The following is a 53,432-nucleotide window of genomic DNA, read 5'->3' on the forward strand; positions in this document are numbered from 1 at the left end:
CATGACCGCAGGCGCGGGGAAATAGTCCGATGGCCGATATCCAGATCCAGAACCTCAACAAGCGCTACGGCACCTTCCAGGCGCTCCACGACATGTCGCTGGACGTCAAGGACGGCGAGTTCATCGTCTTTGTCGGCCCCTCGGGCTGCGGCAAATCGACGGCGCTGAAGATCCTCGCCGGACTCGAGGCGGCCAGCACCGGCAGCATCATCATCGGCGGCGAGGACGTGACCGAGCTGGCGCCGGCCAAGCGCGACATCGCCATGGTGTTTCAGAACTACGCGCTCTACCCGCATCTGACGGTGCGGCAGAATATCGGCTTCGGCCTGATGATGCGCGGCACCGACAAAAAGCAGATCAACCAGCGCGTCGAGCGGGCAGCCCAGGCACTCGAAATCAGCGACCTCCTGGAGCGTCGCCCCAAGGCCTTGTCGGGCGGGCAACGGCAGCGCGTGGCGCTGGGTCGGGCGATCGTGCGCGAGCCGCGGGTGTTCCTGATGGACGAGCCGCTATCCAACCTCGACGCGGCCCTGCGGGTGCAGATGCGGGCCGAAATCACCGCGCTGCAGCGGCGCATCGGCGTCACCACCATCTATGTCACGCACGACCAGACCGAGGCCATGACCATGGCCGACCGCATCGTCATCATGCGCAAGGGTGTGGTGCAGCAGATCGGCTCGCCCGACGCGCTGTTCAATCACCCGGCCAATATGTTCGTCGCCGGGTTCATCGGTTCGCCGGCGATGAACTTCCTCAGCGGCAAGGTGCAGCGCGACGATCGGGGCCTTAATATCGATGCCGGCGGCCTCAGGCTGCCGGTGGCCGAGGCGGCGGCGGCCTATCTCGGCAAGACCGTGATCTGCGGCATCCGCCCGGAATCGCTGGACCTGGCGCGCGGCGATGCGCCGGCGCTGGAGATCACCCCGACGCTGGTCGAGAGCTTGGGCACCGAGGCCTATGTGCATTTCAAGCTGCCCGGACAGCAGGTCGCGACGGCGGTGGCGGGCGAGCACGAGCACCAGCCGCTCGGCAACGGCACGCTGATCGCCCGGCTCTACGACGTCGGCACACCGCTTTCCGGGGGGACAATCCGGCTGGGACTGAAGCCGCAGGCTTCCGTCCACCTGTTCGACCCGGCTACAGAACAGGCAATCAGCTAGAGCATTTCACAGATGACTGGAACCACACTCGATGTCATCCCTGCGAAAGCAGGGACCCAACTCGCCGCAGCGCAAATGGACAGATGGGTCCCAGCTTTCGCTGGGATGACAGCCGGCGGGTGGGTCAAAGGGCCGAGCCTGGCCGCCATGCCGATGCTGCCGATCGTTAAATGATCTAGAGCGCTTTCAGGAAAGCGCGACAAACCAAAAGCGCTGTCAGCGCTGGAGCCGGGATGCCGATCGACGCAAAACAACTGGGCGGGCATGAGATGCCCATGGGCACCTCGGCCCTGGGCAAGGGGCTCTATGTGCTCGACCTGCTCGGCGAGGTCGAGCGGCCACAGCGCTTCACCCAGTTGCTCAAGCTCACCGGCTTTCCCAAGGGGACGCTGCACCGCATCCTCGAAGCGCTGATGGAGTTCCGGCTGATCCGCTTCAACGAGGCGGACCAGACCTACCGGCTGGGGCCGCGGCTGTTCGAACTGGCGCACAAGGTGTGGGACGAGTTCGACCTCCGGGGCGCCGCCGCCCCCGAACTCGATCGCCTCGCCGATCTCACCCACGAGACGGTGTCGCTGTGCGAGATCGAGAGTGGCGCGATCCTCTATATCGACCGGCGGCTTGGGGCGGATGCGTTCGGCTTCCGCATCGAGGTGGGGCGTCGCGCCCCGTTGCACTGCACCTCGGGCGGCAAGGCGCTGCTGGCCTTCCTCGCGCCGCACCGGCAGCATGAACTGATCGCGGAACTGCGCAATTCCGGCGATCCGACCAAGATTCCGCCCGACGAGCCGGGGCTCCTGGCCGATCTCGGGCTCACCCGGGCCCGCGGCTATGCATTGTCGATCGAGGAACACGTCGCGGGCGTGGTGTCGGTGGCGGCGCCGGTGCTCGACCATCGGCATGAACCGATCGCGGCGATCGGCGTCTCCGGTCCGCGCGAACGCATTTCGGTCGAGCGCCTGCACACGATCGGCCGCGACCTGATGGAGGCGGCCCGGCGCATTTCGGGCAATGTCGGAGCCACAGCCATGAGCATCAATGCCCCGGACCGGCCGCGCACCGCGGTTACCGCCAATGCCGAGTGCGTCTTGCCGGTGGCGGCGCATCTGGGCGAGGGGCCGATGTGGAGCGCGGTGGAGAGCCGCCTCGTCTGGCTCGATATCCTCGCGCCGGCGGTGCATGTGTTCGACCCGGCCAGCGGAGAGGATAGCACCACCAAGGTGTCGCGGATGGTCACCGCCATCGCCCCGCGCGCCGCCGGCGGCTATGCGGTGATGACGCAGAACGGCCTTGAACTCCTCGACATTGCCACGGGCGAGCTGACGCCGGTGGTGGACCCCGAAGCCGATATCGAGACCAACCGCTTCAACGACGCCAAATGCGACCGCCGCGGGCGGTTCTGGGCCGGCTCGATGGCCCTCGATGCGTCGCGGCCGGCCGGCTCGCTCTATTCGATCGAGGCGGATGGCAGATGGCGGCGGCACGACACCGGCTTTACCGTCTCGAACGGCATGGGCTGGAGCCCGGATGACCGGCTGATGTACTTCGTCGACTCGGCCCAAGGCTGTGTCTTTGCCTATGATTTCGACATCGAGGCCGGCACCCTGTCGAACCGCCGCAGCGTGATCCAGATCCCGCCGGTCGAAGGCAAGCCCGACGGCCTCACCGTCGATGCCGAGGGCTATATCTGGGTGGCGGTCTGGGACGGCTGGGCGGTGCGCCGCTATGCGCCGGATGGCCGGCTGGACCGGGTCGTCGGCGTGCCGGTGCCGCGCCCGTCGAGCTGCTGCTTCGGCGGCGACAGGCTCGAGACGCTCTACATCACCTCGGGCCGCATCCGCCTCGCCGAGCGCATGCTGGTGGAGGCGCCGCTGTCGGGCGGCATCTTCGCCATCGCGGCGGGCGTGCGTGGGCAGCCGAGCGGGACGTTCGGCCGATGAGCCTGACCAACCGCTACCCCAGTCTTGCCGGCCGTCCGGTGCTGATCACCGGCGCCGGCGCCGGTATCGGCCGCGCCGTGGCGCTGGCCTTTGCGGGGCAGGGCGCCCTCGTGGGGCTGATCGACCGCGATGCCGCCGGGCTCGAACGCACGGCCGGGATGATCGACGGCACGGTCGCGACCCGGGTTGCCGATGTGACCGATATCGAGGCGCTGCGCAGCGCCATTGCGGCGATACGAGCCGAGCTCGGGCCGATCCGCATCCTCATCAACAATGCCGGCAGCGATACCCGGCACGACTTCCGCACCATCACCCCGGACTATTGGGACGACCGCATGGCGACGAACCTGCGGCATCTCTCCTTTGCGGCCCAGGCGGTGACGCCGGACATGGAGGGCGCTGGCGGCGGCGTCATCATCAACCTCGGCTCGACTTCGTGGATGCAGGGCGCCGCGGGCCTCATCGCCTATGGCACGGCGAAGGCGGCGATCGGTGGCTTCACCCAGTGCCTGGCGCGCGATCTCGGCGAGGCCGGGATCCGCGTGATGTGCATCGCGCCGGGGCGGACGGTGGTCGAACGAACGGCGACCGAGCCCGCCTATGTGGCCGAAACCATCGGGCGGCAGGCCGTCAAGCACCTGGTAAAGGCCGAGGACATTGCGAGCCTCGCGCTGTTCCTCTGTTCCGACGATGCCCGCATCCTCTCGGGCCAGACCATCATCGCGGACGGCGGCCATCTGATGCGGTAGGGGCTCATGCGGCTCTCGCAGGTGCGTTCGCCACCGCACGCGCCCCAAACGCGGTGTCATCCCGGCGAAAGCAGGGACCTCGCGGCGAGGGCTTTTGCCCTCGTCCGCCATCCATCCCACCTGCGCGGGCTGTGAGTTGGGTCCCTGCTTTCGCAGGGATGACAGCCGGTGGGTGGGCACGATCGCAACTCAGGCCGATGGGCCTCGCGCCGGGATGACAACTCCCGCGCCGGCTACCCCCGCAGTGGCCGACCGGTGGTGAGCATGGCCTCGACATCGCTGCCGGCGAGCTGGCGGCCGTAGGGGGCCAGCTGGTAGCTTTCGGCATAGGTGCAGTCGGGGCCGGCGCCCATGGCCTCGGAGGCGTACATGAAGTCGGCCCAGTTCTCGAGTAGGTACTGGCGCTGCTCGGCCCAGGCGCCGCTTTTGGGGATGCGGTGCTGGAAGGCGCGCTCGTAGGGGGCGAATTCGTAGAACTGGCTGGCGTGCTCGTGGCAGGCGAGGAGCTTGCGCTCGATCACCTCGTCGATGCCGATCACCACGTCGTGCCGGTGGCCATCGAGGCACCAGGCATCCACCATCTGCAGACAGACCGGGGGCTGTTTGAGCGCCGGCACGTCGGGGACCACATTGGGGTTGGTGATGAAGTCGATCGCCTCGCGCACGATGCGGCCCGCCGCCCGGTTATCGGCATGGCCGGGGAACTCGTCGTGGAAAGTGATGACGATATCGGCCTGCCAGCGGCGGATCGAGGCGATCGCCGCTTCGCGCTGTTTCGGGGTCGGCATCAGCATGCCGTCATGGGTATCGTGGATCTCGTAATCCTGCACGCCGATATGGCGGGCGGCGGCATAGGCCTCGCCGGCGCGGCGGCGGCGGAGCGCCTTGCGGCCGACGCCATAGTGCCCGGCATCGCCATTGGTCAGCGATACGAACTTGATGGCGGCGCCGCGGTCGGCGAGCCGGGCAGAGGTGCCGCCGGCGTAGACTTCGGCCTCGTCCGGATGCGCCTTGATGACGATGATCTTGAGCGGATAGTTCACGTGCCGACCTGTGGCTAGCTGAGAGAAGGGCAGGGGATCACGGCTGGCCGCGCGCGGCGCTGCCACCCGAAAAGATGCGTTCGCGCGCATGCTGCAGCGCCAGGTGCAGCGCGCCGGAGCGCACCGCGTCGTCGTCGACGCCGGAGGTGACGATCTCAGGCGAGGCGATGTTGATGCCTTGAAGACTTTGCGCCACGGCCTGCGCCAGGGCTTTGCCGCCGGCGCGGCCGGTGGGGCCGCCGAGCACCACCATGTGCGGATCGAGCACCGCGATAGCACCCATCAGGCCGCGGCCGACAATGCCGCCCAGTTCGGCGAAGAATGCGCCGTTGCCGGTATTGGCGGCCTGCCGGATGGCGGCGAGCGTATCGGCGCCGGCAATGGCGTGACGCCGGCGCAGCGCATCGATGGCGCTCAGGCTCAACGCCTCTTCGAGCGTCGCAAAGCCGCCTTCTGCAGTATCGACCGGCACCAGGATGCCGCCGATCTCGCCGGCGGCGCCCGTGGTGCCGCGCAGCAGCCGGCCGCCCAGCACCACCCCGGCGCCGACGCCGTCGCCGCTCCAGAACAGCAGGAAGGACTGCACCCCTGCGGCGGCGCCCGCCGACGTTTCCTCGAGCGCCACGAGGTTCACGTCGTTCTCGATGAGGATGTGGCGGTGCCCGCACAGCTCGCCGAGCATCTCGGCGATGTGGAAGCCTTCCCAGTTGGGCAGCTGCAGGCCCTTGCGCAGGTTGCCGCTCTCAGCGTCGACGATGCCGGGCAGGCCGACGACGAACTGGTCGATATGGCGCAGCGAGATGCCCGCCTGGGCGGCGAGGTCGTCGAGCACGCTCTTCAGCCGGCTGCGCGCGTCATAGCGGTCGGCCGGCTCGCAGCTCCAGTGCACCGAGGCGATCGGCCCGCCGCAGATATCGGCCAGCGCCACGTCGATGCCGTGGTTGGTGACCTCGAGCCCGGCGACGTGACCGCAGCGCGGCTCGATCGACCACAGGCCCGCCTTGGGGCCTGACGTGCCTGACTTCTCGCCCGTGCGGGTGATCAGCCCGGCCAGCTCCAGCCGGCGCAGCAGCTCGAACATGGCGGGCTTGGAGAGCCCAGTGAAGGCCTCGAGCTCCATGCGGGTGAGCGGGCCATCCGAAAGCAGGCGGAACAGCACGGCCTTCTCGTTCAGGGTGCGCAGGACGCGGGGGCTGCCCGCCAGAAGTGAACTCTCCATCTCGAACCGTCTGGTAACTTTCTTTCCAGTCTGCTAATCAGGGTTTCACGGTCGCTTGTCAAGGTGACCGCGACCGCCGGCGCAGCGATGTCGACGCCGTTCTTTACATGCCTGTTCGCGCAGCATTCAGTCAACATACTGAATGTTGTTCAGAGCTATTTGTGTATCGCGGTATACCTACAGTAAGCCTGAAATATTTCTTGAAGAATGCAATTGACAGTCCAATTGTATCCGATAACGCTAGATACGGGATACAGACCGGCAGAAGGGGAGCCGGCGCGTCCTGCCTTCGGCGCAATCACAGGGATTGGGGCATGGCCCCTGGATCAGGAGAGATGGACATGGTTGGTTGGAAAATTGCCGCCGTACTGGCGATTGGAGCGGCCGTAACGACGCCGGCATTCGCCGAGACGCTGCGCTGGGCGCCGCAGCGCGACATCGTTTCGATGGACCCGTATTCGTTCGGCGATACGTTCACGCTTTCGGTGCTCAACCACGTATACGAGGGCCTCGTCCGCTATGACGAGACGCTGCAGATCGAGCCGGCTTTGGCCGAAAGCTGGGAAGTGGTGAGCCCCACCAAGTGGCGCTTCAAGCTGCGCCAGGGCGTCAAGTATCACGATGGCGCCGAGTTCACGGCCGATGACGTGCTGGCTTCGCTGAAGCGCGTCAGCGATCCGACCTCACCGCTGCGCGGGAACCTCCCGGCCTATGTCTCGTCCGAAAAGATCGACGACTACACCGTCGATATCAACGTGACCGAGAACTACCCGCTGCTGCTCAACGACCTCACCAACATCCACATCTTCGATGGCGGCTGGCTGACCACCAACAATGCCGAGGCGCCGACCGACGTCGCCAAGGGGGTCGAAGGCTATGCGACCAGCCATGCCAATGGCACCGGGCCGTTCAAGTTCATTTCGCGCCAGCCGGACGTGCAGACGGTGTTCGAGGTCAACCCGGAATGGTGGGACGAGCGCCAGCACAACATCGACAAGATCGTGATGACGCCGATCACCTCGTCGGCGACCCGGGTGGCGGCGCTGATCTCGGGCGAGATCGACTTCACCAACCAGGCGCCGCTGCAGGATCTGCCGCGGCTCGAAGCAACGGCCGGCCTCAAGGTGCTGTCCAACAGCGAATTGCGGACGATCTTTTTCGTCCTCAATCAGCGCGACAAGGCGTTCGAGTCCGATGTCACCGACAAGAACCCGCTGCAGGACATCAAGGTCCGCCAGGCGCTCTATCACGCCATCGATGCGGACTCGATCCAGAAGGTGGTGATGAGCGGGCTGTCGCGCACCACCGGCTCGCTGGTCTCGCCGGCCATCCCCGGCTACGTGCCGGAGCTGGATGAGCGGCTGGCCTATGATCCGGAGCTGGCCAAGTCGCTGCTGGCCGAAGCCGGTTACCCGAACGGCTTCTCGTTCTCGTTCCTCTGCCGCAACACCGAGTTCGTCAACGAAGAGCAGATCTGCCAGGCGGTGGCCGCCATGTGGTCGCGGATCGGGCTGCGCCCCAACCTGAACCTGGGGCCGACCACCATCCAGGACGCCAAGTTCGACGCCGGCCAGTTCGATGTCGGCACCCTCGGCTGGGCCAACGAGCCGATGCTCGACAGCTACTCGATCCTGGTGCAGGTCGTGCATTCCAAGACCGGCAATGCGGGCGTGTTCAACTGGGGCGGCTGGTCCGACGCCCAGATCGACGCCAACATCGATGAAGCCGGCCGCACCGTCGATCGGGCGACCCGCCTCGACCTGCAGGCCAAGGCGCTGCTGCGCGCCAACGAACTGTCGATGTTCATTCCGGTGCACCAGCAGCCGATGGCCTGGGCCACCGGCGCCAAGGTGGTGTCGGTGCTGCAGCTAAACGACAACAAGGCGCGTCACTGGCTGACCCGCATGGCCGAGTAACGCCGGCTAACCACTGCCACTGGACCGCCGGGAGATCCGGCGGTCTGTTCCCGTCAGGCTCCGGAGGCGTCGGTGCTGCTTCTCATCCTCAAGCGACTGGGCAATGCGGTGATCGTGCTGCTGGCGGTCGCGCTCCTCGCCTTCACGATCTTCAAGTTCCTCGGCGACCCGGTGCAGCTGATGCTGAACCCGCAGGCGACGCAGGAGGAGCGCGACATGCTGACCGAGCGGCTCGGCCTCAACGACCCGGTGCCGCTGCAGTTCGCCAAGTTCGTCTTCAACGCGGTGCAGGGCGAGTTCGGCATGAGCTACCGCAACCAGCTGCCCGTCATGCAGGTGATTGCCGAACGCTTCCCCGCGACGCTCGAACTGGTGCTGGTCTCCACCATTGCGGCGCTGCTGATCGGCCTGCCGCTGGGGGTATTCGCGGCGATCAAGGGCGGCACCGTGCTGGCGCGCATCGCGCACCTCGTCTCAATGATCGGCGTCTCGGTGCCGGCCTTCGTCATCGGCATCGTCTTGATCCTGGTGTTTTCGATCGAGCTGAAAGTGCTGCCGGCCTTCGGCCGCGGCGAGGTGGTGGACCTCGGCTACTGGACCACCGGGTTCCTCACCGCCAGCGGCCGCGCCGCGCTGGTGATGCCGGCCATCTCGCTGGCGCTGTTCCAGATCTCGTTCATCATGCGGCTCGTCACCTCCGAAATGCTCGAGGTGTTGCGCATCGATTTCATCCGCTTTGCCCGGGCCCGCGGCCTTAAGGCCCGCGCCATCTACTTCCGCCACGCGCTGCGCAACTGCCTGATGCCGGTGGTCACCATCACCGGCATGCTGTTCGGCGACCTCATCGCCTTCACGCTGGTCACCGAGATCGTGTTCCAGTGGCCGGGCATGGGCTTTCTGTTCGTGCAGTCGGTCCAGTACGTCGATATCCCTGTCATGGCCGCCTACCTGATGATCGTCTGCTGCATCTTCATCCTCATCAACCTCATCGTCGACCTGATCTACGTGGTGGTCGACCCGCGGGTGGATCAACTGGTGCGGGGAGGCAGCAATGGCCGTTGACCAGGCGCCGACCCGCCCGAGCCTCAGCCAGCGGCTTGCCGCGGCCTGGGACAGCGACATCTGCTGGAGCTTCCGGCACAGCCCGCTGGCCATCGTCTCGGCGGCCCTGCTGCTGCTCGTTGCCTTCACCTCGAGCTTTGCCGAGGTGCTGATGCCGCAGAACCCGTTCGACATGATGCAGCTGTTTCTCGACAAGGCGAACCTGCCGCCGGTGTGGCTGGAGGGCGGCAGCTGGCCCTATATCCTGGGCACCGACATGCAGGGCCGCGACGTGCTGTCGGCCATCGTCTACGGCTCGCGCATTTCGCTGTTGATCGGCGCCGCCAGCGTGCTGCTGTCGATGTCGGTGGGGGTGCTGATCGGCCTGTTGTCGGGGTATCTGGGCGGCATCGTCGACAACCTCTTGATGCGGCTCGGCGATGCGGTGATGTCGATCCCGACGCTCCTGGTGGCGATCCTCGTCAGCGCCATCTTTCGCGGCCTGCTACCGCCCGAGTTTCGCGATGCCTTCGCCCCGCTGATCCTGGTGCTGGCGCTGACGCTGACCAGCTGGGTGGTCTATGCCCGCATGGTTCGCGCCGTCACCATGGTCGAGGCCGGCAAGGAATATGTGCTGGCGGCCCGTATCATCAAGGTGCCGCGCCGGCGCATCATCCTCAGGCACATCCTGCCCAACGTGCTGGCGGTGGCGCTGGTCACCGCGACGCTGAACCTCGGCCTCGCCATTCTCGCCGAAGCCACGCTGTCGTTTCTCGGCGTCGGCATGCCGAGCGCCCAGCCGTCGCTGGGCACGCTGATCCGCATCGGCAACCAGTATTTCTTCTCGGGCACCTGGTGGATCGTGCTGTTCCCCGCCCTGCAGCTCACCCTCATCATTCTCGCCGTGAACCTCCTCGGTGACTGGCTGCGCGACGCGCTCAACCCCAAGCTGAAATAGGACCCAGGCGCATGTTCGACCTCGTGCTTTCCAATGTCTGCCTCAATGGCGCGCTGACCGATATCGGCATTGCCGGCGGCCGGATCGCCGCCATCGGTCCCGGCCTCGAGGCCGGCGCCGCCACCGTCGAGGACGGCGCAGGGTGCCAGCTGCTGCCCGGCCTCATCGAGGCGCATACTCATCTCGACAAGAACCTCCTCGAAATGGACTGGGTCGAGAATGTCGTCGCCTCCGACATCAAGGCCAAGATCGACAACGAGCGTCATCTGAAGGGCGTCACCGGGCTCGACCCGGCGCGGCAATCGGCCCGGCAGGTGGTGATGTCGATCGCCAAGGGCTCGACCGCCATCCGCAGCCATGTCGATATCGACACCCAGTATGGCCTTGCCGGTTTCGAGGGCGTCGCCGCGACGCGGCAGCGCTATGCCGACGCCATCGATATCGAGATCGTCGCCTTCCCGCAGTCGGGCATGCTGGTCCGGCCGGGCACCATCGAGCTGATGGACGAGGCGCTGCGACAGGGCGCCGACGTGGTCGGCGGCATCGACCCCTGTTCGATGGACCGCGACCCCAAGGGCCATCTCGACGTGGTGTTCGAGCTGGCGACGAAGCACGGCAAGCCGATCGACATCCACGTGCACGAGCCGCACGAGCTCGGCATGTTCACCTTCGAGATGATCATCGAGCGCACCCGGGCGCATGGGCTTGGTGGCAATGTGACGGTGAGCCACGCCTTCGCGCTGGGCGCCAACGATTATCTCGCGGTTGCAAAACTCCTCGAGCGGATCGCCGAAGCCGGCATCGCGCTGATGTCGACCGGGCCCTCGATGGTGCCGGTGCCGCCGCTGCTGCGCGCCCTCGATGCCGGCATTACCGTCTGTTCGGGCACCGACGGCATGCGCGATTTCTGGAACCCCTATGGCAATGCCGACATGCTGGAGCGCGCCAGGATTCTTGCCGAGCGCAACAATCTAAGCCGCGATGCCGAAGTCGAGCGGGCGCTCGAGGTGTGCACCTATGGCGGCGCCAGGGTGATGAAGCTTGCCGATTACGGGCTGGAGGTGGGCAATTATGCCGACCTGGTGCTGGTTGCGGGGCGCAACCCGGTCGAGGCCATCGTCACCCTGCCGCCGCGAAAACTGGTGCTGAAGCGCGGCCGGGTGGTGGCGCGCGACGGCGTGGCGCTGGTGGAGGCGGCATGATGGCGCTCGCCGAACTCGACACGGGGCGAACGGCAGCTGCCCCCGCGCCGCTGCTCAGCGTGCGCGAGCTCTCGATCGATTTCGTCACCCGGCGCGGCAGCGTGCGGGCTCTCGACCGCGTCAGCTTCGAGATGGCGCCGGGCGAGGTGCTGGGGCTGGTGGGTGAATCGGGCGCCGGCAAGTCGCTGTCGGGCAATGCCATTATCGGCCTCATCGATCCGCCCGGCCGGATCAGCGGCGGCGAGATCCATCTCGAGGGCCAGCGCATCGATAACCTCGCGCCGGCCGAGATGCGGCGGCTGCGCGGCCGCTCGCTGGCGGCGATCTTTCAGGATCCGCTGACTTCGCTCGACCCGCTGATGCGTATCGGCGAGCAGCTGACCGAAACCATCCTCACCCACCTGCCGATGAGCCGGCGCGAGGCGCGAGGCCGGGCGCTGGAGCTGCTGAAGGCGGTAGGCATCCCCGCGCCGGAACTGCGCATCGAGCATTATCCGCACCAGTTCTCGGGCGGCATGCGGCAGCGCGTGGTGATTGCGCTGGCGCTCAGCGCCGCCCCCAAGCTGATCATCGCCGACGAGCCGACGACGGCGCTCGATGTGTCGATCCAGGCGCAGATCATCACGCTCTTGAAACAGATGTGCCGCGAGCAGGGCACGGCGATCCTGCTCGTCACCCACGATATGGGCGTCATCGCCGAAACCGCCGACCGGGTGGCGGTGATGTATGCCGGGCGGCTGATCGAGGTCGGTCCGGTCGAGGAGGTGCTGCGGGCGCCGCGACACGTCTACACCGCCGGCCTGATCGGCTCGATCCCGAGCCTGACGCAGCGGCGCGAGCGGCTGGTGCAGATCGATGGCGCCATGCCGCGCCCCGGCGCGGTGCCATCAGGTTGTCCGTTTGCGCCGCGCTGCCCCAAGCGGATCGACAAATGCAGCGAGCGGCCCGAGCTGATGGCATTCGGTAACAGCCAGGCCGCCTGCTGGCGCGCCGGCGAGGAGCATTTCTATGCCTGATACCGCCCTCGACGTCGTCGGCCTGTCGCGCTGGTTCGATCTATCCGAACCGTGGCTGGCCCGGGTCATCGGCCACAAGCCCAGGCGCATCCTCAGGGCGGTCGATGGCGTCAGCTTTTCGGTCGAGCGCGGCAGCACCTACGCCATTGTCGGCGAGAGCGGCTGCGGCAAATCCACTATCGCCCGCCTCGCGGCAGGGCTCTATCGCCCCAGCGGCGGCGAACTCAACTATGCGCATGGGGCGGGCGCAGATGGCCGGCTGCGCGTGCAGATGATCTTTCAGGATCCCTATGCCAGCCTCAACCCGCGCTGGAAGGTCAAGGATATCGTCGCCGAGCCGATCCGCGAACTGCGGCTGCGCCAGGGTGCTCCGGCGATCCGCGAACGGGTCGATGAATTGCTTGGCCTCGTCGGGCTTGCCAAGGCCGATGGCGAGAAATACCCGCATGCCTTTTCGGGCGGCCAGCGCCAGCGCATCTCGATCGCCCGGGCGCTGGCGACCGAGCCGGAATTCCTCGTCTGCGACGAGCCCACTTCGGCGCTCGATGTGTCGGTGCAGGCGCAGATCCTCAACCTGATGCTGGACCTGCAGCACCGGCTGAACCTCACCTACATGCTGATCAGCCACAACCTCGCCGTGGTGCGGCACGCCTCGGACCAGATCGCGGTGATGTATCTGGGGCGGATCGTCGAACAGGGCCCCACCGAGGAGCTGTTCCGGCAGCCGCGGCACCCCTATACGCGGCTCTTGATCGACACCATTCCCAACCTCGAGGCGCCCAATCGCGAGCGCCGGCAACTGGCAGGCGAAGTGCCGAGCCCGGTCGATCCGCCGTCGGGCTGCCGCTTCCACCCGCGCTGCCCCCAGGCCCGCGACATCTGCCGCAGCGTCGACCCGCCAACCACCGCAGAGGGCAGCGTCAGCTTTGCCTGCCACTTCCCGCTGGTCGAGGCCGAAAGCCTCGCCGCCCTGCAACCTGTTACTACCGACTAGAGCGCTTTCAGGAAAAGTTGCAGACTTTTCCGGTTCGAAAGCGCGACAAAATCAACAACCTAGAGCGTTTCGACGTCTCATTTAGACGGTGAAGCGTTCTACCCGGCGAGGCTCACCATGACCCTGACTGGACGCACCCTGCTTTCCGCCCGCTGGATCGTCGGCCATGCCGGCGGCCGCCACACCCTGGTGCATTGCGGCGAAATCGTCTTCGAGGGGGGCGAGGTGATCTTCGTCGGCCACGGCTTTGCCGGCGAGGTGGCGCGGCGCATCGACTATGGCGAGGCGCTGATCAGCCCGGGCTTTGTCGATCTCGATGCGCTGTCGGATCTCGATACGACAGTGTTTTCCTACGACAACCACCCGGACTGGCGGAAGGGGCGGACCTGGCCGCAATCCTACATGGAGCGCGGCCCGTTCGAGATGTATTCGCCCGAGGAGCTGGTGTTCCAGAAGCGGCACGCCTTCAGCCGCCTCATCCGCAACGGCATCACCACGGCGCTGCCTATCGCCTCGCTCTATTATCGCGAGTGGGGGGAAACCTTCGACGAGTTCGCCGGTGCCGCCGAGGCGGCGGGCGAGCTGGGGCTGCGCGTCTATCTCGGCCCGGCCTACCGCACCGGCAATCCGGTGGTCGCCGACGATGGCGCGATCTCGCTGTTTTTTGACGAGCCGCGAGGCTTCCGCGGGCTCGACGACGCCATCCGCTTCTGCCGCGAGTATGAGGGGCGGAGTGGCGGGCTGGTCCGCACCATGCTGGCGCCCGACCGGATCGAGACCTGCACCGCGCGGCTGCTGCAGCGCACCGCCGCCGCGGCGCGGGAACTCGAGGTGCCGGTGCGCCTCCACAGCAGCCAGGGTGGCTTCGAGCGCGACACCGTGCGGCGCCTCCACGGCATGACCTCGGTCGAGTGGATGGAGAGCCTGGGGTTTCTCAGCCAGCGGACGCTGCTGCCGCACGGCACCTATGTCAGCCCGTCGCGCAACATGGATGAGCCCGGACGCGACCTCGAGATCGTCGGGCAGCGCGGCGCGGTGATCATCCATTGCCCGCTGGTGGCGGCACGCCATGGCGATGCGCTGGCGAGCTTTGCCAGCTATCGCGCCGCCGGCATTCGCCTGGGGCTGGGCACCGATACTGCGCCGCCCGACATGATCCTCAACATACAGGTGGGGATGATGGTCAACCGGGTGCTCGATCGCTCCGTCACCACGGTGCGCGCCGAGGATTATTTCGATGCGGCGACGCTTGGCGGCGCCGATGCGCTGGGGCGGCCCGACCTCGGGCGGCTCGCGGTCGGCGCCCGCGCCGATCTCATCGTCGTCGACCTCGGCGGCCCTGACCTCGGGCCGGTGATCGATCCGATCCAGACGCTGATGCTCACCGCCAGCGGCCGCGACATCCGCGACGTCTATATCGACGGCCGGCCGGTGATGACCGACCGGATCATCCCCGGCGTCGAGTTCGCCGCCGATGCGAGGCGAGCGCAGCAGCAGTTCGAGCGGTTGATCGCCCAATACCCGCAGCGGACCGTCGGGCATCCGCCCGTCGAAGAGATTTTCTCGTCGGCCTATCCGATCGTCAGGGGGCCGGCGCCGTGAGCCGCCATGCGCACGGAACTCTCCGTGGTCCTCCACCGTGAAACGGGGGAGGGGGACCAGCGAAGCTGGTGGAGGGGGCGGCCACAAACACCGGCGCGTGCTGTCGCCCCCTCCACCGCCTTCGGCGGTCCCCCTCCCCCGCTGCGCGGTGGAGGAGCACCGAGAGCCCGGTGGCTCGGCTTCGCCCGCCCACACAAGTCCACCGATGATCGATCTCATCCCGTGTGAACCGCCACGGCTTGCGCTATAGGGGGGCCACCTCGTGACAGGACGCGAAATGGCAAAAGACTCACCTCGCACCGACAGCGCCTATCAGGCCCTGAAGCAGGCCATTATCGAGCAGGCGATCCGGCCCGGCACCAAGCTGCCCGAGGATCTGATCGGCGAGCAGTTCGGCATGAGCCGCACGCTGGTGCGCGCCGTGCTGGCGCGCCTCACCGCCGAGGGACTGGTCGATTCCACTTCGCGCAAGAGCGCTATGGTCGCCTCGCCCACCATGACCGAGGCCCGTGAGGTGTTCGAGGTGCGCCGGGCGCTCGAAAGCGAAGTCGTCCGGCTGATCGTCAAGCGCTGGAAGCCCGAATATGGCGTGACCCTCGAAACCCTGGTGCGGGACGAAGACGCGGCGCGGCAGAAGAACGACGATCGGCTGTCGATCCGGCTTTCCGGCGAGTTCCACGCCCGGCTCGCCGAAATGAGCGGCAACTCGCTGCTCGGGCGCTACCTGGGCGAGATCGTCTCGCGCTGTTCGCTGATCCTTGCCACCTTCGGCCGACCGCACTCATCGGAATGCGCCGTCGACGAGCACCGCGAACTGATCGCCGCATTCCGTTCACAGGACATCGCCCGCGCCGTTTCGGCCATGACTGCGCATCTCGATGCAGTGGAACGCCGCGCGCTCATCGCCCACGACGACGAGGAGCCGGCGCCACTCGCCGAGGTGCTCGCGACGTATTTTGCGAACAATAACTAGGCCGTGATGGCGCAGTCGGTGAACCCTCCCCCGCAGGCGGGAGAGGGACGCCGACTGCACGATCTGTGACCTCAGTTCACGGCCGCGCCTGAGCTCAGGAACAGGCTGGCTCGCTCCGGCTGTGGAGCCAGCCGCAGGTCTTCGCCGATGCTGACATCCACATCGCCCGGCAGGGCGGCGATGAGTTGTTGGCCGGAGGCGAGGGTGAGGGCGGCGAGGGTTTCGTTGCCGAGCCGCTCGACCAGCTTCACTTTGCCGCCGATCTGCTGGCTGCCGCTGGTGCCGAGGTGGTGGGGCCTCAGGCCGACCACGACCTCGTCGCCGCGGCTGACCGCGGCATTGGCGCGCGGCAGCACCAGGGTGCCGAGGTCGGCGGAGGCGAGCTTGACGCTCGTCGCATCGACGCCTTCGACCCGGGCCTCGAGCAGGTTCATCTTGGGCGAGCCGATGAAGCCGGCGACGAAAAGGTTGGCCGGGCGATGGTAGAGATCGAGCGGCGAGCCGATCTGCTGCACGACGCCGGCATCGAGCACGACGATCTTGTCGGCCAGCGTCATGGCCTCGACCTGGTCGTGGGTGACGTAGATCATCGTCGCCCCCAAGTCGGCGTGGAGCTTGGCCAGTTCCATGCGCATGTCGACGCGCAGTGCCGCATCGAGGTTACTTAGCGGCTCGTCGAACAGGAACACCCCTGGGTGCCGCACGATGGCGCGGCCGATGGCGACGCGCTGGCGCTGGCCGCCCGACAGCTGGCTGGGGCGGCGCTCGAGCAGGTGCTCCATCTTGAGGATGCGGGCGGCTTCGGCCACCTTGGCGTCCTTTTCGGCCTTGGGGGCCTTGGCGATGGTGAGGCCGAAGGCGAGGTTTTCGCGCACCGTCATATGCGGGAAGATCGCATAGCTCTGGAATACCATGGCGATCGAGCGATCCTTGGGCGGCAGGTCGTTGACCACCCGCTCGCCGATGGTGAGCGTGCCGCCCGAGATATCCTCGAGGCCGGCGATCATCCGCAGCAGGGTGGATTTACCGCAGCCCGAGGGCCCGACGAACACGCAGAACTCGCCATCGGCGATGTCGATATCGACGCCCTTGATGACCTCGGTCGAGCCGTAGACCTTCCTGATACCGTCAAGCGATACGCGTGCCATCTCTGCTACTCCGCTGCAGCTCTGATCGGGGTGACCGCGAGCAGCCCGTCGGGGCCGACGGTAACCGGATCGGGGTCGGTGACGTAGCCGCCGAACTGCGCCTTGCCATTGTCGGCAAAGCCGAGGATGCGCAGCCCGTCAGCGGTTTCGACGATGCGGGCGGCATAGCGGCGGCAGGGCTCGGCGCCATCGAGGAAGGGGCCGGGGGCCACCTGCCAGGGGCCGCGCGGATCGTCGGCGATGAGGTAATGCGTGCCGGTGACCGGGCTTTGCGGGTTGAACCGCTTGTAGGCCTCGGACCAATGCGCGCCCGAGGTGCAGAACAGGCAATACCACTTGCCCTGGTGTTCGAAGACCTGCGGTACTTCGAGCTGGCCGAAGCCGCCTGCAAACACCGGCGGCTGCAGCGTCCAGGTCACGAGGTCGGGCGAGGTGGCAAAGCCGATGGCGCCGCCGGCATTGGGCTCGGCCACACCGGGGACCCGGGCGGTGAAATACATCAGCCAGCCCTTGCCGCCGGGATCGCGCATCACCCAGGGGTCGCGCATGGCGCGATCGTGCCAGTGGCCGATGGCGTGCGCGGCCTCGTAATGCGCGGCGGCCGGGCCTTCGAGATCGAGGCAGAAGCCGGTGCCGACGCGCTGCCAATTATGGAGGTCGGTCGAGGTGGCGTGGCCGATCCGCTGGTAGAGCGCCGCTTCGCTGCGGCGCGTGCCGGTGTAGAACAGGTGCCAGAGCTGATCGTCGCCGCGGACCACCGAGCCGGTCCAGGTGGTGTAATCGTCCCAGGCGGGGCCGGTGCTGGGAGCAAATGTGGTGCCCAGGTGCTGCCAATCGACCAGGTTGTCGGAGACGGCATGGCCCTGGGTGACGTTGAGGTGCCTGAGGTCAGGGTCGCCGAGGCGCTTGTCGGCTTGCAGGAAAAAGCCGTGCCAGCGCTGGCCGTCATTGACGTACCAGCTGTCCCAGATCCAGTTTTTTTCGAGGGCAATGACCATGAGGAACTCCGTCAGCCTTTGACGCCGGTCGAGGCGATCGAGGCAATGAATGCGCGTTGCAGGAACAGGTAGAAGGCGAGCACCGGCACGGTGATCAGCGACAGGTAGGCCATGATCTCGCCCCAGGCCCGGTTGAGCTGGAAGAAGTACTGGAGGCCCACCATCACCGGCCGGTAGCCTTCCTGCTGCACCACCATCAGCGGCCACAGATACTGGTTGTACATGACGAGGAATTTGAGGATCGCGGCCGTCGCCAGCACCGGGCCGGCAAGCGGCATCACCACCTTGCGGTAGACCTGGCCCCAGCTGGCGCCCTCGACCCGGGCCGCCTCGATCAGCTCGCCCGGCAGATCCTTGAAATACTGCACGAACAGGAAAATCGTCAGCCCATCGGCGATGAACGGGACGATCTGTACCTGGTAGGAGTTGAGCCAGCCGAAGGTCAGGCCCTCGAGGCCGATCCAGGGGAGCTTGGAGGCGATCAGCAGCAGCGGGATGGCGATGGTTTCGAACGGCACGATGAGCGTTGCGAGGATCGCCGTCAGCACCAGTTCGCGGCCGCGCCAATCGACAAAGACGAAGGCGAAGGCGGCGGCCGAGCAGAGCAGCAGCGACAGCAGCACCGTGACGCCGGTGACCAGCACCGAGTTGAAGATGAACAGCCCGACCGGCGCGCGCTTGAACGCATCGGCATAGTTGTCGAGTGAAATATCGCCCACCGGCAGGAAGGCGGCAAAGCTGCCGGTATCGTTGAGCAGCTGCTGGTCGGGCTTGAAGCTCGACATCACCATGAAGATCAGCGGGAAGATGAAGATCACCGCGATCAGGATCAGCACGGCATAGCGCACCGCGAGGCGGAGGCCACGGTTATCGGAGGCGATGGTCGCCATCACTGCTTCTCCCGGGTGAGGTAGCGCTGGATCAGCGAGATCGAGAACACGATGACGAACAGGATCACCGAGATGGTCGAGCCGCCGGAAATATCCTGCTTGCCATAGCCGCGCTCGACCGCCTGGAAGACGATGGTCTGGGTGGAATCGAGCGGCCCGCCGCCGGTCATCACGTCGATCTGGCTGAACAGCGCGAAGGCCTGCATGGTGATGACGATGAGGATCAGCACGGCGGTGTTTCGGAGGCCTGGCCAGGTGACGTAGCGGAACACCTGCCACTTGCTGGAGCCCTCGATGGCCGCGGCCTCGTAGAGCGAGGGGCTGATGGTCTGCAGCCCGGAGAGCCAGATCACCATGTGAAAGCCCACGGCCTGCCAGATCGACATGGCGATGATGGCGCCGAGCGCGGTCGAGGGGTTGCCGAGCCAATCGATCTTGGGGAAGGCGCCGAAACTCAGCGCCCCCAGCAGGTTGTTCAAGAGCCCGCTGCTGCCATCATAGATGAAGCGCCAGAGCAGCGAGACGACGACGATCGAAACCACCACCGGCATGAAATAGATGGCGCGGAACAGGTTGATGCCCCTGAGCCGCTGGTTGATCAGCAGCGCCAGAACCAGCGCCAGCCCGGCCTGCACCGGGGCGACGACGAGGACGAAAATGAAGGTGTTGACGATCGCCTTCATGAACACCACGTCGCGGGCCAGCACATAGGTGGGGTGCTCGCCCAGCTGGAAGCTGAACCACTCGCGCATGCCGGCAAATTGCGGCAGATCGGGATTGTTGCGGGTGACGCTGCGCAGCGTCGGGTATTTCGGCGCCCCGTCCGCATCGCGCAGCACGGCGCCACTGGCGTCGCGCTCGGGTTCGAGCGTCAGCATGCCGATGCCGAGCAACTGCTCGTAATTGGCGAGGCCGACGAACTCGGTGGGGTTGGGCGAGATCAGCCGCTGGTTGGTGAAGCTCAGCCCGATGGCGAAGATGAACGGCAGCACCACGAAGACCGCGATGAGCAGGGCCGCCGGCCCGGCCATCAGCCAGCCGATCCGATTGGAGCGCGTGAACTTGGAAGCCATGTCGATCTCGCGAGGGCAGGGGACAAGATCCCGGCCGAAGCCGGGATCCCCTCCTGAGGGCCAGAGGGAGTTAGACCCTAGAAGCCGTAATTGCCGTTCTTTTCGATATCGGCGTCGATCTCGTCGACCGCCGCATCGAGGGTGTCGGCGACGCTGGCGCCATTGGCGATATCGGCGAGGGCCTTTTCGAACACCTTGGCCTCGACCACGTAGCCAGGGGTGACCGGCCGGAGCAGCGCCTGCTTGGCCGACAGATCGAAGAACACCGCCAGCTTGCCGCCCGGCTTGTAGTTCTCGGTCAGCGCCGCCGCCGAAGCGGTGGCCGGGATCAGCCCGATGCCGTCGGAGAAGGCCGCGAGGTACTTATCCTGCAGCGCGAACTCGATGAACTTCGCCGCCCCATCGGGGTGCGCCGATTTGGCCGAGACGCCGAACTGCCACGACGCGGCGCCGATCTTGGGACCATTGCCGAAATCGGGCGCGGGCAGGAACAGCACGTCGTCATAGGCGGCGAGGGTGCCGATGGCGGCCCAGTTGCCGTTCCACGAGAAGGCGTATTTGCCGCTGTTGAAGCCGGCATCGCGATCGGCCGGATCCTGCGTCGCCTGGGCATAGCCGGCGGTGAACAGGCCCTGCCACCACTCGCCAAAGGCCAGGGCGGCATCGCCGTTCAGCTTGCCTTCGGCAGTTTTGTAGGTCGAGCGATCGACGATATCGCCGCCAAAGCTCTGCAGCAGTGGCGAATAGGCATAGGGATACCACTCGCCCGTCCAGGCCGTGCCGAGGTCGAGCGCGTATTCGAAGGTGCCCGAGGCCTTGGCCTTATCGAGCGCAGCCATGAACTCGTCCTTGGTCCAGGGCTGCTCGAGCGTCGGGGTGCGAAGGCCGAGCGCATCGAGCGTCGACTGGCGGGTGACGAGCGACACCGCGGCGTCCCACAGCCCGATCGAATAGAGCTGGCCGTTCCACACGCCCTTGGTGCCGGGCAGGAAACTGGCGATCTTCGTCTCATCGATCTTGAGCGGCTGCATGTAGCCGGCCCAGGCCCAGTTCGGCATCACCGGGCCATCGACATCGAGGATGTCGGGCAGGTTGCCGGCGAGCGCCCCGGCAACGACGCTGTCATTATAGGCGGCCTGCGGGAAGCTCTGCAGCTCGACCTTCCAGTCGGCCTGGCTGGTGTTGAAATCGGAGATGATCTGGTTGACCAGCTTCTGTTCAACCTCGTTGCCGGCGCCATGGTACCACATGGTGAGCGTGGTCTGGGCCAAGGCGCCACCGGATGAAAGCGCGGTGCTGAGCAGCACGCCCGTAACGAATAGAAGTTTGCTCACTGTCGTTAGTCCTCCCTGACGAGTTTTAGCTGTGAGACGTTGGGTGGGCGCCGCTCGGTGACCGATTGGCGCCAGTAGACCGGCCCGCCGATCACGTCGGGGCCGGTATCATTCCGGCTCTCGCCGGAAATCAGATCGAGCAACCGCTGCGCGGCGCGCACGCCCATCGCGGTATAGGGCAGCTCCACGGTGGTGAGCGGCGGATAGAGCGTTTCGGCGATGACGCGGTAATTGTCGTAGCCGGCCACCGAGATATCGTCGGGGACCGCAAGCCCGCGCGAGCGCAGGATCCCGTAGACCTTGAGCGCCTGCCGGTCGTTACCGCAGCAGAACACGGTGGGCGGCTGGTCGAGGTTCAGCATCCGGTCGATGGCGGTCCACAGCACCTGCGTCTCGGTTTCCGGGCTGCCGATCTCGCCGCATTGCAGCAGCGCCGGATCGTAGGCGATGCCGGCCTCGCCGAGCGCATCGCGATAGCCGCCGCGGCGGAGGCCGGTGGCGACGATATCCTCGCGCAGCGTCAGGTAGGCGATGCGCTGGTGTCCGGCGGCGATCAGCCGCGACACCAGGTCGTGCTGGCCGCGCCGGTCATCGGGGATCACTGCGGGGGTGCCGGCATCGTCGTAGCAGTTGGTCAGCACCACCGGCGTATCGTCGGGCACCGGCGGCAGCCGGACATTCTGGTGGTAGGGCGCTACATAGATCAGGCCCTCGACCCGGTGCTCGAGGAAGGTCTTGATCAGCTCGGGCACGCGTTCCGAGCGGTTGCCCGAGTCCGCGATCATCAGCGTCTTGCCGGTGAGCCCGATGGTCTGCTGGATGCCGCGCACCAGCAGCAGCTCGGGCAGGCCGGCCGGCTGCGCCGGCTCGATCTGGTCGGAGATGGCGCCGGTGATCAGCCCGATCAACCCGGATTTGTTGGAGCGCATCATCCGCGCGGCGCTCGAGGGGACATAGCCGAGCGCGGCGATCGCGGCAGTGACCGCGGCGCGGGTTTTCTTCCCCACCGGGGCATCGCCGTTCAGCACCCGGCTCACCGTCTTGGGCGAAACCTTGGCGGCTTTCGCCACGTCATAGATCGTTGCCATCGCAGCCTCCCCTGGTCATGTCCGGTTTGTGACACCGATGTCATGACACCGATGTCATCTACGGCGGAGCGGGGCGGGAGTCAATGGTGATCGCAGGCTTGCCCGGGTTCTCGCCTCCCCACCGGCTGTCATCCCAGCGAAAGCTGGGACCCCTCGGCGAGGGCTTGCCCTCGTCCGGCATCCATCCGCTTGCGCTGTGGCGAGTTGGGTCCCAGCTTTCGCTGGGATGACATCGAGTTTGGGGCAATTGCGGTGGGTCGGTTGCCAGTACTTGCAGTCTGTTTCCTAGCCGCCCAGCCGCAGCCTCGCCTCAAACCCATCCGCCCACCCCTCGACCGGTGAGCGCAGCAGCAGCTCGCCGCCGGTCTGCTGCATGATGGTGGCGACGACGGCGAGGCCGAGGCCGGTGCCGCTGGCGCGGGTGGGGCCGCGGGCGAAGCGTTCGGTGAGGCGGGCCATCAGTTCGGGGGCGACGATGGGGCCGTGGTTGCGCACCACCAGCAGCGGCCCGGGGCCGGCGGTAACGAACACCGGGCCGTTCGGCGCGCCATGCAGCAGCGCGTTGTGGATCAGGTTGCGGATGGCGATGGCGAAGGCATCGGGGTTGATCCGCTGGGTGAGCTCAGCCGCCGGGTGGCGCTCGAAGCGCACCCGCCCGCGGGTGCTCGATTGCGCCTCGAAATCGCGCAGCACCAGGTTGAGCACCGGCGCGAGGTCGACAAGATCAGCGGAACGCGCGAAGCCGGCTTCGAGCCGGGAGAGCTGCAGCAGCTTTTCGCTGAGATCGGCGAGGCCGCGCAGCGATTGCTCGATCTCTTTGAGCCGCGGCGAGGCCTGGTCGCCGAGTTCGCGGGCCAGACGCTGGGTCTGCGCCAGCGCCCCGGCGATCGGCGTCCTCAGCTCATGCGCGCTGCTCGCGGCGAAGGTGCGCTCGGCCTCCATGGCGGCGCGCAGCCGCTCGAGCAGGCCCTCGATCTCGCGGGCGATCGGCGCCAGTTCGGCCGGCTGGTCGTCATCGTTGAGCGGGGTGAGGTTGGTGCCGCTGCGCAACGCCACGTCGCGGCTCAGGCGCTTCACCGGTTGCAGCGCCAGCCGCACCGCCTGCCAGATGCCGAGCCCGACCAGCGGCAGCAGAGCCGCGAGCGGCCAGAGCAACCCGGCGACGGCGCCCCACAGCGCATCGCTCCGCGCAGTTGAGGTTTCGAGCACCAAAATGCCCATGCCGTTGCGCCGGTCGGTGGATTTGAAGGCGCGGTGGCCATCGATGAAGGTGAGGCCATCCGTGGCCGGCAGCGCCGGCAGCACCTCGGGCGCATCCTCGGCGCGCAGCCGGATCACCCCGTTCTGGTCGAACACCAGGTAGGTGAAGGCTTCGAGCTCGGGCGCCATTTCGTCGGGCCGGGGCAGGGGCCGGCCCTTGGGCCCGCGATTATCGTCGTCGCGCCCGAGCCGCGGCACCGGGGCGCGGCCATGCACATCGTCGCCGACATCGCGGTTGGCCAGCGGCAACAGGCGATAGGCGCTCTGGCGCAGCGTTTCGTCGAACGCCTGCTCGAGTTCGCTGCGCAGCACCAAAGTCGAGATCGCGGCGCCGCCGAGCCAGAACACCAGCATGCCGGCGCTGAGCCACACGGCGAGCTGCAGCGCGATGGAGCGGCGCTTCATGGCTCGACCCGGTAGCCGAGGCCGCGCACCGTGGTGATGACGGCCTGGCCGAGTTTCTTGCGTAACCGGCTGACATAGACCTCGACGGCATTGCCCTCGATTTCGGCGCCGAACGGATAGAGCGAATCCTCGATTTCCGCCTTGGTGACGATGCCGCCGCGCCGGCTCAAGAGCCGCTCCAGCACCGCCCATTCGCGCGCCGTGACGCCGATCGGCTTGCCGTCGAGGGTTATGCTGCGGGTCGCGAGGTTGACGCGGGCTGCGCCCAGCTGCAGCTCGGGCGTGGCGATGCCGGCATAGCGGCGGGCCACGGCGGAAACACGGGCGCTCATTTCGTCGAGATCGAAGGGTTTGACCAGGTAATCGTCGGCCCCGGCATTCAGCCCCTCGATGCGGATGGCCACCTGATCCTGCGCCGTGGCGATGATCACCGGCACCGGATTGCCCGACTTGCGCAGGTGCTTCAGCAGATCCAGCCCGCGCCCATCGGGCAGGTTGAGATCGAGCAGGATCAGCCCGTATTCGACGGTATCGAGCGCGGCGCGCGCGTCGTCGAGCCGCTGCATCCAATCGACGCCATGGCCATCGGCGCGCAGCTGATCGCGCATCGCCTCGCCGAGCACATAGTCATCCTCAATCAGCAGAATGCGCACGCCATGGGCCCCTTTGGCCGACTCTGGAGCGCTTTCAGGAAAAGTTGCAGACTTTTCCGGTTCGAAAGCGCGACGAAATCAAAGACTTAGAGCGTTCACCGGTTCGATAGAATGCTGAACTGCTCTAGCCCGCCAAGCTGTCGCCAGCCTTACGAAAAATCTGGGCCCCCGCAAGGTCGCCGACAGCTTGGGCTGGTTGTCTCTCCCCAGATCGCAGCGACCCCGCCGCGACCCGTGCCGGCGCCGCAGCCGGCCAGCAAAGAGGATAGACGCTCATGAACCGCATGCTTGTTACCACCGCCCTCGCCGCCATCATGGGCCTCACCGCCCTCGCACCCGGCGCCTATGCCCAGTCGGCCCCGGCCACCCCGGATGCGCCGGCTGTGACGCAGCCCGACGACAAGGGCCCCGGCCCCCGGGGCGATCGTCCCGGCGAGCATAAGGGTGGCCAGCGCGGCGGCATTGCCGGGTTGATCTGCAGCACCGATGGCGCGGCGCAGCTCGAAACCAAGCTCGCCGATATCGCCACCAAGCTCGCCCTCACCGCCGAGCAGCAGCCGCTATTCGATGCCTACCGCACCGCCGCGCTGACGGCCCAGACCAGCTTCGCCGAAAGCTGCGCGACGCTGCAGCCGGCCACCGCTCCGGTGACTGCCCCTGATGCCCTCACCATGCTGAAGGACCGCCAGGCCCGCCAGACCGCGGAACTCGACGCACTGAACGCCGTGCTGCCGAGCTTCGAGGCGCTCTACAACAGCCTCACCGACGCCCAGAAGGCCACGCTGCAGCCGCTGGTCGGCCCGCATCACGGCCCGCGTGGTGACGATCACGGCGGCGACCGCGCCGGCCGTGGCGACGAGCACCGGGGCGGCCGGGGTGACGAGCACGGTCGTGGGCGCGATGGGCGCTCGGGGATGATCGAGCAGCTGCCGGGTAACGGCGCCGTGGCTGGGTAAGCCAGGCGTTAAGGACGCAGTCGGCGAAGTAGCTCGCCGACTGCACGTTCCGAGGGCGACGAGGCTCGCAAAGTACTGGCGGGCCGATTCACTGCAATCTCCCCAAACTCGGTGTCATCCCAGCGAAAGCTGGGACCCATCTACCCACTTGCGCTGCGGCGAGTTGGGTCCCAGCTTTCGCTGGGATGACAGCCGGTGGGTAGGAGAGAAACTGCCAAGGCCCGAAGGCCCCATCACCCCCGACTGCCCGTCCCGTGTGCCCCTCAGGCCGCCAGCTCCACCTGACCAACCCGCAGCTCCACCGGCGTCGGCCGCCCAAACAAATCCAGCAGCACCTTCAGCCGATCGAGTGAATCGACCGCTTCCACCGTGCCGGCAAAGCTGGTGAACGGCCCGGCGGCCACCCGCACCGGCTTGCCGGTCAGCCGCTTCTGCATCGCCTTCAGCGTCTGCTTCGTCGTCTCGCCGCGCCGCCGCCGGGCGGCATCGGTATCATCGAACAGCTGGCGGGTTTCCGCGTCGCGCAAGGCCAGCACGTCCCCGGTCGGCACCGGCATCGGCGGGTGTGGGCGGCCGGGCAGCAGCTCGAGCACCTGGGGGCAGGCGAGCACTTTCGAGGTGTCCTCGAGCTGCTCCATCCGGACGAACAGGTAGCGCGGGAAGTGGCAGAGCGTTGTGACTTTGCGCACCCGCAGCCGCCGGTTGAAGCGCTCGATCTGGTATTGCGGCAGGTAGGCCTCGAAGCCCGCCCGCTCGAGCTGGCGCAGCGCCTCGCGCTCGCCCTTGGCCCGTGTCCTCAGTGCGTACCACTCTGCCATGTTCAGTCTCCTTCAGCTGTCGGTCGAGGGCGCGCAACGCCGCCCGGATCTCTGCCATCGCGGCACTGGCGCCGAGGCCGCGATCCGAATATTCGGCCGCCACCTCGCGGATGCGTTCGATGAAGTTTTTGCGGCCGCCGCCGCGGTGTTCGGCGCCGGTTTGCGACCAGGTCATGGCGCGCCTCCACGCGGGGCGCGGCACCCGGCCGGCCCGCACCAGCAGCGCAGGCGGCCGAATTCGCCGGTGCGGATGGCTTCGCGGAGGCTGCCTTTGCCATAGGGGGCGTGAAGCGCGCCGCAGCCGTCGCAGCGGCGCTCGAAGACGTGGGAGCCACGGGCGGTTTCGGTTGCGCGGATCGGCATCAGTGCACCGCCTCGGCGACCAGCGCCCGGGCCGCCGCGACCACCTCGGGCTCGAACGACCAGGGGCTGGCCGGCGCCGGCTTGCCGCGCACCGTTTCGCAGGCGGCCCACAGGGTGGCATCGAGAATGCGGTCGAGCCGCACCATGGTCACCGCCGGCCGATCGGGGTCGATCTGCAATGCCAGCCCCACCGCCTCGCGCCAGGCGCCATCGCCGAGCCACTTGGCGAGATGCGGGGCATAGCGCCGGCCCGCCTCCTTGCTGCGCCCGCGCGCCGCACAATCCTCGGCGAACCAGCTTTGGTAGCGCCGCGCCGCCGCCAGCACCGGCTGGCGTTCGGCGGAACCGAGGGCCGCGAACGCCGCTTCGGCCCTCGCCCGCGAACTGGTGGGGTTGCGCGGGAACACCGACCAGAGCGTCGCGAAGATTTCGCGCGTTTCGGCTTCAGGCACTGGCGGGGGTGGGTTGGACTCCTCCTTCTCTCCTCCTTCCTCCTCCATCTGCGCGAAGAGTTCGGCAGTGGTGGCGGCGGGGTGGGGAATTGCTTCCGCATTGACCGGGCTGAGCCCGACATAGGCTTCCCATTCGGGCCGCAGCAGGCCCGAGGAGTTCGGCTTTTTCGGCCGCTGGAAGGCACGGAAATTGCGGATCAGCCCGATCGGCCGGCCGCCTACCGCCTCGCGGCGCACGAACCCGCCGGCGATGAGCTCGTCGAACAGGCCGGTCATCTCGACCGCATCGACCGGGAAGATCCGTGCTCTCAGGGTCAGCGGCTTCCACTCGAACACGCCATCGTCGAACGCCTCGGTCCAGAGCCCGATGAGCAGCAGCCGGGCCGGGGCCGAGAGCGCCATGAAGGCCTCGTCGGTCCAGAGCCCCGGGTGGATGGAGCGGATGCGGCTCATCGCGCACCCGCCTGCTGTGCTGGGCGGGCCGACGCGGCGGCATCGCCAGCTCTGGCCTCGAGCTCGGCCGCATAGCGGCGGATGTTGTAGAGCACGGTGGTGTGGTCGCGGCCGCCCAGGTGCCGGGCGATCTCGGGCAGGCTGATCTGCCGGCCATTGACCAGCACTTCGTGGCGGATGCGCCAGCTCGCCTCGCGCCGCGCCGCGGTGACCGGCGCCCGCCGCGACGAACCTGACAGTTCGACCCGGCTGATCCGGTGTTTGGCCACCACCTCGTCGATAATCTCGCGCGCCGTCAGCGGACGGACAACGACGGGGCCAAACTCCATGGTCTCGTAAGGCGCCGGCTCGCGATAATCCGGCCAGGCCTCCGCCGCCGGCAGCAGCGGCTGCGGCCGCGGGCGCGGCGTGTGGAACGGCCGCACCACGAGGTTCGAGGCGGGCAGGGGGTGCCGGGCGGCGCGGCGGATGCGCGCCTCGCGGGCCCGCCGCTCCTCGGCGAGGCGCTGCTGGCTGGGGCTGGCATCGGCCGCCCGCACCGGGGCGAGGCGAAGCTGGCGATAGAGCATCATGAGCTCGGCTCCATGGGCAAAGGGGTGGCGTTCACCGGCGCGGGGCGCGCCGGCGGGGGGGTGGTCTATGGGCACGCGGGCGGCGGCGATTACGCCGGGCTCGCGAGCAGGGGCGTGAAGTTCAGCGCCGGCGCATCAGCGACGAGGAAGCCCTCGCGCCCGGCGGCGGCATCCAAAGTGGCGGGTGGGGCGGATTGCCGGGTTCATGCCGGCGTTGCCGCCCGCCCGAGCTCCGGTTTGACGCCGGGCATGAAACCCGACGCATCCGCCCCTGCGACTGCGCCCGCCCGCCGGCAGGCTCGGGAGTTCGGCGCGAGGTCTTCCTCGTCGCCTCGGCGCGAGGTCTTCCTCGTCGCCTCTCGGGCTTGAACTGGCCGCAGCGCGGCGACTCGAACCGAAGATGTCGTTGCTGCTGCTCATGGGGTGATACACTGAGCATTAATGCACAACGTGTCAAGCATAAATGCATGATGCATTTGTGCACAAGGGTGCTAGGTTATGCACATGGCAGAACCCAACCAGCTCGCCGTCGAGTATGTGCGCCACGTGCTCGGCGTCACCGGCCTGTCGCCGACGGGCCTGGCGCTCAAGGCCGGCATTTCATCGACCACGCTGACCCGGCCGCTGAACTCGGCCGAGTACAAGTTCGCGCTCACCAACACCACGCTCAGCAAGATCGAGGCGGCAACCGGCATCGCCTATCTGAGCTTTGCCGCCGCCCACAGCACCGACCAGCTGCCGCCCGGATCCGAAGCGCCGGCCCAGCCCCGCACCGCCGGTCAGCCGGTGCGCTACGTGCCGGGCGAGCAGGTGGTGCTGAGTGGCCGGCGTAACCTCTTGCCGGTGTTTTCGGGCGCCATGGGCGGCGATGGGAAGCTCATCGTCAGTTCCGATTTCGTCGACCACATGGCCATGCCCGCAGCGCTCGAGGGGGTGCAGGGCGCCTATGGGCTGATCGTCGATGGCAGCTCGATGAACCCCGAATTCTGGGAAGGCGACATCGCCTGGATCAACCCGCACCTGAAGCCGGCGCGCGGCCGCAACCACGTCTTCTTCCACACCCCGCCCGGCGGCGAGGATGCCGAAGCGATCATCAAGCGGCTCAACGGCTGGAACGATCGCGAGTGGCAACTCGAGCAGTGGAACCCGGCCAAACAATTCACCGAATCCCGCCGCATCTGGCCGATCTGCCACCGCGTGGTCGGCAAATACGAAGCGCCGTAGGGCAGGGGCCCCGGCCGGTCGTCAGGTCGGGATCCCGCCCCAGCCTCGATGCACACCTCCCCCTTGACGGGGGAGGCAAGCGAAGCTTGGGAGCGCCAGCGACCTAGCGCAGCTCGGAGGGGGTGCGCGGCAGGCGCCAACCATCGTGCCTCCCACGACCCCCTCTCTTGCGAAAACTAAGGACTTAGCTGCGCTAAGCCCAAGTTTTCGCTTTCTCCCCCGCCAAGGGGGAGAGTCCCGACTGATGCTCCGATGCGTATGGTGGCCACTGATCATCTCCCCCCTTGCGGGGAGAAAGCGATTTCTTGGGCTTAGCGTTTGCTAAGTCCTAGAAATCGCAAGAGAGGGGGCGTGGAGCCACGCTGCCCCGAGCCCCCCTCAGGCCGCCGCCTCAGCCAGCAACTCATCCGACACCGCCCCCAGCCGGCAGATGATCTCCGCATCCTGCCACTCCCCGGTCGCCGGGTCGCCGCTGCGCGAAAACGCCACCGCCGCCATCCGGTCGGCCATCAGCCGCTCGCACAGCGCCCGGGCATAGCGCGCATTGGGCACCTCGCGGCTTTCCTCGGGGATCGGATAGCCGTTCTTCCCCGCCACGAACCCCTGCACGACGTAATAGGTCACCATCCCCCGCAATCCCCTGAAGTTCACCTTTTGTTCACATTCAAATACCAGCGCCGCGACGGAGTCGAGTCGGTCTCGTGACTGCAGCGTGATGTGCATTCGTGCATGGCATCGCTTGACGATATTTGTGCATTAATGCATCGTCATGCCATCGCACCTGGAGCTGGCAATGACCTCCTACCTGATCGAGCGCGGCCCTTACCCCATCGCCGCCGAAACCATCCGCACCGCCCTCGGCCTCAAAACCACCGCCCTCGACCTCCTCATCACCGCCGGCATCACCTCGATCTGTTCGATGAGCGTCCGCCCCGTCACCCGCGAAGTCTGGGATGTCACGGTCGACGAAGATCCGGCAACCTTCGGCGTCCCCCTCTCGATCAGCGCCCCCCGCGAAACCGCCGCCGACCGCCGGCTGGTGCGGCGGGTGGAGTATGTGGCGGATGATTTCGCGGTGGCGAAGGCGCGGGAGCGGGTGGAGCGCTGGTGCCGCAACCAGCATGAGGTGGCGCTGGCGCTGCTGGCGGAGCGGGAGGGGCAGGGGGCAGTGGGGCTGGCGGAGGTGGCTTGAGGGCTGGGCCGGGGCGCTATCGCCCGCGGCGGCGGGCAAGCTGAAAACCGATAAGGAAATGCAGTTGCCGGTGGCTACCGTCCGAGATGCGTCGACCTGATTTTGGCGCCTGCACGCCCCGCAACACACGGGAAGTGCCAAAGCGAATCGTATCGAATTGTCGTGACTAATGCGCGCCGTGGGAGATCATGAGTTGCGACGAGTCGGACGCGATGCTAGCGGGAGGGCGGAGACCGCGACCTTATGGCAACTTTAGACCTATATGAGCAGCCGCTCGACTCCAGCAGGGCGGGAGCTCTGTTCAATGCGTTTCCATATCCAACCAAAATCTCGCCAGAGGCCATCGCACTGTATATCGCGGCTCACACACGGCCTGGCGATACCGTTTTTGATGGCTTTGGAGGCAGCGGCACCACCGGCGTGGCGGCAAAGCTATGTGCTGCGCCAACGGACTCGATGATAGCTACAGCGCGCCGCCGAAACCTCACTGTCGAATGGGGAGTAAGGCATGCTGTTGTCTACGAACTTAGCATTCTAGGGGCCTTCGTGGGCCGAACGCTATCGGATCCACCGGCCCCAGATGACTTTCATGCGGCGGCAACGCAACTACTTGAGGATGCAGAGGCAGCGACGGGTTGGATGTATGTTGCGAAGGATCTCAGCGGTGCCGACGGCCGAGTTAGGCATATCATCTGGTCGGACAACCTCATATGCCCAGCTTGCAAGCAAAACGTAACGCTGTGGGATAGCACCGTTACTTTAGCCCCGGCTGCCATAAGCTCCACTTTCGCGTGCCCAAGCTGTGGACACCGAGCACCAGTCGAATCTGTTGATCGTCACTCATCGAGCACAACCGATGGTTTGCTCGGCGCGGCAGTCGTTTCTCGCGTGAGGTCGATTGCGCGTGTTTATGGCGAGACGGGTCGAAAAAAGTGGTCACGGTCGCCGCTCCCTAGCGACGCAACTTTGCTCGGTGCAATTGCCACCCACGCGCTGCCTACGGCCGTTCCCTATGCAGCAATACCGTGGGGGGATCTGCATCGCTCAGGCTATCATCAGGGCATTTCGCATCTTCATCAGCTTTATACCCGTCGGAATCTGGCGGTGTTCGCTGATATGTGGGGGCGCGTCGAGGCCTTTCCGCGCGGCGTGCAGGAGGCTCTTCGATTTTGGTTGCTAAGCTATAATGCATCGCATGCAACCATAATGACACGGGTTGTCGCAAAGCAGTCCATGCCCGACCTAGCAGTCACCAGCGCTCAGCCTGGCGTTATGTACGTCAGCGGTCTGCCAGTTGAGAAGAATCTATTTCTGGGACTTCGCCGGAAGCTAAAGACTATCGTCGAAGCGTTTCGCATGCTTCATGGACTTCCCGGCAACGTAAAGGTGTTTCAGCGATCGAGCACGTCAGTCAGCCTGCCCTCCGGCACGGTGGACTACATATTTACGGACCCACCGTTCGGCGCAAATATCCCATACGCGGAGCTGAACTTCATAAATGAGGCTTGGCTAGGGAAGGTGACCGACAAGACTGACGAGGCCATCGTTAGCACTAGCCAAGGGAAGTCAATTGAGGACTACCGAACCTTGTTGACGGCCTCCTTCACAGAGATGCGCAGAATCCTCAAGCCTACTGGACGAGCTACCCTAGTATTCCACTCTGCGGCCGCGGAAGTGTGGAACGCACTGCAGCGGGCGTATTCGGAAGCAGGCTTTGATGTGCTCACTGCGGGTGTCCTCAACAAAACCCAAGGCAGTTTCAAGCAAGTCACAACTGATGGTGCTGTGCGCGGCGATCCCATGCTGCTGCTCGGACCAAGGGCGACGGGTCGCTCGCAGCCGGCTGCTTCCGTTTGGCAGGTCGCAAGCGAACTCTATCGCGAGGCGGCAGCAGCACCCGATGCGGTGGAGTTGTCTCCGCAACGGCTCTATTCACGGTTGGTGAATCACTTCCTGAGTAGACATCAGCTGGTGCCCGTCGATGCTCAGGACTTTTATTCCTGGTACGGTCGCTACGCGCCAGAGGGGGATTAATTGCCCATTGGGTCTGCGGCCTCTGCCCGATCGCCAGAAAGGGCGTTTGAGCTCGCGCTCGACCCCGACAGGCGTAAGCAGCTTGGGCAGCATTTCACAGGACGCTACGTGGGTGAGCTTCTCGCCAGACTTGCTCTAAGGCCTTCTACGCGCACTGTACTCGACCCGATGGCCGGGCATGGCGATTTGCTCGTTTCTGCAATTGCGGTGGCGAAAGATCTGAACGTCGAGCTAAGCGAAGTAGTTGGCATCGAGGTCGATCCAAGGGTCGCAGAGTACTGCGATAGGCGGGTATCTGGCGATTCGAGTGCGTCAGTTAGTGTGTCGAACGCCGATGCTTTCGAAGTAGATTACTCTGATGTGCTGGACGGCACAGGGTTCGACTTAGTAATCGCGAACCCGCCCTATGTCAGGTACCAGCTGCTTCCCGATGGTGGTGTAGGCGTCCGGCGGAAGCTTCGTCAGATCGTGCACCAAATGCCAGACTGGCCGTCTCGCGGAGTATGGTTGCATCTAGTTGACGGATATTCCGGTCATGCAGACCTCTCCGTACCAGCCTGGATTCTGGCAGCGCTTCTGACGCGTCCGGGTGGTCGTCTCGCGATCGTTGCTCCCTCGACTTGGCGCACGAGAGACTACGCTCAGATACTCAGATATCTGATGGCGCGGTCGTTCGAAATCGAGGTTACGGTCTCCGATAGTCACGGCGGGTGGTTCCCTGATGCCCTCGTTCGCACGGAACTGATAATTGCCAGGCGGCTTGAGCGTGACGTTGAACGGCAGCCGGTTCACCTTCGCAAGGAATTAGGTACGACGCTGCGGGCCGAACTTCGAGAGGGTGCAGGGACCGATCCCGCCGATCTTGCGTCGTTCATTACTTCCCCGCAATCGGCGACAGTCCTGCCCGGATTGAAGTTGGAGACCTTAAGCCTGTCGGACGAATGGCAGTCGCTCTCGCAGGATTCGAGCGCTAGGCCGTGGTTCAAGCTGGCTGAAGAAGCCGATCTTTCGCGGAAGAACACGATCGTGTCCGAAAGGTCGTTGGCCGACCGTCCTAACTGGATGACTCTGGATGAGTTGGGCGTCTCAGTCGGGCAGGGCTTACGATCAGGCTGCAACGACTTCTTTTATGTTACCGAGCTTGCGCGCTCAGGTTCGACTGTGACCGTGCGCGTTTCACGCCTCTTAGGTGGCCATACGATATCGGTACCCAGCGCGGTACTGGCGCCGATTTTCCATCGGCAACTAGATGTCAAACGATGGCGAGACGGTGAAGAACCCAAGGTTCGTGTTCTCTGTTTGCAAGACTGGATCCTTCCTGAACATGCGGGTTCAGATGCTAGGAAAACTATGCCCATGGAATTGGCTGACCATGTTAGGCGCGCCGCCACAGTCAGGACGAAGCAAGGCGTTCCAATTCCTCAGCTCAGTGCGGTCAAGACCAATGCAAGTCCGGATGGACGATCGTTTTGGTACTCGCTGCCGCGCTTTACAGAGCGGCACTGCCCTGACCTTTTTGTAGCGCGGGTAAATCACGGGTCGCCAAACGTGGAGATGAACACAGGGCGGCGCCACTTGGTAGACGCCAACTTTTCAACGGTCTGGACCTCGAGGAAGGTGTTTAGCACTCCCGGACTGTTTGCATTGCTCAGTAGCGCTTGGTTTCAGCTTGCTCTCGAGTCTGCCGGCACAACCATGGGCGGAGGGGCGCTTAAATTAGAAGCCACTCAAATACGCCGCATCCGCCTCCCCCGATTCAATGAAAATCAGATTTCCGAGCTTAATGAGCTAGGCGCTGCAGCGGAATCTGGTGCCAATCTATTTGGCGAGATTGATAAGTTCGTTCTGGCTGCCGTCAACGACCGGGATACGACTGCGGAGAAATTGCAGGCTGCGATGCGGGACCTGCGGGGGCGACGCGGACATTCTGTGTTGACTTAACGTGGAGTTGTTCTGATCATCAGTTGGATGAGTTGGAGGATAACGTGATCATTGTTCAGAATGCGGCGTCTCCTGCTTCCATTCGTAACGCCGCGAATGACTTGATGAGCGATGGATTGCACTCGCTCAAGGCTGCATCGGCTTACGTAACCATGGGGGGGACCACGTTACTACTAAACGCCGCGTCGTCCTTCCTGGGACAAGCGAGCTTTGCCGCTTTGCCGAAGAAATTAGTGACTTCGTTCGATTTCGGCCTTACCGAACCGGCCGCCCTTCACCATTGGATGGGGCTTCCTAATACAACTGTGATGGTGGCGGGCAGTGCGTCGGTTTTGGCCGGCACACTCCGTCCGAGGCGTGCTTTCCATCCTAAACTCTACGCGTTTGAAAGAGGTGGGGGGCAGTCAAACGTGCTGGTTGGCTCAGCGAATCTCACAGGTAGGGGATTTAGCATAAACACAGAAGTGGCTTGGGTGACCAAGGGGTTGGCTACTGCTGAGGTCGACACTGCATTTGCCGAAGCCGAGCGCGATGCTACTCCGCTCACCGCAGCGTTGCTCGCAAGCTATGAGGCTCTTCGGGCAATGAACCCGCCGCCTCCGCCCATGCTGCTGGAGGTGGAGCCCGTTCCCGAACCCCCGCCGGTAGTTGCTGCGCTAGGTACCTTCCGAGTGGCGCTAGATTCAGGTGCGGTTGATCCTGCCGCGTTTGGCGAATTGTGGGTCCAAGGCGAGGCGTTGCAGGGGGGGTCTGGCAACCAGCTTGAGTTGCCGCGCGGGGCAAATCGGTTCTTCGGCTTCGCGTTTGCTGACTACGACTTCCCTGACAAGAAGACCATCGGGAAACCGGTACTGAGAAGTGGATCGAAAGTCTGGACCGACCGACTTCTGACTTGGCACGGTAACAACAAAATGGAGCGACTGAACCTACCGACGGTTGCAAAAGGTGGGTACGATTACGCAAACTCCGCCGTGCTGTTTCGGCGCCTTCCTGACGGCTCTTTTGAGGTTGTGGTTACTCCGTGGAACTCGGATCTGCGAAAGGCTTGGCAAAGCGCCTCGGCTGTAAAGGGGACAATATTCCGTCTCGGAAGCGTTGCGACCAATCGCTTGGTGGGTCTGCTTTAGGCGGTAACGGCTACTTCTGCCCGAGCGGCCAGCACCGCGATCGCCAGGGTTTGATAACTTGCGTTCCAAGCAGGTTAGTTTGTCGCGCTATTGTCTTCCAAGAGGATGCCATGTTCCGTGTCGATCGAATTGCAAACTCGATCCAGCCGCTAGCAGCTCGTACTTTTTCGGAGCTTGGTTTCAGGGAAAGGGCTCACCTGCAGGAGTGGATCGCCAAGTATCCTTCCTGCCTGGGTGAGGAGCTGCTGATCATCCAGAAGGAGTTCGCGGGGTTTTCAGATACTCAAGAGCGGCTCGACCTGCTTGCCCTCGACAAGGAGGGCCGCCTGGTGATCATCGAGAACAAGCTCGATGATACGGGCCGCGATGTGACTTGGCAGGCATTGAAGTACGCGTCGTACTGCGCCAGCCTGAAGACAGAGAGCATCTGCTCAATCTATCAGGAACACCTCCAGAAGGCCGGCCAGGCGGGTGTCGCAGCTGAGCTAATTGCTGACTTCCTAGAGGTCGGCGATTTGGCGGAGGTGACGCTGAACCGCGGGATTACGCAGCGCATCATGCTAATAGCGGCAAACTTCCGAAAGGAGGTCACGTCGACGGTTATCTGGCTGATGAACTTTCGGCTGCAAGTTCAGTGTTTCAAGGTGACGCCTTGGTCGATGGGGGATGAGCTATTCCTCAACGTCGAGCAGATCATCCCGGTGCGAGATACGCAGGAGTTCGTGATTGGGCTCGCGGACAAGGCCCAGGACGAGGTCCATACAACTTCGGCTGATGCACGCCGCCATTCGGTACGTCGAGAATTCTGGACCGAGCTGCTCAAGGCCATGCAGGGCCGCTCGGAGCTATATCGCAACATCTCACCGGGCACCGCCACCTGGATCGGCGCTGGATCGGGGGTGCGAGGCATTGGGTTCAATTTTTCCGCGGCCGGGCGATATGGACGCGCCGAGCTCTACATCGACCGGGGTGAGCAGGAGGAGAACAAGTATGTTTTCGACTGGCTGCACGACCGTCGCGAGACAATACAGGCGGCGTTCGGCGGGCAGTTGGATTGGGAGCGGCTTGACCATCGACGCGCCAGTCGGGTGAAAGCGGAGATCGAAACCGACATTTACGACACGACCGAGTGGCCCCGGATGATCGAGTTCATGGCGGACGCGATGGTCAGGATGGAACGGGCGATGCGGGATCCCCTGCGGACGATCGCGCCTGAGCTCAAGGCCAGGCAATCGGGAACTGCGCTTGTTGCTGAGGTTGATGAGCCGGATAGCTGAGGTCTCCGAGGGGACGGCCATGAGACTCTTGCGATTATTGGTTCGATTGTTTGGCGGGCGAGGGCGCCTGCAAGTCGTTCGGGCACGTGAGGAGCCGCTAGTCCCGGTTTCGTTTGGCTGGCGTGTGGAACCACGCGTTGTCGTGCTTGAGCGCCCAGCACTGCCCCAAGCGGGGACCTTGCTGCGTGGCAAATGCTGGGTGATCGACGGCGACACCATCGTAATCGACAACGTCCGACTTCGGCTCGCGGGAATAGACGCGCCCGAGCTTGACCACCCCTGGGGTCAGCGGTCGAAGTGGGCCCTGGTGAAACTCTGCAAGGGCCAGACGATAACAGCGCGGATCAGACCCGAGCTATCCTATGACCGCGTAGTGGCCGAGTGCTTCCTGCCGGACGGTCGTGACTTGGCCGCCGAGCTGGTCAGCGCGGGACTGGCTCTGGATTGGCCCAAGTTCTCGGGCGGAAAGTACCAACATTTGGAGCCGCCCGACGCGAGGCGCAGGCTCTGGCGGGCGGAAGCGCGGCAGCGCGGAAGGATGCCACCTAACTCCCGGTCAATGCCCGAATAGCGCCCCGGCCGCGGCTCGTCCCCCTACCGCACGACAATCGAACTCCTGAGCGCGATCGGGTCCGCGATGAAATGCAACCCCTCGATCCCCGACCCGGTCCCCCGCACCACGATCGAGCCGTAGCCGAAAATGCGCCCGAGGATGGATTGGTCGACGATGACCGACTCGACCTTTTCCATGTTCATCTCGCCGGTCTGGCGGCGGATGAGGCCGCGTTTCTGGATGACGCGGCGGGTGGTGACGGCGATTTCGGTGGTCATCTGTTCGATCCAGGCGCCGGCGAGGCTCCAGAGGCCGAAGAGCAGGAAAGCTGCGCCCGCTATGGTAAGGGCCAGGCTGAGGCCGGGCCCGACCGGCGCGAGGATCAGGATCAGGCCGGCGGCGGCGAGGATCAGGCCGCGGAGATAAACGATCCAGTGCATGCGGCCGATGGCCAGCACCTGCTCATCAGGCTTCAGCACGCTTTCGACATAGCCCATCGCAGAGGACCTTCCGCTATCAACACCATGCCGTACGCTGCGCTTGTTGAGGCAGGCGCTCGACTCAACGGTCGCCGGGCATTCGGCAACGATACGTCCTGTTCCCTATTACGGGGCTAAGGGCAAGCCAGATGCCCTTGGCGTTGATGAGGTGGTGAGAGCAGGTCGGTTGACGTCAATCAAAAGGTTGACGCACGTTCCATCCGCGTCAACTCACAGGTTGACGTTGCCAGCCGGTGGGCCGCGCCGATTGTTGATCTGTCGCAAGAAGCGCTGCAGGTCTGGGCCAGGGCGCCGAGCGCCCCACCTCACCCTCCGACCCCCACACTCCTGAACAGCGCCTGCGTCAGCTCCGGCTCGATGATCTCGCGCGGGGTGGTGGAGAACTGGTCGATATAGACGATGCGCCAGAACTGGTTGCCGGTCTGGGCGGCGTAGACGGTGGTGGGGAAGCCGTCTGGGGCCATCTGGCCGCTGGCGGTCCAGACGCCGGGCAGGCTTGCCGTCGACCAGTTGCCGAGCGGGGTGGTGGCGCCCATGCCGCGGGCGAGGGCGGCGGTGTAGGTCGCCATGTCGATGTTATCAGCGGTTTCGACGCCGAGGAAGGCGGTAAGGCCGGTCTTCATGTAGGTGAAGCCGAAGAGGGTTGTGCCATCGGGGCCGGTGACGGCTTCGTATTGCCAGCCGGCGGGGATGGTGGTGGCGATCGCGGTGGTTGGGTTGGTCCAGGCACTGGGCAGCTCGAGGGCGTCGATGGCGCGCTTGTCCACGAGGTTAACCGCGGTGATCACGGCGTAGAGCGCGAGGCCGAACAGGATGCCCAGCGTGCGACGCAGGCGGTTCTGCGAGTGGGCGCGGACGGTCGCGACCTTTGTGTCGTAGGGCGCCGGCGTGCCGGCCAGCACCGCCCGGTAAGCCGAGACCATGGTGAATATGTTGATCAGCGGAATACCCAGCCCCAGCCCCTGGGCCCACACCCGGAACTCACGCTTGAGATTGCCGCCAAGGCCGAAGCGCGGCCGGCCATCGACGGGTTCGGCCCGGATCGCGAAAATGGCTTTGCCCAGCGAGTTGCCGGTGAGCGTGATGATGACGGCGTTGATCACCACCACGACCGGCAGCAACAGGAACACCATCGCCCTGGGATCGACGAAGTAGACCTGCAGGTAGAGCTTTGGGTTTACCCACGGCAGCACCCAGTAGATGCCGGTGAGCAGCACCGTGGCGATGATCGAAATGTCGATCGAGCGCGCGAAATAACGGGTCCATGGCCCCGCGAGCGCATGGGCCGCCAGCGCCGGGGCAAGGGTGAAGGCCGGCTCGCCGTCGTCGCCGGCGCGATGACTTTCATCGTCGCCGGCGCGTTGGCTTTCATCGTCGCCGGCGCGATAGCTCTCATCGGCGTCAGTACGATCGCTGCCCGGGCGATAGTCGCCGACGCGATCGGCGACAAGCACATCGCCATCGGCAGCATAGGCGGTTGCTTGCTGGCGGGCAGCGGGCAGGGGTGGTGGCAGCGCGTCATCTATCAGGTGCGCGAACTCGGGAGTATCGGCGAGCGGTGTCCACTCGGCCAATCCTTTGCGCCATACTAACGTCTCTGCCGTGATCTGACGGCTGGCGAAGAGGCTCTCGATCTCGTCGGCGGAATGCGGGCCGACGACGGCGCCCTCGGCTGAATAGTACCAATCCATTATGAAATCCCCCAAATTGGGCGGATCGTTACATGGTCCTGCGGCGGCTGTCATTAGTTTGTTGCTGGTTTGTTCTCGGGTGGTGGTGTGGGGCTTCCGAGTCAGCGGGAACCTGGTGTGATCGGGCAACGCTGGTGAGGCTGTGACATCCCACTGGGTCCCCGCGTTCGCGGGGATGACGCCGGTGGGGTGGGGAGTTGGGCCATTGGAACCTGGTTCTCATGGCCTTTCCCACACTGCTGCCGCCAGTGGCTGTGGACCCCCACCCCTGTCCCCTCCCCGCAAGGGGGAGGGAGACCAAAACACTGGCATCTCGGCTCCCGTCCCTGCCTCACCGCCGGCTGGCCGCCTCCGCATAGGGCACGTTCCGGCCGCCATAGCGGCGGACGCGGATGTTGGCTTGTTCGGCGTGGCCGGCAAAGCCTTCGAGCAGGCAGAGGCGGGAGCAATATTCGCCGATCATCGCCGAGGCCTCGTTGGTGAGGACGCGCTGGTAGGTGACGGTTTTCAGGAACTTGCCCACCCACAGCCCGCCGGTGAAGCGCGCCGCGCCCTTGGTGGGGAGGGTGTGGTTGGTGCCGATCACCTTGTCGCCGAAGGCCACATTGGTGCGGGGGCCGAGGAACAGGGCGCCGTAATTGGTCATCCGTTCGAGGAACCAGTCGGGGTCCGCGGTCATCACCTGCACATGCTCCGAGGCAATCGCGTCGGCGGTGGTCAGCATTTCCTCAAGCGTGTCGCAGACGATCACCTGGCCGAAATCGGCCCAGGAGCGGGCGGCGATGGCGGCTGTGGGGAGGATGGTGAGGAGCTGCTCGACCGCGGCGATGGTGGCGCGGCCCAGCGCTTCGGAATTGGTGAGGAGGATGGCCGGCGAGGTCGGGCCGTGTTCGGCCTGGCCGAGCAGGTCCGTGGCGCAGAGCTCGGCATCGACGCTGTCATCGGCGATGACAAGCGTTTCGGTGGGGCCGGCGGGCAGGTCGATGCCGATGGTGCCGAACAGCTGGCGCTTGGCTTCGGCGACATAGGCGTTGCCGGGCCCGACGATCATATCGACCTTGCCGATGCTGGCGGTGCCGAGCGCCATGGCGGCGACGGCCTGCACACCGCCGAGGCAATAGATTTCGTCGGCGCCGGCCAGGTGCTGGGCGGCGACGATGGCCTGGGCCGGCCGGCCCTCGAAGGGTGGGGCGGCAGTGATGATGCGCTTGACGCCGGCGACCCGCGCCGTGACCACCGACATGTGGGCCGAGGCGAGCAGCGGGTATTTGCCGCCCGGCACATAGCAGCCGACGGCGTTCACCGGGATGTTCTTGTGGCCGAGCACGATGCCGGGGAGGGTTTCCACCTCGATATCGGTGAGCGCGGCACGCTGGTGCTGGGCGAAGTTGCGCACCTGGGTCTGGGCGAAGCGGATATCGTCGAGCGCCGCCTCGCCGACGGCCGCGACGCAATCGGCGGTCTCGCTCTCAGAGAGGCGGAAATTGGTGCGGTCATAGTTGTCGAAGCGCTGCGACAGCTCGTGCACGGCGTCGTCGCCGCGCTTGATGATGCTCTCGATGATGGTTTCGACGGTGCTGCGCACCTGGCGGTCGGCCTCGGCGGTGGTGACGGCAGCTGCCGCGGTCTTCAGATAGCGGATCATTTCCAGTCCCTTGATGTGCTTGGCAACCCCGGTTTCCGGCCGGTTCGCCGCCTCTGAAATAGGCTGTGCAATGCTACTGCATCCGGATGCAGAAGGCTATTGCATCCGGATGCAATTGTTGCTTATCTTGCTCTCGCCGGATCGGTCGGCGGCCTCGCGGGGAGGGCGCAGCGACCAAGCCGGCCAGGAATCTAACGGGGTTGCTCGATGTTCAGGGTGTTGGTCCTCGAATGCATGCAGGAGGTATCCTCGTTCAATCCGGTGCAGTCGGCATACGAGAACTTTCGTATTGATCGGGGCAACTCGATGCTGAGCCAGCGCGGGCTCAACACCGCCATCGGCGGGGCGCTCGGGGTGTTCGAGGCTGACCCTGAGATCGCCGTGGTGCCGGGCTATGGGGCGCGCTCCGACAGCGCCGGCCCGCTCTCGGCTGCCGGCTGGCAGCGGCTGAGTTCCGAACTGCTCGAAGTGGTCGACCGCAATGCCGATGTCGATGCGGTGCTGGTGTCGCTGCATGGGGCGATGGCCGCGATCGGCGAGCTCGACCCGGAAGGCGCGCTGCTCAGCGAAATCCGCCGCCGGGTGGGGCCCGAGACGCCGATCGTCATGTCGCTCGATCTGCATGGCATCGTCACTGCCAGGATGATCGAGGCGGTGAACGGGCTCGCCATCTATTACACCTATCCGCACCGCGATTTCGCCGATACCGGCGCCCGGGCGGCGCGGGTGCTGCTGAAGCTGCTGCGGGAACGGCCGGCGACCACGATCGTCCGGGTGACGATCCCGGCGCTGGTGCGTGGCAACGAGCTGGTCACCGATACCGGCATTTATGGCGAATACCTGCGGGAGTGCCTGGCGCTCGAACAAAGCGGCGCGGCGATCGCGGCGGGGGTGATGATCGGCAACCCGTTCACCGACGTGCCCGAACTCTGCAGCCAGGTGCTTGTCATGACCGATCGCGACCCGGCCGAGGCCGTCAAGACAGCCGAACGGATCGCCGCGGCGTTCTGGGCCGAGCGCAACCGCATGCAGGCGCACCTGACGCCGCTCAGCGAAGCAATTGCCGGCGCCGAGGCGATCACCGATGGCACGGTGCTGTTTTCCGATGCGGCCGACGCGCCGTCATCGGGCTCGAGCGGGGATTCGAACCTCCTGATCCAGGGCCTCAGCGATGCCGGCTACAGCCGGAAGGTGCTGGCGCAGATCGTCGATGCCGGCGCCGCGGCGGCGGCGCACCAGGCCGGTGTTGGGGCAACCATCGAGGTGAACCTCGGCGGGGCGCTCGATACCAAACGCTTCAGCCCGATGCGGGTCGTGGCGCGGGTAAAACTGCTCTCCGATGGCGAATCCCGGCTCGAAACCATGGGCATTCCGTTGAGCGCCGGGCCGACTGCGGTGCTGACCTTCGACAACTTTACCGTGGTGGTGTTCAGCCGTTCGCTCAGCCTGTTCGACCGCGCCATGTACTACGCCAACGGCATCGATCCGGTGGATTACGACCTCGTCGTGGTGAAGTCGCCGCATACCGAACATCACATGTACGAGGCCTGGGTCAGGCGCAATTTCATCGTCGATGTCGCGGGCTCCACCTCGGCCAACCTGCCGACGCTCGGCCACACCGTATGCGCGCGGCCGATGTTCCCGCTCGATCCCGAAGTGCCGTTCACGCCTCGCGCCACACTGTTCCATTCACGCTTATCCACCACGGCAGCACGCGCTGTCGGGTGACCAACGACCGGCCCTTGGGGGGCCGCCAGCGACTACAGGGAGAACCACAAATGTCTAGAATTAAGACTTGGTTTGACGTGCATCGCCTTCGCCTCAGCCACGCGGTGCTGCCCGCCGCGGTGCTGGCCACCGGGCTCGCCGGCATCGCGCCGGCGGCGGCGCAGAATTTCAGCTTCTCGGTGATGGCCTCGGGCACCTATGACAAGGCGGCGGCGGATCTCGCGCCGGCCTTCGAGGCCAAAACCGGGGTGAAGACCACGGTGGCGGCGTTCCCCTGGGCCATCCTCAGGCAGAACAACATCACCGACGTGCTCACCGGCACCAACCAGTATCAGGTGATGAGCGGCGGCTTCTACCTCGTTGATATCTATCCGCATTTCGTGCCGCTGGCCGAGATGATCAAGGCGGAGAATCTCGGTGACGGGATGATCCCCGGGCTGATGGATCCGGGCCGCTCGGAATATTTCAACGGCCAGCAGATCGGCTTTCCCTACGGCACCGACGTCTATGGCGTGATGGTCAATGACGAGATGCTGAAGACCGCCGGGGTGACCGGCGAGTTCAAGACCTGGGCCGATTTCGTCGCAGCCTGCCCGACCATCGAGGCGGCCTTGCCCGATGTCGCGTGCTTCTCGCACCCGACGGGCAGCCCCGAGCAGATCAGCGCCTTTTTCACCGGCGCCTATGACGGCACCTATATCAAGGGTGGCAAATACGAGCTCGATACGACCAAGGCCGTGGAAGTGGGCAAGTTGATTGCCGAGCTCTGGAAGCACCTGCCCAAGCAGGGCAACGCCATGTCGTTCGACGAGGCCAATGCGGCGTTCCGCGACGGCAAGGCGGCGATGCTGGTGACCTGGCCTTCCTTCGCCAACAAGTTCCTCGACGAGGATACCAGCCCCTTGAAGGGCAAGTGGCACCAGGTGTCGTTCCCCGGGCCGGGCTATCCGCAGCTCAGCCAGTGGCAGCTGTTCATGGTCGATACGGCGCCCGACAAGGCGGTGGCCTGGGACTGGATCAAGACCTTTGCCGGCCCGGAAAATGCCGCGGCCAATTACAAGAAGTATGGCATCGGCTCCCCGTGGAAGGCGCTCTATGACGATCCGGAGCTGAAGGCGGCCCACACCCATGACTGGCCGGCCAAGCTCGCCGACCTGCCGCGGGCGCAGAACCCGGTACTATCAGGGGAGGCGTTGGATTTCCTCAACAACACGCTGCAGGATGTCGCCAACGGCCGCGTCTCGGCAGAAGACGGCATCGCCAGCATCAACCAGGCCTGGGCCAACTTCCCGGTCCCGGCAACGCTGCTGGAAGTTGCCGGGAGTGTCGGGGCGGTGGCGGCGGAGTAGGGGTATTGACCACCGGCGAAGGCAGTCTTCCTCCCTTCTCCCCTCAGGGGTCGCGGGACGAGGGCGTAGCCCTCGCCCGGAGGTGGCGCGGCGGACGACGGCGAGGCCGTCGCCGCGGGCCGGTTGAGGGGTGAGGTGGCTCAGCATGCGCTCGCTGAGAGGCTGAACCCCTCACCCTAGTTTCGCTGCGGACCTCACGGTCCTAGCTGCACTACCCTCTCCCCTCAGGGGAGAGGGGCGGACGGGGCGAGAACTTGGCCCCACCCACCGGCTGTCATCCCAGCGAAAGCTGGGACCCATTTCTCCACTTGCGCCCGCTGCGAGTTGGGTCCCAGCTTTCGCTGGGATGACACCGAGTTTGGGGTGAGTGCGGCGGGTCTATTCGACCAACGCGCCGCCACCAGCGGTGGGTTGAGGGCGCCGCCGGTGGCCCGACAAGCAACCGCGGAGGCACCACCTCCGCGTCACACTTCAGAGCAGGGCAGGGTATGTGGGTTTCGCGAACGGTTTGGGGCTTTGCCGATTGGCTCGAGAGTAAGATCGGCGAGCGCGGCATTCTGATCGCTTTCATCGTGCCGGCCGTGGCGATCGTGGTGGTGGCGCAGTTCTATCCGCTGCTCTACTCGTTCTACATTTCGCTGGTCGATTGGACGCTGTCGCGCTCCACCGAGCCGGGCGATTTCGTCGGGCTCGCCAACTACACCAAAATGGCGAGCGACAGCGTGCTGATCCAGGCCGTCGGCCGCACCATCTGGTTCGGGCTTGCCAGCACCGCGGCGCAGATCGTTCTCGGCTTCATCCTCGCCTACCTGACCATGGGCGAGACCCTGGCGTTGCGTGTCGCCCGCACCATCCTCATTCTCCCCATGGTGATCGCGCCCGTGGCAGTCGGCACGATCTGGCGGATGATGCTCAGCGCCAGGGTGGGGCCGGTCAACCAGGTGCTGCGCAACCTCGGCATCCCCACCCCCGACTGGCTGGGCGATCCGACCCTCGCCATGGTGTCCATCGTCATCATCGATGTGTGGGAATGGACGCCGTTCGTCTTCGTGATCTTTGCGGCGGCTTTGTCGTCGCTGCCGTCGGAAGTCTTGAAGGCGGCCGAGGTCGATGGCGCGACGCCCTGGCAGATCCTCCGCATGGTCATCCTGCCGATGCTGGCGCCGGTGGGGCTCCTGGTGGTGATGTTCCGGCTGCTCGATGCGCTGTTGACGCTCGATATCGTCTTTACCACCACCTTCGGCGGCCCGGGCTTTGCCACCCACACGCTCAGTTTCTGGATCTACCAGCAGGGGCTGCGCTACTTCAACATCAGCTATGCCGCGGCGATTTCCTGGGCCTCGCTGATCGGCTGCATGCTGCTGGTCGCCGGCCTCCTGGTCTGGCGGGCGCGCATTTCGCGCTGGCAGAAGGAGGCCTGAAATGGCGGCAAACCTCTCGCATGCCGCAACCAGCGGCTTCGGGCCCATCGGCCGCCGGCTGCTGGTCGTCGGCATCATCCTCCTGGCGCTCTTGGTAACGCTGGCGCCGTTCTTCGTCCTCTTCGGCAACAGTTTGAGGCCCGCCGACGAGTTCCTGTCGGATAAATCCGGGCTGTGGCCCAGCCAATTGACCTTCGAATATTACGCGGCGGTGCTGAGCGCCAATGGCACGACGTTCCGGATTCTCCTCAACTCGGTGATCGTCACCGCGGCGACCACGGTGATTGCGGTTACCACCGGCTGCCTCGTCGCCTATGGGCTGGCGCGGCTGAAGCTGCCGTTCCGGCTCTCGACCATTATCGGGCTCACCTTCCTGATCGTCAGGTTCTACCCAAAGATCACCATCGCCATCCCGTATTTCGTGCTGATGCGCGATTTCGGCCTGCGCGATACCTATGCGGCGGTGGTCATCGCCCATGTCAGCATGACGCTGCCGATCGTGGTGTGGCTGATGCTGGCGTTCTTCGAGGATTTTCCGAAGCAACTCGAGCAGTCTGCGATGATGGATGGCTGCGGCATCCTCAGGCGGTTCTTCTCGATCGTCCTGCCGCTCACCGTGCCGGCCATTGCCACGGCGGCGCTGCTCACCGCGTTCTTTTCGTGGAACGAGTTCCTCTTCGCCTCCGCCGTCGGGCCGCTCAACGCCAAGACGCTGCCGGTCGAAATCTCCGGCTTCATCACCGACAAGGGCACCGTCTGGGGGCCGATGTCGGCCATGGGCACTGTCATCGTGCTGCCGGTCATGGTGCTCGCGCTCATCGCTCAACGCTATCTCGTCCGCGGTCTCACCGCCGGCGCCGTCAAAGGCTGAAAATGGCAGGTTTGATCCTCTCCAACGTCTGGAAGAAGTTCGGTTCGGTGGTCGCGGTGCAAGCGCTCGATCTCGAAATCCGCGACCGCGAGTTCGTGTCGTTCCTTGGGCCCTCGGGCTGCGGCAAGACCACGACGCTCAACATGATCGCCGGGCTCGAAACCCCGAGCGAAGGCCAGATCCTGATGGATGGCCTCGATGTCACCAAGGTGCCGCCGCGGCTCAGAAACTTCGCCATGGTGTTCCAGGGCTACGCGCTCTATCCGCACATGACGGTGGCCGACAATATCGGCTTCGCACTGAAGGTGAGGAACCTCGACAAGGCGGAGATTGCGAAGCGGGTTGCCGACGCGGCCGAGCGGCTCGAGCTCAAGGAAGTCCTCGGCCGCTATCCGCGTCAGCTCTCGGGCGGGCAGCGCCAGCGCGTGGCGCTGGGGCGGGCGTTCGTGCGCGACCCGCATGTGTTCCTGCTCGATGAACCCCTCAGCAATCTCGATGCGGTGCTCAGGGTGCAGACCCGGGTGGAATTGAAGCGCCTGTTCGCCGATCTCGATACCACGGCGGTCTATGTGACGCATGACCAGGCCGAGGCGATGACGATGAGCGATCGCATCGCGGTGTTCCGCCACGGGGTGCTGCAGCAATTCGCCAGCCCGCTCGATATCTACCGCAACCCCGCCAACCGGTTCGTCGCCACCTTTGTCGGCAGCCCGCCAATGTCGGTGGTCGAAGCGACGCTCGGCGACGACAACCAGCTGCGGGCCTTCGGCACCAGCATCGCGCTGCCCGAGGCGGTGCTCGGGAAGCTCAAGGTGGGAAAGAGCTATGACTTGGGGTTGCGCGCCGAGGATCTGGTGCTGGCGCCGGATGGGCAGCTGAAGATGCGGGTCGATCTGGTCGAGCATTTGGGCGCCCAGACCATCGTTCATCTCTCGTCGTCGCAGGGGCGGCTGATCGCGCAATCGAGCCCGACCGAGCCGGCCAAGGCCGGCGACATGGTCGGCATCCGGCTCGATCCGGCAGGGCTTTACCTGTTTGACCGGCAGAGTGGGGCGGCTATCGTCACCCCCGGCCTGATCCGGCAGAACTGAGGGAACATGGGACGGCTCGACGGCTTAGCGGCGATCGTCACCGGCGCCGCCGGCGGCATCGGCAGCGCCATCGCGGCGCGCTTCCGGGCCGAAGGCGCGCGGGTGGTCGGCCTCGATGCGAAGCGGGCCGACGGGCTCGACGGGTTCGTCGCCTGCGACGTGGCGGATGGGGCGGCGGTGGACGCTGCCGTGGCGGAGGCGGTGGCGCTGTTGGGCAGCCGGCTCGATATCGTCGTCACCGCAGCGGCGCTGACCGGCGGCCGTGCAGCATTTCCCGATGTGAGCGATGACGAGTGGCAGCGCTATATCGATGTCAATCTGAGCGGCAGCTTCTATGCCTGCCGTGCGGCGGCGCGGGCGATGATATCAGGCGGCCGCGGCGGTTCGATCATCACCATCGGCTCGATCAACGCGCTGGCCGCAGAAGCGGGGGCACTGGCTTATGTGGCGTCGAAAGGCGGGGTTGGCATGCTGACCAAGGCCATGGCGGTCGATCTGGCCCGCCACCGCATCCGCGCCAACATGATCGCCCCGGGCCCGGTGACCGTGCCGCGCAACCGCGAGCTGTTCGAGACGCCGGGGTTCCGCCGGGGGTTTGCAGCGACCATCCCGATGGGCGCGGCGGCCGAGGCGGAAGATGTCGCCAATGCGGCGGTGTACCTGGCGGAGCCGGGCTCGGCGATGGTGACGGGGACCACGCTGGTGGTCGATGGCGGAATGCTGGCCCGGGTGCCGACGTTTGGCGGAGACGACTGAAGCTGGCAGTCGTGCTGGAGGGCACAGTTGCTGCCCAATACTCGGTGTCATCCCAGCGAAAGCTGGGACCCAACTATCAGCTGGCGCAGGCTGTGAAATGGGTCCCAGCTTTCGCTGGGATGACAGCCGGTGGGTGGGGAGGTTTCGTGCCTTCTACCGGCCGTGCCACAGCGCCCCCTCGCCCCTTTGGGGAGAGGGCTGGGGTGAGGGGCGCCAAGCGCGCCGGACCAGGCAGATCAGCTGACAGCCGCTCATCCGGTGTGCTTGGCTACCCCTCACCCTGACCCTCTCCCCAGAGGGGAGAGGGGACGTGGGCGGCACCGGCAGTGCCAGACGCTACCGCCCCCGCGCCCGTACCGATTTCCGCTGGACCAGCGTCCCCGGCAGCAGTGCCGAATGCTCCGCCGTCACCGCTTCCCCATCGCGTCGGGTCAGCAATCGGACCGCCGCTTCGATCATTGGCTCCACCGGTTGCGCGAAGGTGGTGAGCTCGTAAGTCGGCCACCCCGCCAGCGGGATGTTGTCGAAGCCGACCACCGAGATATCCTGCGGCACCGAGAGCCCCAGCCCGAAGCGCAGGGCGTCCATGCCGCCGAGCGCCATGATGTCGTCGGCGAAAAAGATCGCGTCGGGGCGGGTGCGGCCCAGTTCGAGCGCTGCGGCATAGCCGCCTTCATAGGTATATTCGCCGGTATCGAGCCGGCCGAACAGCGGCACGCCCAGCTCTTCGAGCCCCTGGGCAAAGCCGCGGCCGCGCGCTACGGAGGTGGCCGAGTGCGGATGGCCGCCGACAAAGGCCGGGCGCTTGTGGCCCATCTGCACCAGATGCTGCGCCACGGCACGGCCGCCCGCTTCGTTGTCGCAGGAGACGCTGGGCAGGTCGAGCTCGGGGATGGTGTAGCTGAACGGCAGCACCAGCCGGCCCGCATCGGCCCAGCGGCGCGCCATCTCGGCCGAAATGGTGCCGGTCATCACGACGATCGCATCGACATTATATTGCAGCAGCAGCGGCAGCTGGCTGTCGATCTGCTGGCCGGAGGGGACGCTGAACAACAGCGTCTGCAGCCCCATCTGCTGCAGCCGGCGGGCCAGCGGCTGCAGGATCGAAACGTAGAATGGGTTGGTCATGTTGGCGGTGACGATGCCGACAATGCCGCTGCGCCGCGTGGTCAGCGAGCGGGCGATGACATTGGGCTGGTAGCCCAGCTCGCGCGCCGCCTCGAGCACCTTGGCGCGCATCTTGGGGGAGATGGTGGCGCCCTCCGAGAATGCGCGGGAGATGGTCGATTGCGAGATGCCGAGCGCCTTGGCGAGTTCGCGCCCGGTCAGCGGCGCACGCCGGCCGGCATCACTCTCGTCCGCGCTGTCATCCGTCATCGAATAATCCTTGGGTGGCCGCCGCTGCATACCGATGCAGGACGTTTACAGCATGCTGCCGGCAACCACCAGAGATGGGGCCGAGGCACGTGCCCGAGCCCCCGGAAAAATCCCCGCGGGAGCAACGTGGTTCAATGTTGCATCCGGATGCAGCCTGATGTTTGATGGAGGCAGCGGCGGACTGAGGAGACCGGGTTTTGACGACAGACGATATTGTGGCGCGCTGGGGCCTGAGGCCGGTGATCAACGCCTCGGGCACCATGACGGTGATCGGCGCCTCGAGTGCGCGGCCCGAGGTGATCGAAGCGGTCAGGTCGATCCTGCCGCGCTTCGTCGAAATCGATGCGTTGCAGCAGGTGGCGAGCCGCACCATCGCCCGGCTCTGCGGCGCCGAGGCCGGGTTCGTCACGGCCTCCACCGCGGCGGGGATTACCCTCGCTGTCGCCGGAGCGATGACCGGCCTCGATCGCCCTGCCATCGCCCGGCTGCCCGATGCTTCCGGCCTGAAATACGAGGTGGCGGTCATGGCCGGGCACCTCATTTCCTATGGCGCGCCGGTCGAGCAGGCGGTGCGGCTTGCCGGGGCGGAAGTGGTCAGCGTGGGGCAGGCGACCTCGGTGGCCGAATATGAGCTCGAAGCGGCGCTCACCGAGCGGACGGCGGCGGCGCTCTATGTGATCTCGCACCACGCGGTGCAATACGGCATGCTCGGCCTCAGACGGTTCAGCGAAATTGCCCATGCGCACGGTGTGCCGGTCATCGTCGATGCGGCGGCCGAATATGGGCTCAGGCGCTTCATCGAGGAGGGGGCGGATATCGCGCTCTATTCGGCGCACAAGTTCTTGCGGGCGCCGACGGCGGGGATCGTTGCCGGCCGGCGCGACCTGGTGCGGGCGGCCTATCTGCAGAATGGCGGCATCGGGCGCGGCATGAAGGTGGGCAAGGAAGGCATTGCCGGTACCATCGTGGCGCTCGAGGCCTGGGAGACCACCGACCACGCGGGCCAGCGCGCAGCCGAGGCGCAGCTTCTCGCCCTGTGGCAGGCGGCGCTCGCCGGGCGGCCCGGCGTCACCGCCAGCATCGTTGCCGACCCGACCGGCAATCCGGTGGATCGGCTGGGGGTCAGCATCGATCCGGCGCTCGCCAAGACCACGGCGTGGAACCTTACCAGCCTTCTGGCGGCGGGCACCCCGTCGGTGGCGGTGCGGGCCGAGGCGCTGGAGCATGGCTATTTCGAGCTCGACCCGTGCAACCTCGACGCGGCTGAAGCGAAGGTCGTCGCCGCGGCGCTGGTGGCCGTGCTCGAGGCCAGCCTTGGCGGCGGCGTGCCGATGACCTCCTATGCCGAATGGTTCTCGGCACGTGAGAGCGAGATCTGGGATATCTGATGAGCAGCACACAGCAGCGGGTGGTGAGCACCCGCCTCAGCACCGATGTGGCGTTCGACGGGCCGGGCAAGCGCCATGGCTATATCCGCCTGCCGCAATCCACCCATGAATCCGCCTATGGCTTCGTGCCGATCCCGCTGGTGGTGATAGCGGGCCGGCCGGGGCCGACGACGCTGCTCACCGCCGGCAACCATGGCGACGAATACGAGGGCGAGGTGGCGCTCAGCAATCTCTGCCGCAACCTCGAACCTGAGCAACTGACCGGGCGGCTGATCATCCTGCCGACGCTGAACCAGCCGGCGGCGGTGGCCGGGCGGCGGGTGTCGCCGCTCGATGGCGGAAACCTCAACCGGGCCTTTCCGGGCGATCCGGGCGGTGGCGCGACGGCGCAGATCGCCAATTATGTCGAGCAGGTGCTGATGCCGCTCTGCGACACCGTCTGCGACATGCATTCGGGCGGCAGCTCGCTGCATTACGTGCCCTCGGTGGTGACGGCGCGCTGGGCCGATGCCGAGCGCTTCGAACAGTCGCTGGCGCTGGTGCGGGCGTTCGGCGCGCCCGCGGCCTATGTGCTCGATCCGCCCGGGCCGGACGATCCGACGCTGCTCGGCGCCGCCGGCCGCAAGGGCAAGCTGTTCCTCGGCACCGAGCTCGGCGGCTCCGGCGCACTGAGCGCCACGACGCTCGGCGTCGCCGAGGCCGGGTTGCGGCGCTTGCTGGCGCATCTGGGGCACCTGCCGGACGATGGCACGCCTGGGCATGAGACACGCATCCTGGTGGTCGGCGGGGCGGATTACTTCGTCCATGTCGATGATGGCGGGGTGTTCGAGCCGCTGGTCGAACTCGGCGACGAAGTGAGCGCCGGGCAGCCGGCAGCACGGGTGCACTTTCCCGAGCGGCCGTGGCTCACGCCGCTGGTGCTCACCTTCCAGCGCAGCGGCATGGTGCTGTGCAAGCGGGTGCCGGCGCGGGTGAAGCGCGGCGATTGCCTGTTCCATGTCGGCACCGATCATGAACCTCGATGACGACCTGCACCTCCTGATGAGCGGCGGGCTGGGGTTCGATCTCACCGATCCGCTCGATTGCAACGTCTACCTGGTGCGCGCCGGCGACGGCTGGCTGATGTTCGATGCCGGGGCAGGGCGGAGCGCCGCCGCGGCGCTCGATGGGCTGGACGGCATCACGATCAAGGCGCTGTTCCTGACGCATGGACATGCCGACCACTCGGCCGGCGCGGCGGCGGTGCGCCGACGGCTGGGGGTGCCGGTGCTCGCCGGCGCCGCGACGGCCAAGATGGTGGCGGCCGGCGATGAGGCGGCGATCAGTCTGGTAGCGGCGAAGGCGGCCGGGGGGTATCCCGCCGATTTCGCCTATGCGGCCTGCCCGGTCGACCGGGTGCTCGATGATGGGGAGCAGGTGGCGTTCGGCGCGGTGACGGTGACCGCGGTGGCGACGCCGGGGCATAGCCACGATCACATGAGCTATCTGGTCGAGGTGGGCACCCGGCGGATGCTGGTGTCGGGTGATGCGCTGTTCCACGGCGGCAAGGTCGGGGTGCAGGACGTCTACGACTGCAGCGTGCCGCAGATCTGCGCCTCGGTGCGGCGGCTCGCCGGCCTGGAGTTCGAGGTGCTGTTGCCGGGGCACGGGGCATTTTCGCTACGGGACGGGCGGAGACATGCCGAGGCGGCGATGGGGTATGTGGCGCGGATGGCGTGTCCGCCGTCGATCTAGGGTTTCAGGCTGCACGGCACTGGCAGTCGGGACGCCCTCTCCCGCTTGCGGGGGAGGGGGGACCACGCGAAAGCGTGGTGGGAGGGGGGTGCCCCACGCTCTGATCTTAGGTGCCCCACGCACCGACGGTGGGCGGATGGGGCAGGGCCGGTGTCTGCGTGAGCAAGCGGGAAGATCGCTGACACTATTGTCCGGATACATCGCTGACAGTTTTCACGGTGTTGGGGGCTGGTCGAGCTGGTCCGAACCTTGAGAGT

General features: G+C 65.8%; 47 protein-coding genes and 1 pseudogene (1 of these 48 only partly in view). 30 read left to right on the forward strand and 18 right to left on the reverse strand.

Annotation, left to right across the window (positions count from 1 at the left end):
- From ASC89_RS04405 to ASC89_RS04420, 4 genes are all read left to right on the forward strand, one after another.
- A protein-coding gene (locus tag ASC89_RS04405; RefSeq protein ID WP_055995074.1) for a carbohydrate ABC transporter permease crosses the window boundary here: on the forward strand, positions 1-25 show its end. 806 nt of this gene lie to the left of the window's left edge; 25 of the gene's 831 nt are visible here — the last part of the coding sequence; its start codon lies beyond the left edge, outside the window; its stop codon occupies positions 23-25.
- Between the two features lie 4 nt (positions 26-29).
- Entirely contained in the window at positions 30-1,160 is a 1,131-nt protein-coding gene (locus tag ASC89_RS04410; RefSeq protein WP_055884299.1) for an ABC transporter ATP-binding protein, read from the forward strand.
- Between the two features lie 233 nt (positions 1,161-1,393).
- Positions 1,394-3,100, forward strand: coding sequence for an SMP-30/gluconolactonase/LRE family protein (locus ASC89_RS04415; protein ID WP_156384503.1), 1,707 nt, complete (start codon positions 1,394-1,396; stop codon positions 3,098-3,100).
- On the forward strand, positions 3,097-3,849 hold the full coding sequence (locus tag ASC89_RS04420) for an SDR family NAD(P)-dependent oxidoreductase (RefSeq protein ID WP_055995077.1): 753 nt from the start codon (positions 3,097-3,099) through the stop codon (positions 3,847-3,849). The genes ASC89_RS04415 and ASC89_RS04420 overlap by 4 nt, the downstream gene beginning before the upstream one ends.
- A 233-nt stretch (positions 3,850-4,082) precedes the next feature.
- Here ASC89_RS04420 and ASC89_RS04425 read toward each other — a convergent pair whose 3' ends face one another.
- Complete coding sequence (locus ASC89_RS04425; RefSeq protein ID WP_055995080.1) at positions 4,083-4,892, reverse strand: PIG-L deacetylase family protein; 810 nt, start codon at positions 4,890-4,892, stop codon at positions 4,083-4,085.
- Positions 4,893-4,929: 37 nt separating this feature from the next.
- The gene (locus tag ASC89_RS04430) at positions 4,930-6,111 is read right to left on the reverse strand and encodes an ROK family transcriptional regulator (RefSeq protein WP_055995083.1); all 1,182 of its coding nucleotides are present in this window, start codon (positions 6,109-6,111) and stop codon (positions 4,930-4,932) included.
- Between the two features lie 341 nt (positions 6,112-6,452).
- On the opposite strand from ASC89_RS04430, the gene ASC89_RS04435 reads away from it, so the two are divergent.
- The 8 genes from ASC89_RS04435 (at position 6,453) to ASC89_RS04470 (ending at position 15,813) form a co-directional block, all read left to right on the forward strand.
- On the forward strand, positions 6,453-8,027 hold the full coding sequence (locus tag ASC89_RS04435) for an ABC transporter substrate-binding protein (protein ID WP_055995085.1): 1,575 nt from the start codon (positions 6,453-6,455) through the stop codon (positions 8,025-8,027).
- Between the two features lie 72 nt (positions 8,028-8,099).
- Positions 8,100-9,089: an ABC transporter permease gene (locus ASC89_RS04440; protein ID WP_055995088.1), complete on the forward strand. Its 990-nt coding sequence runs from the start codon at positions 8,100-8,102 to the stop codon at positions 9,087-9,089.
- A complete protein-coding gene (locus ASC89_RS04445) occupies positions 9,079-10,026 on the forward strand; it encodes an ABC transporter permease (RefSeq protein ID WP_055995091.1) in 948 nt (315 codons plus the stop codon). Before ASC89_RS04440 ends, ASC89_RS04445 begins: the two co-directional genes overlap by 11 nt.
- Before the next feature lie 11 nt (positions 10,027-10,037).
- Complete coding sequence (locus ASC89_RS04450; RefSeq protein ID WP_055995094.1) at positions 10,038-11,228, forward strand: amidohydrolase family protein; 1,191 nt, start codon at positions 10,038-10,040, stop codon at positions 11,226-11,228.
- On the forward strand, positions 11,228-12,244 hold the full coding sequence (locus ASC89_RS04455) for an ABC transporter ATP-binding protein (protein WP_055995097.1): 1,017 nt from the start codon (positions 11,228-11,230) through the stop codon (positions 12,242-12,244). Before ASC89_RS04450 ends, ASC89_RS04455 begins: the two co-directional genes overlap by 1 nt.
- Complete coding sequence (locus tag ASC89_RS04460) at positions 12,237-13,238, forward strand: ABC transporter ATP-binding protein (RefSeq protein ID WP_055995100.1); 1,002 nt, start codon at positions 12,237-12,239, stop codon at positions 13,236-13,238. Before ASC89_RS04455 ends, ASC89_RS04460 begins: the two co-directional genes overlap by 8 nt.
- A gap of 117 nt (positions 13,239-13,355) precedes the next feature.
- Positions 13,356-14,840 (forward strand): amidohydrolase family protein, encoded by a 1,485-nt coding sequence (locus ASC89_RS04465; protein WP_055995103.1) that lies wholly within the window; start codon positions 13,356-13,358, stop codon positions 14,838-14,840.
- A 277-nt stretch (positions 14,841-15,117) separates the two neighbouring features.
- Entirely contained in the window at positions 15,118-15,813 is a 696-nt protein-coding gene (locus tag ASC89_RS04470) for a GntR family transcriptional regulator (RefSeq protein ID WP_055995106.1), read from the forward strand.
- A 71-nt stretch (positions 15,814-15,884) separates the two neighbouring features.
- On the opposite strand, the gene ASC89_RS04475 is transcribed toward ASC89_RS04470, so the two are convergent.
- The 8 genes from ASC89_RS04475 to ASC89_RS04510 all read right to left on the reverse strand — a co-directional run bounded on the left by ASC89_RS04475 (position 15,885) and on the right by ASC89_RS04510 (position 24,662).
- A complete protein-coding gene (locus ASC89_RS04475; protein ID WP_055995109.1) occupies positions 15,885-16,961 on the reverse strand; it encodes an ABC transporter ATP-binding protein in 1,077 nt (358 codons plus the stop codon).
- Between the two features lie 5 nt (positions 16,962-16,966).
- Positions 16,967-17,959, reverse strand: coding sequence for a levansucrase (locus ASC89_RS04480; RefSeq protein WP_055995112.1), 993 nt, complete (start codon positions 17,957-17,959; stop codon positions 16,967-16,969).
- 11 nt (positions 17,960-17,970) lie between these two features.
- On the reverse strand, positions 17,971-18,849 hold the full coding sequence (locus ASC89_RS04485) for a carbohydrate ABC transporter permease (protein ID WP_055995115.1): 879 nt from the start codon (positions 18,847-18,849) through the stop codon (positions 17,971-17,973).
- Entirely contained in the window at positions 18,849-19,922 is a 1,074-nt protein-coding gene (locus ASC89_RS04490; protein WP_055995118.1) for a carbohydrate ABC transporter permease, read from the reverse strand. The genes ASC89_RS04485 and ASC89_RS04490 overlap by 1 nt, the downstream gene beginning before the upstream one ends.
- Positions 19,923-19,999: 77 nt before the next feature.
- Positions 20,000-21,256, reverse strand: a complete 1,257-nt coding sequence (locus tag ASC89_RS04495; RefSeq protein ID WP_055995121.1) for an extracellular solute-binding protein — start codon at positions 21,254-21,256, stop codon at positions 20,000-20,002.
- A gap of 5 nt (positions 21,257-21,261) precedes the next feature.
- Positions 21,262-22,344, reverse strand: coding sequence for a LacI family DNA-binding transcriptional regulator (locus ASC89_RS04500; RefSeq protein ID WP_055995124.1), 1,083 nt, complete (start codon positions 22,342-22,344; stop codon positions 21,262-21,264).
- Positions 22,345-22,629: 285 nt separating this feature from the next.
- The gene (locus tag ASC89_RS04505; protein WP_055995126.1) at positions 22,630-24,009 is read right to left on the reverse strand and encodes a HAMP domain-containing sensor histidine kinase; all 1,380 of its coding nucleotides are present in this window, start codon (positions 24,007-24,009) and stop codon (positions 22,630-22,632) included.
- A complete protein-coding gene (locus ASC89_RS04510; protein WP_055995130.1) occupies positions 24,006-24,662 on the reverse strand; it encodes a response regulator transcription factor in 657 nt (218 codons plus the stop codon). Before ASC89_RS04510 ends, ASC89_RS04505 begins: the two co-directional genes overlap by 4 nt.
- A 275-nt stretch (positions 24,663-24,937) precedes the next feature.
- On the opposite strand from ASC89_RS04510, the gene ASC89_RS04515 reads away from it, so the two are divergent.
- Positions 24,938-25,618, forward strand: coding sequence for a Spy/CpxP family protein refolding chaperone (locus ASC89_RS04515; protein ID WP_055995133.1), 681 nt, complete (start codon positions 24,938-24,940; stop codon positions 25,616-25,618).
- 263 nt (positions 25,619-25,881) lie between these two features.
- Here ASC89_RS04515 and ASC89_RS04520 read toward each other — a convergent pair whose 3' ends face one another.
- The 3 genes from ASC89_RS04520 to ASC89_RS04535 all read right to left on the reverse strand — a co-directional run bounded on the left by ASC89_RS04520 (position 25,882) and on the right by ASC89_RS04535 (position 28,276).
- A complete protein-coding gene (locus tag ASC89_RS04520; RefSeq protein WP_055995136.1) occupies positions 25,882-26,436 on the reverse strand; it encodes a transcription termination/antitermination protein NusG in 555 nt (184 codons plus the stop codon).
- Positions 26,437-26,798: 362 nt separating this feature from the next.
- The gene (locus ASC89_RS04530) at positions 26,799-27,704 is read right to left on the reverse strand and encodes a hypothetical protein (RefSeq protein WP_055995142.1); all 906 of its coding nucleotides are present in this window, start codon (positions 27,702-27,704) and stop codon (positions 26,799-26,801) included.
- Entirely contained in the window at positions 27,701-28,276 is a 576-nt protein-coding gene (locus ASC89_RS04535; protein WP_055995148.1) for a helix-turn-helix domain-containing protein, read from the reverse strand. The genes ASC89_RS04530 and ASC89_RS04535 overlap by 4 nt, the downstream gene beginning before the upstream one ends.
- A gap of 504 nt (positions 28,277-28,780) precedes the next feature.
- On the opposite strand from ASC89_RS04535, the gene ASC89_RS04540 reads away from it, so the two are divergent.
- On the forward strand, positions 28,781-29,500 hold the full coding sequence (locus ASC89_RS04540; RefSeq protein WP_055995151.1) for a LexA family transcriptional regulator: 720 nt from the start codon (positions 28,781-28,783) through the stop codon (positions 29,498-29,500).
- 378 nt (positions 29,501-29,878) lie between these two features.
- Here the strand turns inward: ASC89_RS04540 and ASC89_RS04545 are convergent, their stop codons facing one another.
- A complete protein-coding gene (locus ASC89_RS04545; RefSeq protein ID WP_055884243.1) occupies positions 29,879-30,127 on the reverse strand; it encodes a hypothetical protein in 249 nt (82 codons plus the stop codon).
- Positions 30,128-30,293: 166 nt separating this feature from the next.
- Here ASC89_RS04545 and ASC89_RS04550 point away from each other — a divergent pair, with 166 nt between their 5' ends.
- The 7 genes and pseudogenes from ASC89_RS04550 to ASC89_RS29220 all read left to right on the forward strand — a co-directional run bounded on the left by ASC89_RS04550 (position 30,294) and on the right by ASC89_RS29220 (position 37,642).
- Positions 30,294-30,692, forward strand: coding sequence for a hypothetical protein (locus ASC89_RS04550; protein WP_055995153.1), 399 nt, complete (start codon positions 30,294-30,296; stop codon positions 30,690-30,692).
- A 243-nt stretch (positions 30,693-30,935) separates the two neighbouring features.
- A pseudogene (locus tag ASC89_RS28905) lies at positions 30,936-31,115 on the forward strand (DNA methyltransferase); the annotation flags it as partial.
- 543 nt (positions 31,116-31,658) lie between these two features.
- Positions 31,659-32,726 carry a hypothetical protein gene (locus tag ASC89_RS28910; RefSeq protein WP_244488397.1) on the forward strand — a complete coding sequence of 356 codons (1,068 nt, stop codon included), beginning with the start codon at positions 31,659-31,661 and terminating at the stop codon, positions 32,724-32,726.
- Complete coding sequence (locus ASC89_RS04560; protein ID WP_082533174.1) at positions 32,727-34,667, forward strand: N-6 DNA methylase; 1,941 nt, start codon at positions 32,727-32,729, stop codon at positions 34,665-34,667.
- A gap of 44 nt (positions 34,668-34,711) precedes the next feature.
- The gene (locus ASC89_RS04565) at positions 34,712-35,794 is read left to right on the forward strand and encodes a phospholipase D family protein (RefSeq protein WP_244488396.1); all 1,083 of its coding nucleotides are present in this window, start codon (positions 34,712-34,714) and stop codon (positions 35,792-35,794) included.
- A gap of 110 nt (positions 35,795-35,904) precedes the next feature.
- Positions 35,905-37,071, forward strand: coding sequence for a DUF4268 domain-containing protein (locus ASC89_RS04570; RefSeq protein ID WP_055995162.1), 1,167 nt, complete (start codon positions 35,905-35,907; stop codon positions 37,069-37,071).
- 19 nt (positions 37,072-37,090) lie between these two features.
- Positions 37,091-37,642: a thermonuclease family protein gene (locus ASC89_RS29220; protein ID WP_082533180.1), complete on the forward strand. Its 552-nt coding sequence runs from the start codon at positions 37,091-37,093 to the stop codon at positions 37,640-37,642.
- Positions 37,643-37,665: 23 nt separating this feature from the next.
- On the opposite strand, the gene ASC89_RS04580 is transcribed toward ASC89_RS29220, so the two are convergent.
- The 3 genes from ASC89_RS04580 to hisD form a co-directional block, all read right to left on the reverse strand.
- Positions 37,666-38,121: a PH domain-containing protein gene (locus ASC89_RS04580; protein WP_055995165.1), complete on the reverse strand. Its 456-nt coding sequence runs from the start codon at positions 38,119-38,121 to the stop codon at positions 37,666-37,668.
- 308 nt (positions 38,122-38,429) lie between these two features.
- Entirely contained in the window at positions 38,430-39,815 is a 1,386-nt protein-coding gene (locus ASC89_RS04585; RefSeq protein ID WP_055995168.1) for a DUF4339 domain-containing protein, read from the reverse strand.
- 331 nt (positions 39,816-40,146) lie between these two features.
- Positions 40,147-41,460, reverse strand: coding sequence for a histidinol dehydrogenase (gene hisD, locus ASC89_RS04590; RefSeq protein WP_055995171.1), 1,314 nt, complete (start codon positions 41,458-41,460; stop codon positions 40,147-40,149).
- A gap of 207 nt (positions 41,461-41,667) precedes the next feature.
- Between hisD and ASC89_RS04595 the strand changes: the two genes are divergently transcribed.
- The 6 genes from ASC89_RS04595 (at position 41,668) to ASC89_RS04620 (ending at position 48,676) form a co-directional block, all read left to right on the forward strand.
- Positions 41,668-43,188 carry a M81 family metallopeptidase gene (locus ASC89_RS04595; protein ID WP_055995174.1) on the forward strand — a complete coding sequence of 507 codons (1,521 nt, stop codon included), beginning with the start codon at positions 41,668-41,670 and terminating at the stop codon, positions 43,186-43,188.
- Positions 43,189-43,238: 50 nt separating this feature from the next.
- Positions 43,239-44,537 carry an ABC transporter substrate-binding protein gene (locus ASC89_RS04600; protein ID WP_162247901.1) on the forward strand — a complete coding sequence of 433 codons (1,299 nt, stop codon included), beginning with the start codon at positions 43,239-43,241 and terminating at the stop codon, positions 44,535-44,537.
- Between the two features lie 488 nt (positions 44,538-45,025).
- Positions 45,026-45,958 (forward strand): carbohydrate ABC transporter permease, encoded by a 933-nt coding sequence (locus ASC89_RS04605; RefSeq protein WP_055995180.1) that lies wholly within the window; start codon positions 45,026-45,028, stop codon positions 45,956-45,958.
- 1 nt (position 45,959) lies between these two features.
- Entirely contained in the window at positions 45,960-46,829 is an 870-nt protein-coding gene (locus tag ASC89_RS04610) for a carbohydrate ABC transporter permease (protein ID WP_055995183.1), read from the forward strand.
- 2 nt (positions 46,830-46,831) lie between these two features.
- Positions 46,832-47,920, forward strand: a complete 1,089-nt coding sequence (locus ASC89_RS04615; RefSeq protein ID WP_055995186.1) for an ABC transporter ATP-binding protein — start codon at positions 46,832-46,834, stop codon at positions 47,918-47,920.
- Between the two features lie 6 nt (positions 47,921-47,926).
- Positions 47,927-48,676: an SDR family NAD(P)-dependent oxidoreductase gene (locus tag ASC89_RS04620; protein ID WP_055995189.1), complete on the forward strand. Its 750-nt coding sequence runs from the start codon at positions 47,927-47,929 to the stop codon at positions 48,674-48,676.
- 336 nt (positions 48,677-49,012) lie between these two features.
- Here the strand turns inward: ASC89_RS04620 and ASC89_RS04625 are convergent, their stop codons facing one another.
- Positions 49,013-50,053, reverse strand: a complete 1,041-nt coding sequence (locus ASC89_RS04625) for a substrate-binding domain-containing protein (RefSeq protein WP_055995192.1) — start codon at positions 50,051-50,053, stop codon at positions 49,013-49,015.
- Positions 50,054-50,313: 260 nt separating this feature from the next.
- On the opposite strand from ASC89_RS04625, the gene ASC89_RS04630 reads away from it, so the two are divergent.
- Genes ASC89_RS04630 through ASC89_RS04640 form a run of 3 tightly spaced genes read left to right on the forward strand, consistent with a single transcriptional unit; the run spans position 50,314 to position 53,175 of the window.
- On the forward strand, positions 50,314-51,441 hold the full coding sequence (locus ASC89_RS04630) for an aminotransferase class V-fold PLP-dependent enzyme (RefSeq protein WP_082533181.1): 1,128 nt from the start codon (positions 50,314-50,316) through the stop codon (positions 51,439-51,441).
- The gene (locus tag ASC89_RS04635) at positions 51,441-52,466 is read left to right on the forward strand and encodes a succinylglutamate desuccinylase/aspartoacylase family protein (RefSeq protein WP_055995198.1); all 1,026 of its coding nucleotides are present in this window, start codon (positions 51,441-51,443) and stop codon (positions 52,464-52,466) included. The genes ASC89_RS04630 and ASC89_RS04635 overlap by 1 nt, the downstream gene beginning before the upstream one ends.
- Positions 52,438-53,175 (forward strand): MBL fold metallo-hydrolase, encoded by a 738-nt coding sequence (locus ASC89_RS04640; RefSeq protein WP_082533182.1) that lies wholly within the window; start codon positions 52,438-52,440, stop codon positions 53,173-53,175. Before ASC89_RS04635 ends, ASC89_RS04640 begins: the two co-directional genes overlap by 29 nt.
- The last annotated feature ends 257 nt before the right edge of the window (positions 53,176-53,432 follow it).

The sequence above is a fragment of the Devosia sp. Root413D1 genome, from assembly GCF_001425235.1.
GTDB lineage: Bacteria > Pseudomonadota > Alphaproteobacteria > Rhizobiales > Devosiaceae > Devosia_A.

Bases quoted from the DNA above. Each gene is read 5' to 3' on its own strand.
- ASC89_RS04410 (WP_055884299.1), top strand. From the start codon at position 30: ATGGCCGATATCCAGATCCAGAACCTCAACAAGCGCTACGGCACCTTC.
- ASC89_RS04415 (WP_156384503.1), top strand. From the start codon at position 1,394: ATGCCGATCGACGCAAAACAACTGGGCGGGCATGAGATGCCCATGGGC.
- ASC89_RS04420 (WP_055995077.1), top strand. From the start codon at position 3,097: ATGAGCCTGACCAACCGCTACCCCAGTCTTGCCGGCCGTCCGGTGCTG.
- ASC89_RS04430 (WP_055995083.1), bottom strand. From the start codon at position 6,111: ATGGAGAGTTCACTTCTGGCGGGCAGCCCCCGCGTCCTGCGCACCCTG.
- ASC89_RS04435 (WP_055995085.1), top strand. From the start codon at position 6,453: ATGGTTGGTTGGAAAATTGCCGCCGTACTGGCGATTGGAGCGGCCGTA.
- ASC89_RS04445 (WP_055995091.1), top strand. From the start codon at position 9,079: ATGGCCGTTGACCAGGCGCCGACCCGCCCGAGCCTCAGCCAGCGGCTT.
- ASC89_RS04450 (WP_055995094.1), top strand. From the start codon at position 10,038: ATGTTCGACCTCGTGCTTTCCAATGTCTGCCTCAATGGCGCGCTGACC.
- ASC89_RS04455 (WP_055995097.1), top strand. From the start codon at position 11,228: ATGGCGCTCGCCGAACTCGACACGGGGCGAACGGCAGCTGCCCCCGCG.
- ASC89_RS04460 (WP_055995100.1), top strand. From the start codon at position 12,237: ATGCCTGATACCGCCCTCGACGTCGTCGGCCTGTCGCGCTGGTTCGAT.
- ASC89_RS04465 (WP_055995103.1), top strand. From the start codon at position 13,356: ATGACCCTGACTGGACGCACCCTGCTTTCCGCCCGCTGGATCGTCGGC.
- ASC89_RS04470 (WP_055995106.1), top strand. From the start codon at position 15,118: ATGGCAAAAGACTCACCTCGCACCGACAGCGCCTATCAGGCCCTGAAG.
- ASC89_RS04475 (WP_055995109.1), bottom strand. From the start codon at position 16,961: ATGGCACGCGTATCGCTTGACGGTATCAGGAAGGTCTACGGCTCGACC.
- ASC89_RS04480 (WP_055995112.1), bottom strand. From the start codon at position 17,959: ATGGTCATTGCCCTCGAAAAAAACTGGATCTGGGACAGCTGGTACGTC.
- ASC89_RS04485 (WP_055995115.1), bottom strand. From the start codon at position 18,849: ATGGCGACCATCGCCTCCGATAACCGTGGCCTCCGCCTCGCGGTGCGC.
- ASC89_RS04490 (WP_055995118.1), bottom strand. From the start codon at position 19,922: ATGGCTTCCAAGTTCACGCGCTCCAATCGGATCGGCTGGCTGATGGCC.
- ASC89_RS04500 (WP_055995124.1), bottom strand. From the start codon at position 22,344: ATGGCAACGATCTATGACGTGGCGAAAGCCGCCAAGGTTTCGCCCAAG.
- ASC89_RS04505 (WP_055995126.1), bottom strand. From the start codon at position 24,009: ATGAAGCGCCGCTCCATCGCGCTGCAGCTCGCCGTGTGGCTCAGCGCC.
- ASC89_RS04515 (WP_055995133.1), top strand. From the start codon at position 24,938: ATGAACCGCATGCTTGTTACCACCGCCCTCGCCGCCATCATGGGCCTC.
- ASC89_RS04520 (WP_055995136.1), bottom strand. From the start codon at position 26,436: ATGGCAGAGTGGTACGCACTGAGGACACGGGCCAAGGGCGAGCGCGAG.
- ASC89_RS04530 (WP_055995142.1), bottom strand. From the start codon at position 27,704: ATGAGCCGCATCCGCTCCATCCACCCGGGGCTCTGGACCGACGAGGCC.
- ASC89_RS04535 (WP_055995148.1), bottom strand. From the start codon at position 28,276: ATGATGCTCTATCGCCAGCTTCGCCTCGCCCCGGTGCGGGCGGCCGAT.
- ASC89_RS04540 (WP_055995151.1), top strand. From the start codon at position 28,781: ATGGCAGAACCCAACCAGCTCGCCGTCGAGTATGTGCGCCACGTGCTC.
- ASC89_RS04545 (WP_055884243.1), bottom strand. From the start codon at position 30,127: ATGGTGACCTATTACGTCGTGCAGGGGTTCGTGGCGGGGAAGAACGGC.
- ASC89_RS04550 (WP_055995153.1), top strand. From the start codon at position 30,294: ATGACCTCCTACCTGATCGAGCGCGGCCCTTACCCCATCGCCGCCGAA.
- ASC89_RS04570 (WP_055995162.1), top strand. From the start codon at position 35,905: ATGTTCCGTGTCGATCGAATTGCAAACTCGATCCAGCCGCTAGCAGCT.
- ASC89_RS29220 (WP_082533180.1), top strand. From the start codon at position 37,091: ATGAGACTCTTGCGATTATTGGTTCGATTGTTTGGCGGGCGAGGGCGC.
- ASC89_RS04580 (WP_055995165.1), bottom strand. From the start codon at position 38,121: ATGGGCTATGTCGAAAGCGTGCTGAAGCCTGATGAGCAGGTGCTGGCC.
- ASC89_RS04585 (WP_055995168.1), bottom strand. From the start codon at position 39,815: ATGGATTGGTACTATTCAGCCGAGGGCGCCGTCGTCGGCCCGCATTCC.
- hisD (WP_055995171.1), bottom strand. From the start codon at position 41,460: ATGATCCGCTATCTGAAGACCGCGGCAGCTGCCGTCACCACCGCCGAG.
- ASC89_RS04595 (WP_055995174.1), top strand. From the start codon at position 41,668: ATGTTCAGGGTGTTGGTCCTCGAATGCATGCAGGAGGTATCCTCGTTC.
- ASC89_RS04600 (WP_162247901.1), top strand. From the start codon at position 43,239: ATGTCTAGAATTAAGACTTGGTTTGACGTGCATCGCCTTCGCCTCAGC.
- ASC89_RS04605 (WP_055995180.1), top strand. From the start codon at position 45,026: ATGTGGGTTTCGCGAACGGTTTGGGGCTTTGCCGATTGGCTCGAGAGT.
- ASC89_RS04610 (WP_055995183.1), top strand. From the start codon at position 45,960: ATGGCGGCAAACCTCTCGCATGCCGCAACCAGCGGCTTCGGGCCCATC.
- ASC89_RS04615 (WP_055995186.1), top strand. From the start codon at position 46,832: ATGGCAGGTTTGATCCTCTCCAACGTCTGGAAGAAGTTCGGTTCGGTG.
- ASC89_RS04620 (WP_055995189.1), top strand. From the start codon at position 47,927: ATGGGACGGCTCGACGGCTTAGCGGCGATCGTCACCGGCGCCGCCGGC.
- ASC89_RS04625 (WP_055995192.1), bottom strand. From the start codon at position 50,053: ATGACGGATGACAGCGCGGACGAGAGTGATGCCGGCCGGCGTGCGCCG.
- ASC89_RS04630 (WP_082533181.1), top strand. From the start codon at position 50,314: ATGACGGTGATCGGCGCCTCGAGTGCGCGGCCCGAGGTGATCGAAGCG.
- ASC89_RS04635 (WP_055995198.1), top strand. From the start codon at position 51,441: ATGAGCAGCACACAGCAGCGGGTGGTGAGCACCCGCCTCAGCACCGAT.
- ASC89_RS04640 (WP_082533182.1), top strand. From the start codon at position 52,438: ATGTCGGCACCGATCATGAACCTCGATGACGACCTGCACCTCCTGATG.